This window comes from Paenibacillus sp. AD87 (assembly GCF_001659845.1).
Taxonomy (GTDB): domain Bacteria; phylum Bacillota; class Bacilli; order Paenibacillales; family Paenibacillaceae; genus Paenibacillus; species Paenibacillus marchantiae.
Genome location: NZ_LXQN01000007.1, coordinates 3,909,546 through 3,967,216 on the forward strand (window position 1 = coordinate 3,909,546; position 57,671 = coordinate 3,967,216).

Below are 57,671 nucleotides of genomic sequence, written 5' to 3' on the forward strand. Positions count from 1 at the left end.
ATCCCCGCGAAATCCAAACCCGATAATCGGTTTACGTGAAAATTCTGACAACAGGGACTGCTCCAGAGCCTCCCGAATCTGAATTCCATTCAAGCATATTGTACAGGCATTAATGGGAGATGGACATAGGGAATGTAACATTCCCTTCGTGATATTCCCCTGCGGAAGATTTCCAAGGAGCTGCCCAGCGTTAACAAGAGACAACTGCGCTCCAGTGAACTGCCGAACTGCCTGGGCAAGCAATGACGCAAACGGTGACTCATGATCGTAATCAATGGTCAGCGTCCTGTCCGTAATAACGGCTGTTTGGCCCAGCGCACGCTCAGCTTCCGTCCGGTGTGTATCTATAGCCAGCGATACGCTTTCTTCGAGTAACATGTTCTGGACCGGAACACAGCCGCTGCTCACCAGTGTAAGTTCATTCGCTTCATATTCCCGCTCCAGTACCACCTTACCGAGCCACTGGCCAAACTTGCCTGCCGCTCCAAGCACCGTCTGACCAATGATTAATGGTTCTTCCAGTACATGATGTGTATGTCCGCCCAGAATGACATCGATGCCCTGGATCTGTTCGGCCAATCTGCGATCTGTGGAAAGCCCCAGATGGGACAAGATAACGACTACATCCACCTGAGGACGCAAAGCTTCAACTTGCTCACGCAGCGTCTCTACCGGGTCCAATACATCCCATCCCAACAATTCGTAAAAAGCGGTAAAGGGTGCTGTAGCACCAAGCAAACCGATGCGAAATGGCCCCTTCTCCAAAATGAGAGAGGATTTCATCCAGACTGGTGGCAGGCCTGTAGCCTGGTCCACAACATTTCCACATACAACAGGACACAGAATTCCAGAGTAAGACTGCGCCAGTTGCTCGGATGTAAATGTTAGTCCTTCGTTATTCCCGATCGTTATCGCATCATAACCAGTCAGGTTAATGACATCCACGTTGGCTGCCCCCAAGGTACCCTCCGTCTCAACTGCCATCCGGTCCATATGATCTCCGATATCCACTACCAGAAATTCTCCAGCCTGTTCCTTCTCGTGTCCGATCATGGCGGCGATGGAGCTCATGGAGCCAAAATGACTATGGATGTCATTGGTGTGTAGAATCGTTAATGTTTGCGCCTTCTTAGTGCTCATCACACCGCCTCCCTCATATCGTCGATAACGTACATTCCTCTAATGGATAAGCATAACATTTTCCGCGTCGTTATGATATATTTATAGGGTTTAGAGATTAAAAAGAGGTGAGTAATTTCCATGAAATTAACAATTCAACTATTTGCAGGAATCGCTGAACGTCTGGGCACATCCCTGCTTGAATATGATTATCCCGGAACGGATCCAACTCCTGTGCAATTAAAAGAAAAACTGGGCCTTGCTTACCCTGAAGCGGCTGCTCAAATACGTGTTTCTTTTCTGGCAGTAAACCAGCAGTATGCTTCTGCCGATATTATAATCAAGGCTCAGGATGAACTTGCCTTAATTCCCCCTGTGTCGGGAGGAGATGGTACCCATTTAAATAGTGATGGACATCGTTCTACCCATCCTGAGCATCGTACGGATGACGGATTATTCCTGATCACCCAGTCCTCACTGTCCGTCGAAGCTACAACGGAGCTCGTCATTACGGCAAACCATGGAGCTGCCCTTACCTTTGTTGGCACCACCCGTGAAATGACCGGACAACAACGAACGGTTTATCTTGAATATGAAGCCTATGTACCTATGGCACTTTCTCAGATGGCAGCTATCGGCAGTGAAATCAATGAACGCTGGCCAGGTGTAAAATGTGCGATTAGCCATCGGATTGGGAAGGTAGACGTAGCGGAAATCAGCGTCGTTATTGCCGTTTCCTCCCCTCATCGCAGTGACTGTTACGATGCAAGCCGTTACGCGATTGAAAGACTCAAACAGAATGTCCCCATCTGGAAAAAAGAAATATGGGAAGATGGTTCCGAGTGGAAAGGTCATCAACTAGGACCCTGGAACCCTACAGACAATTAAATAACTAGTCATTCGACCTGTTCGACGGGTGATGAAATTAGTAAATAAGTCGTTGTCAACCCATTTTTTTCTTGTTATTATAATCATATATGTCGATATTAGTCGAGGAAAAGGTGGTTTATACGTGAGAGTGCATGTTACTGATCTTAAAACTGGCGACCTGTTAAAAAATGATGTGTACAACAGTTCGGGTCTCCACATGCTGATGAAAGGTTCCACCCTCAGCGACGATGATATTGCCAAGCTGCTGCAGCACGGAATCGATTACGCAGATGTAGAGCATACAACATCTGACCTCCACTCTGATGCACAAACCTTACCTTCCGATCAAACCCGTCTGTTAACTAACCTGTTTAACGATACGATCAAAGGTACAGAATCTCTGTTTGGACAAGCGATGGAGAAGGGTTTTATTGATGAGACTCAGGTCGATGAAATACTGATAACCCTAACGGGACAGCTTGAAAAACAAAAGGACGTTGTCTCCTTGCTGCTAATGCTTGACGGGGATAACGACTACACCTACAACCATTCCTTACAAGTCGGAATGCTCGCTTTTTATATCGCCGGCTGGATGGGCTACAATCCTGAGGAGTGTCTAACCGTGGCCAAAGCAGGATATCTTCACGATATTGGCAAGTCCAAGATTCCTTCTGAAATTTTACATAAGCCGGGCAAGTTAACGCCCGAAGAATTCGAAGAAATGAAGAAACATACGTTATATGGTTATGAGATTGTCAAAGAGTCCACTCAGGACGAGATTCTTGCAACCGTTGCCCTCCAGCATCATGAGCGCGAGGATGGAAGTGGCTACCCTTACGGACTGAAAGGTGACGAGATTCATCCATTTGCCCGTATAACGGCTGTAGCCGATGTGTACAGCGCGATGACGACTAATCGGGTGTATCAGACCAAGCAGGAATTAATCTCCGTGCTATGCGAATTATACAGCCTCAGCTTCGGCCAGTTGAATGCTGAAGTTACGCAGGAACTCATCAAACACATGCTACCCAATTTTATTGGCAAAAGGGTTCTGCTCACAACCGGCGAAACCGGTCTGATTGTCTTGAACAACCCTGCGGATTACTTCCGTCCACTCGTTCAGACCTCTACAGCCTTCATTGATTTAGCGAAGGAAAGAGATGTAGCTATCGTTGAAATTTATATCCAGTAACCATTAGCATTTAGGTATGCGCAGCAGCAGTTAGAGTAACCCAAGCTCAAGAGAACTTCTTACACGCTTATATTATTTGACGCAAAAAAGGGGAGCCGTTAAGGCTTCCCTTTTTGTATTCCAAGTCGTTAATATCAGATTAAACGCAGAATGCTTTGGTGATGATAACCAACAGAATGAACAGTACCAAGATCGCACCCGTGTTTGTGAACATATTGTATCCGCCTACGCCGCCTACGTTGCCCCCACAGCCATATCCTACTTCGCTCATGTGATTGCCTCCTCTTCATCAGGTATACCCTAACATATGACGTTTGCGTTGGGATGAACCGGGCGAACTGGAAACATTCAATAAATGGTTGTCTGCCTGCTTTTGCCTAAATCAAGCTTCACGTATACTCCTGATCTGTTCGTTAACTTGAGGAACTGGAAGAGACCTTGATTCCCTTCTCCTTGCGATACATAATGACAAGTAATCTCCAAAAGTCATAACTGCCTGTTTCGTTCATTATATATGGTTGGTAGTAATGATAAGCTTCCTCAGCCCAAGACGGACAAGCCATACTGGAAATGCTCTTCTGCTGCTGAATCCAGGCTGACTGGGATTCCAGCCTCTTCTCCATCGCTGTTAATCGTACCCTTTCCTCCGTCGTCATTGGGGTCCCCTCCTGTCCTTCAACCGTCGAACTATATTCAGATTGCAAATATATCCCTGGATCAACAACACCATTTTCACTAGCCGTGTATCCATACGAAGGGGAGCTCGTTTTGCGTACCTCATAATGCACATGCGGACCCGTGCTTTCACCCGTGCTCCCCTGGTTGCCAAGAAGCTGTCCTTGTTTCACTTGCTGTCCAACTTTCACTGCAATTCGGGAAAGGTGAGCGTAACAATGCAAGTAGCCCCTATGATCCTGTACTGCAACCGTAAGCCCGTAACCGCCGAATCCTGAGCCTGTAGCACCTTCCGCAGCAAAACGTACAGTCCCGTCCATAAATGCATGTATGGGCCCATTCCATGGCTCTGTGACGAGATCGATTCCACGATGAAATGTCTGACCGCCAGAAATAGGATGAATTCGATAGCCAAATGAACTCGTAATCCGATATCTCTTAAACGGATTTATGCTCATGTATTCACATCCTTTTCTATCATTAGATGCTTAAATCTAGTAAACGGCTTGTGCTATTGATCTTATTTTATTACAAATAAACCCAGGATAGAGCATCCGAGCGCGTTTATACTGCAATAAAAAAAGATCGAGGGATGAACTCCCTCGATCTTTCTTGATATGCTATTTAGTTCACGTGACACTGATTCAGCATAACTTCGCCACAATCAGAATCGACGTTTCGAAACGGGCCAGGGCAGTTGGATTAACCAATCGACCCTTCCATTTCGAATTTGATCAATCTGTTCATCTCTACCGCATATTCCATCGGCAGTTCCTTCGTGAACGGTTCAATAAAGCCCATGATGATCATCTGTGTTGCTTCTGCATCAGTCAAACCACGGCTCATCAGGTAGAAGAGTTGATCCTCGGACACTTTGGATACCGTAGCTTCATGCTCAAGCATGATGTTATCATTCATGATTTCATTGTAAGGAATCGTATCGGATGTGGACTCATTATCCAGAATGAGCGTATCACATTTGATATTGGATTTTGCACCTTCCGCTTGGCGACCAAAGGAAGCCAGACCACGGTAGGTTACTTTACCACCATGTTTACTGATCGACTTGGATACAATCGTTGATGTTGTATCTGGAGCCAAGTGAATCATTTTCGCGCCTGCATCCTGATGCTGATTTTTACCAGCTACAGCGATAGACAGAACCGAACCTTTAGCTCCGCGGCCTTTCAGTACAACTGCTGGATATTTCATCGTCAGTTTGGAACCGATGTTGCCATCGACCCATTCCATCGTTGCATTTTCTTCAGCAACCGCACGTTTCGTAACCAGGTTGTAGATGTTTGGTGCCCAGTTTTGAATCGTTGTATAACGAACACGAGCATTTTTCTTACAGATGATCTCAACAACCGCACTGTGCAGTGAGTTCGTGCTGTAGATTGGAGCTGTACAGCCCTCTACATAGTGAACGAAACTGTCTTCGTCTGCAATGATGAGTGTACGCTCGAATTGTCCCATATTTTCGGAGTTAATCCGGAAATAGGCTTGCAGAGGCACTTCACATTTTACGCCTTTAGGCACGTAGATGAAGCTTCCTCCGGACCAAACGGCACTGTTCAATGCAGCGAATTTGTTATCTGCTGGTGGAATAACGGTTGCGAAATATTCACGCAGGATTTCCGGATGCTCTCTAAGTGCAGTATCCGTATCCATGAAGATTACGCCCTGATCTTCCAATTCTTTTTGCATGTTGTGGTATACAACCTCGGACTCATACTGAGCCGATACACCTGCGAGGAACTTTTGCTCCGCTTCAGGGATACCCAGTTTATCAAAAGTTTCCTTGATTTCGGAAGGAACCTCTTCCCATGTTTTTCCTTGCTTGTCAGAAGCACGGACATAATACTGAATTTCGTTGAAATCCAATCCGTCAAGATCTCCGCCCCATTTAGGCATCGGCATTTTTTCGAATTGTTTCAGGGATTTCAAACGGAATTCCAACATCCATTCCGGTTCGTTCTTAATTTTGGAAATCTCGGTAACGACTTCTGCAGTCAGACCTTTACCGGTTTGAAAGATGGATTTGTGTTCATCACGAAAACCATATTTATACTCTTCCATTTCTGGTGCTTTTTTAGCCATCTTGCTCTACCTCCCTATCGTTATTGTACATTGTCCTCTTCGTCAATTCCTTTGCGTAGTGCATTCCAGGCCAATGTGGCACATTTGATGCGTGCAGGGAACTTGTTCACACCGGATAGGGCTTCAAGATCTTCATAATCGTCGAAATCGACTTCTTCCCCTTTCATCAGTGAGGAGAAACGGTTAGCCATGTCGAGTGCCTGATCCATCGTTTTGCCTTTGACTGCCTCGGTCATCATTGATGCTGAGGACATGCTGATGGAACAACCTTCCCCCGTATACTTGGCTTCCTGAACGATTCCGTCTTTCAGCAAAAGTTGCAGTGAAATCCGGTCGCCGCACGTTGGATTGTTCAAATTCACCGTGACAGCTTCATTATCAAACGTTCCGCGGTTCCGCGGGTTTTTGTAGTGGTCCATTATGACACGCCGGTACAGATCATCAAGTTGCATCGCCAAAATACTCCTTTGTCTGGATTAAGGCGCTGACAAGCCGGTCCACATCTTGTTCGTTATTGTATAGATAGAAACTGGCACGAGCTGTTGAACTGACTTCCAGCCAGCGCATCAGCGGTTGGCAGCAGTGGTGTCCGGCACGAATGGCTACGCCACTCGCATCCAGCACAGTTGCCACATCATGCGGGTGTACATCACCGAGGTTAAATGTAACCACTCCGACATGACGCTTGGCTGGTCCATAAATGGTCAGTCCGTCAATCTCGGCCATACGTTCCGTTGCATAAGCTGCCAGCACACTTTCATGATGAGCAATCTCATCCATGCCAATCTGCTCTAGGAAATCGATAGCAGCGCCCAATCCAACCGCACCTGCGATAATCGGTGTTCCACCTTCGAATTTCCAAGGAAGCTCTTTCCAATTGGATTCATAGAGACCCACATCATCAATCATTTCACCGCCGAACTCAACCGGCTCCATGGACTCCAGCAGCGCCTTTTTGCCGTAAAGTGCACCGATCCCGGTTGGTCCGCACATTTTATGGCCGGATAATGCGTAGAAATCACAGTCCATATCCTGCACATCCACCTTCATGTGCGGTGTGCTCTGTGCGCCATCCACAACGATGACAGCACCTTTGCGGTGTGCAATTTCAGCGATTTGTTTTACCGGATGAACAACACCCATAACATTGGATACATACGCGATTGCTACAATTTTGGTATTGTTCGTAATCGTCTGCTCCACATCAGCCAAATCAATGTTGCCATCCGGCTGAAGCGGAATGTATTTCAATGTCGCTCCCGTTTCCTTGGCTACCTGCTGCCATGGAATCAGATTGCTATGGTGTTCCATCTGCGTAATAACAATCTCATCGCCTTCTTTGCAGACTGAGCGTCCGTAGGACGAAGCCACCAAATTCAAAGCGGTCGTTGTCCCACGGGTGAAAATAATCTCCTGTGTGCGCCGTGCGTTGATAAACTTGGCAACCTTCTCACGTGCGCCTTCATAAGCATCCGTTGCACGGCTTCCAAGCGTATGAACACCACGATGCACATTGGAGTTCTCATATTCATAATAATGTTTAATCGCTTCGATTACAGCCAGCGGCTTCTGGGAAGTCGCTGCGTTATCTAGGTATACGAGCGGGTGTCCGTTGATTTCCTGGTGGAGGATCGGGAACTGCTCGCGGATAGCCGGGTTCATTGTCCCAGTTTCCGTTCGATGAGAGACTGCAATTGGGTACGCAGTGCTTCCAGAGGAATATCCGCCACCACCGGAGCTAGGAAGCCGTAAATGATCAGGCGTTCCGCATCCGTACGGTTAATCCCACGCGACATCAAGTAATGAATTTGCTCCACATTGACTTGACCTACAGAAGCCGCGTGACCTGCTGTTACATCATCCTCATCAATGAGAAGAATTGGGTTGGCGTCTCCACGTGCTTTCGGGCTCAGCATCAGTACTTTCTCTGTTTGCTGTCCGTCCGCTTTGGTAGCACCTTTCTCAATCTTCGTGATTCCGTTAATGATTGCAGAAGCCTCTTCACGCATAACTGCACGTGTAATCATCTGACTTGGCGTGTTTTTGCCAAAGTGACGAGCTTCTGTTGTGTAGTTCAGTTTTTGGGAACCGGAACCTACTGCGATAACTTTGGAATCGGAGCTTGAGCCGTTCCCTTTAAGAACCGTCATCGTGTTGCTTGCAGTATCACCATTGTTCATCTCACCAACGATCCATTCAATCGAACCGTCGTTCTCCACCACTGCACGGCGGAAAGATACGTCAGTAACACTTGTGCTCAGTTGGTGAACTGATGCGAAACGGACTTTGGCACCAGCTTTCACGAATACTTCCACAACACCGTTATGGAATACAGGTGAAGACAGTTCGCCAGATACATAGTTATCCACATAAGTAACGGAGCTGTTGGACTCAGCAACTACAAGTACGTGCGGTGCAAACGTTGCAGAAGCATCATCTGTGAGCAGTACCGCTTGCAGCGGAACTTCGATCTCTACGTTTTTCGGAACATAGAGGAATACCCCACCGTTCCAAAGTGCTGCATGCAGTGCAGCAAGGGAATGCTCATCTGCTTTCACAGCCGTATTCAGATATGGTTTTACCAGATCGCTGTGTTCGCGAACCGCTGTAGCCAGATCTGTGAAGATAACTCCTTTTGCTGCAAGATCAGCAGACAACTTGGAATATACCGTGCCGGAATTACGCTGGATAACCAGACTGCCTTCCGCTTGGTCCTTAACCAGATCTTTAATGGAAGCTGGTACTTCCTCAAGGGAAGCAATCGCTTCACTAGCTTTATACGTGCCGTAATCGCTGACATTCCAGCGTTCGATTTTTTGTTTTTCCAGTTTAGGAAGCGCAAGCCCACTTGCTAGCTTAAGGGCTTCGAGACGCTGCTCGGTCAACCAGCCGGGTTCATTGTTGCTTTCCGACAAGGCGCGAAGCGCTTCAGATTCAACCGGAAGAATTGTTTGTGTAGTCATTGATTATCCTCCTCCGTTTTGTCTTTACGCTTGACCTACAGTTTCGTCTGTGATTCCCAGCTCTTCCTTAACCCAGTCATATCCTTCAGCTTCCAGACGGTGAGCCAGTTCAGGTCCGCCAGACTTCACGATACGACCTTGCATCATTACGTGTACATAGTCAGGAGTAATGTAGTTCAACAGGCGTTGGTAGTGAGTGATGATCAGGAAGCCGCGATCTTCGCTCTTCATTGCGTTTACACCGTTTGCCACGATTTTCAGAGCATCGATATCCAGACCGGAGTCGATTTCATCGAGTACTACGATTTTTGGATCAAGCAGCATCATTTGCAGAATCTCGTTCCGTTTTTTCTCACCGCCAGAGAAACCTTCATTCAGGTAACGGTGAGCAAACTCAGGGTTCATGTCGAGTTCTTTCATTTTACCTTCCATTTGGCGAATGAACTTGATCAGGGAGATCTCGTTACCTTCACCACGACGTGCGTTGATTGCGCTACGCAGGAAGTCAGAATTCGTTACGCCAGCAATTTCACTCGGGTATTGCATAGCCAGGAACAGACCTGCACGAGCGCGCTCGTCTACAGCCATATCCAGTACATCTTCACCATCAAGTGTAATCGTACCGTCTGTTACTTCATATTTAGGGTGCCCCATAAGTGCAGAAGCCAGTGTTGATTTACCTGTTCCGTTCGGACCCATGATTGCGTGGATTTCTCCACCTTTCATTTCCAAGTTGATGCCTTTCAGGATTTCCTTACCTTCGATCGTCGCTTTCAGACCTTCAATGACGAAATTCGTAGCCATGTGTATTGTTTCCCTCCATTGATTAAATTGATGTTTACTGTCGAAAACGAAAAAGCACCTATTAATATCTGAACAGGGCTTCCCCTGAATTTCTCCTGTACTCCAATCTCCAAAGCAAGAATCACTTTAGAATAATTCTAAACTGATTCTCAATGATTATCAAGTCATTTCCTAAGAACTCTTGTCCCTTGCAGGAAACATTATTCTATCTGATTCTATAATAAAAGCCAGATTGAATCAAATGACAAAACTTCTTCGTCATAAATAGACAGTGAGAAAAATCACAAGGATTCAACCTTTTATCAAATCTGATCCCTCTCAACCGAAAAAGGACCTATCCATATCATGGACAAGTCCTTCCGATAAATAACATTACATTTTGAGCGTCTCGTTAATCTTCTGTACCTGTTCGTCAAAATCCGCAACGTCCACCACCGGCGTCATTTCGCGCGGCACCGGACCATTCGGAATGGAAATCCATGAACGGCATCCGTTGTATTCAGGTAATACGGGAATCTCCATCGGTTCCTTCAAACGGTACACTCGGAGTATCAATACGTGGAGTGGATCTTTGCGTTTCCACTTTAGGCGGTCTTCGGCAAAATCCGCTGTCCACATATGAAAGTCAAGAAGTCGATCCAGCATCTCCTGATCTCTAATCTCCAAATCCTGTGTCACTTCAGCATATGCTGTGAGACGGATCGTCGAAGCTTCAGGCACCCATTCAGCCAGTGATTCCTCAACATAGAAATGATCAGAGGACTTTATCAGTTCTTTACGCTGATGTTCATAAGTCGGATACAGATAGAACGCTGGACTTTTCAACTCAAAACGTCGGGTTTCCTCCACAATCCCGCCTTTACGCATCACCATAATCTGGCGACCCGTTTCCAGTGCTTTGATTGCGGAGGCCCATTCTTTTAACGCTGGTATCGTTGTACCTATCATAAAGTTCTCCTCCCGAAGTCAGTCTTGTCAGCAGTATAGACGCTCGGCGTCATCCTGACAACGTGAAAGGTAGGTGGGAGTAACTGTATGGTTTATAAGCCAACAAACTCGGTAAGAGGATGGAATTAGCCCAAGAAAGAGCGCAGCATCCACATATGTTTCTCCAGATCAGCCTTGAAGCCTGTCAGCATATCAGATGTTGGTTGGTCTTCTGCAGCGTCTGCCACTTCAATACCTTCCTGGTACTCGTTCGACAATGTAGCAAAATCTTCGATCAGATTCTGTACCATTGTGTTGGCATCTTCGCCACCAGCTGCTTCCTGAATAGAGGAAATCTCCAGATATTCTTTCATCGTAGCCGCTGGGCTACCTTTGAGGGTAAGAATACGTTCAGCAATTTCATCCATTTGTACAGTCACTTCATTGTAGAATTCTTCGAATTTTACGTGCAGTGTGAAAAAGTTAGGTCCTTTTACATACCAGTGATAGTTATGGATTTTAACATACAGGACGTTCAGGTTTGCCACCTGACGATTAAGTACTTGTTCCACCGATTTTGCTTGATCTGTTTTGTTTTTTGTAGCCATCTTAATCCCATCCTTTTATTATAAAATTAGTCTGGCATTCACTATAAGCAGGGTACCCTGTTGTAAATGACAGAGATTTAACATTTCGGCACCACCCAGTGGTGGGGAGCCTTGTCGGCGGTATTTCTGTCAACCGTCCGGCCTATTTGTTTTTACCCGTACACCGGAAGTTCGAAACAAGTCCGGTATAGGCTGTCTCAAAAAAAGGGTACAAAATCACAGTTATTTCCGATATACTGACATATACCAAGCAAAGAAGTGGGTTTTCCTGTTTCTTCATATATATGGAGGTGGCATTCTTGTCCCAATATCACCCTTTTACACCCCAGGATGCAATCGAACTGGCCAAAACTTTACCGGGTCCGTTTGCGGCAGATGCGAATCTGGAATGTCGTGAGATCGGTGACGGCAATCTGAATTTGGTCTTCCATATCACGGATCAGAACTCCGATAAAAGTATCATTATCAAACAAGCTCTTCCTTATGCGAAAGTGGTCGGAGAATCATGGCCATTGTCTCTGGTACGTGCCAGAATTGAACGGGAAATTCTACAGGAAGAGTATCGTCTATGTCCGGGAATGGTGCCCGAAGTGTACCATTATGATGATGATCTCGCCTTAACCGTGATGGAAGATTTGAGCGATCATGTGATTATGCGTAAAGGCCTCATCGATGGCGGAACATATCCTCTTTTTGCACAACATATTGGGGAGTTCATGGCAAGAACATTGTTTTTCACGTCAGATCTTGGCATGAACCAGCAATTGAAGAAAGAGAAACAGGGCAGATTCGTCAATCCGGATCAATGTAAAATAACCGAAGATCTGATCTTTGATGAACCGTATCGCATTGCGGAGAAAAATAATTATGAGGCTTCCATTGAAGATGAAGCGGAAGCACTTCGTACAGATGGAGAACTTCATCTTGAAGTAGCCTTGCTGCGCGAGAAATTTCTCACCCATGGTCAGGCTCTACTTCATGGTGATTTGCATACAGGCAGTATTTTTGTCACACCTGAATCCACCAAAGTCATTGATCCCGAATTTGCCTATTTCGGTCCAATGGGATTTGATGTAGGAGCCGTGCTTGCCAATCTGCTTCTCCACTACGCCTCGCTGCCAGGTCGAATTCAGGATCAGACAGCTCTTCATGAGCGTGAAACGATTTTGCTGGATATGGTTCGTGACGTATGGACTGAATTCGAATCCCGCTTCCGTGGTTTGTGGACTTCCGACCTGGTCGATCCTATGGCCAAAACGCCTGGATACGAAGATCTTTATGTACAACAATTATTCAGAGATTCTGCTGGCTTTGCCGGCGCGAAAATGATCCGCCGTATTGTCGGACTTGCGCATGTCGCAGATATCGATACGATTGAAGATGCAACACAACGTGAACGTGCTCAGCGCAAAGCGCTGGCAATCGGTAAAGCACTCATCAAGCGTAATCGCAGTCTGAATACCATTGGTGAACTTCTAGATACAGTAGCTACTGCGGTTACTTCTATTAAAGCTTAACTCAAAGAATGCATATGACTTAACTCAAGGAACGGAGGAACATCCATGACAACCCCTGAACATCAGCCTCTGTCCTCCCTTATATGGAAACAGGACAAGCTTGAAATGCTTGACCAGCGTCTGCTGCCTGAAACAATTCTGATGCTGAAACTGTACACGCCCGAGGAAGTATGGGAATCCATCCACTCGATGAAAGTACGCGGTGCTCCCGCGATTGGAATCGCTGCTGCATTTGGTGTCGTGCTCGGTGCCAAGACATATGATGGACTTTCCGTACAAGGCTGGCTGGATCATGTAAAATCCATCTGTGCTCATCTTGCCACTTCCCGTCCCACCGCTGTTAACCTGTTCTGGGCGCTGGATCGTATGATGCAAAAAGCCAGTGACCTTGCTGAATCCGGTGCAAGCATCGAAGATAGCAATGCTGCTCTTGAATCGGAAGCACTTTTGATTCAAAAAGAAGACGAAGAAGTGTGCCGCCTTATCGGTGAAAACGCTCTTCCTTTGTTCGCAGACGGTATGGGTGTACTTACACACTGTAATGCAGGCGGACTTGCGACTGCAAAATACGGAACGGCGACTGCACCGATGTACCTCGCTCACGAGCGCGGCATTAACCTAAAAGTATTCGCAGACGAAACCCGCCCTGTCCTTCAGGGTGCACGCCTCACGGCCTTCGAGCTCCAGCAAGCCGGTATTGACGTTACTCTGATCTGCGACAACATGGCTGGGATGGTGATGTCCAAAGGCTGGATTCAGGCAGTTATCGTGGGTACAGACCGCGTTGCTGCCAATGGGGATGTAGCTAATAAAATCGGAACTTACAGCGTAGCGGTCCTTGCCAAAGCGCACAATATTCCATTCTATGTAGCCAGCCCGCTGTCCACTATTGACCTGTCTACTCCATCCGGCGATCTCATTCCGATTGAGGAACGTGCTGCTGAGGAAGTAACCGAAGGTTTTGGCAAACGTACAGCACCGCAAGGTGTAAAAGTATTCAACCCAGCGTTTGACGTCACTCCTAACGAATATGTAACGGCCATTATTACGGAAAAAGGCGTTGTTCGCGCTCCTTTCAAAGAGAATCTGGCTGCCTTGTTCGCTAAGGATGAAGCTTAATTAGTGGAAGCAAGTTTTAACGCTTGATATAGGACGGGTATGTAAATTAAAGAGGGCTTCCCAGTAGGGGGCCCTCTCTTTAATCGCCTAATATTCAGAGATTAGATCATCTTGAGTAATGCTTCTACACCTGTCATGCCAACCGTTATGCCCATGGCTTCGGCTTCCGTTGTCACCGACTCCATAGGTGCATGCAGCAGCTGTTCCAATGTGCGCACGCCAACCGCGCGAGCTGCAATAATCTTGCGATCCCCAAGCTTCTCATTAAGTAATCCCACATCGAGTGCTCCGCACATGATATATCCTTTGGATGTATTAATCGTCAGTAATGTCGTTTTTGGCAGCTTTACCTCTACTCCGACCAGAACATGTTCTCCAACCACAATCGGCTCCATCGTCACCATAATTTCCCGATACACCTCCTCTTCCATAGGTCACGATAATTGTATGCCTCATTCTGGATAGCCGTGTGGACACCTGCCGTGTTTTGAGAAAATGTAAGTTATTTACGGATGAAATGAATGCATTGCTTTTAAATGAGTGTTAAATGAAAAACGCAATAAAAAGAGAATTTGTACATGAACTCAAACACTGAAAACCGGAGGGCATTTTTGTTATGTTAGTAGAAAGGGCACACCTTTAAGTCCCAGGAGTCATCTAACTTTATTGGGCTGGTACTGCCTCTCTTGTTTTCCTTGGTGATAGTTTTTACAGAGTATCTAATATCGTTTATTTTAAATCATATCCTGCTTGATTGGATGTTTGAGAGAAAGTCACACATGAACCTGCATTTTTAAAGTATTCAGCAGCGTAATACTCACCAATTCGTCCTACAACATTATCATTATTAGGGACGCCATATGCATCCAACTCATTCTTAATTTCTTTTCTAATATTTAAGTACTCAGAAATTTTATTGTTTAACACCTAAGCCCCTACTCCACCAGATAGGCTTCTGCGAATTCTACCTCTTTAATTATAATCTTAAGAGCTTTATCACTTATATCAAAAGGTTTCATGTCTCCTCTTCTTGCGTCAATTGAACGAGAAAAAGCTCCAAATCCACCAACCAACTCATGATGATGCGTACTAATCTGCCCACCACCTCTTTCGAACAATTTTATCATGGGTTCATATATGTCTCGAAACTGAAGTACAATATTGTTGCCACTATCAAGCAGATTACACCATCGTAGATAGTGCATGCTTAATAATTTCATAAGATGAAAATCGACTTTTTTGTAGTTCGGAGCTGTTACCAATAGCTCGTCCCATTCATTATCGGCCATTTTATAGCCCAATAACAAATCCATTCCCAAATAGATACTTGTGACTTCTTTGGAGATGAACTGTAAATAAACACCAACTCTTCGGTAATACTCAGCAATCAACCTAGCATCTACTTCATATTCACCTCTAAACCTTACCTCTTCGTATCTTTTGTTGGATATTCCAATGTATTGATTTGCGTCAATATTCTTAATTCTCTCAACAGCTAGTTCGTAATAACTCCTGAATTTAATATCCTCTTTCTTACAGAATCATTTATCGTTAATTTTGCTTTCTTCATTTCGCCTCTGAATGATCTTCTTCAGAAATCACATATAGCAGATCCAGTAAAAGAATTGTATTATGTAATTCATTTATTCACTCTTTGTATTAGTTGACTCACTATACCTTGATTCTATAGTGCTAATAATATTTTGATATGCTCCATATTGTTCATCCTTGCCATTCTTGCAAACTGTTGTAGTTATAAAACTCCTCCGTGACCAAAAGCGAGTCTAGTTTTATTCCTCAAATTTGAAGGTAATATATGAAGGTTTCTATATAAAATTGGCCTTACATGTTGTTTATAGTTTTCGCCATTTAATTCTCCTAAACCATGATCATTTATTGAAGTAATGATGTGTTCACCATCAGCTTTAAGGACTTCATTATATACTCTAAATTCCTCCTCCTTCTGACCTGGAGTCTTTTCATTTCTATGTCTTCAAGATTCCAAATCCTTATCTTATTGTCGCTACGCTCCTTAAGCTTTGTGGATACCACTGTTCCCAAAGTAGCTAACGCAGAGCCACCAAGTGTACCAAAAACTGCTATCCAAGCGGAATCCATAGTCCTCTTCCCCTTCTATGTAAAAGTATTATTTCACTAAGAATAACTTCGCTAAATCCTAAAATTGATGTATCTGTACATACTACACTTATCTTTCTTACACACTTACTTTGCTACCACAATTATACAACAAGTGTAAGTCTACCTATGTTTTCTGAATGGTGTTCAGTGGGTGGTCAGTTTGTCTATTACTCAATCAATTCTTGATATGTCAGTGTTGGACATTCATATTGGATTAAAAAGAAAAAGCACCCCGAAGGATGCTTGATGCTTACTCTGGATGCTTAAATTTAATTGTACGAGGAAATTTCTTTCTTAATATACCTGAATATATCAATATACCAAAAGAACATATATGAACCAATAAAAATAGCAAGGATTAACTGCAACAACGATAATTGCTTTCCAACTTCAAAAAGTAAACCAAAAGTTATAAATAAACACAAAAAAAAGTAAAGACATAAGAACAGGAAATATTATGAATAAAACTATTGCTGTCTTAGTCTTGTTTTCTTTCTTCTTTATATAATCAATTTGACCTTTAATCTTGACTCCATTTACAAGTCCTTTTACAGTTCCTTTAATTTTAGGTTCAGATTTACTTTCTGTATGTAATATGTCTAGTACAACACCGTCTTTTTTGTCCCAGAAATCAAAGCTAATGTTTACTTCATTTTTTTTACTACAGATGCTTCAGTCATCAGACTTTCACGCACATTCTACTCTATAAAGTTACTGCTGTAAAATACCATTATTTTTTAATTAAAATTTTCAATATTGTAATATTTTAGCTATTGTTGTATCTTCTATATGTAATATATTTCATTAAAAAGGAGAGGTTTACATGAGAAAGAAAATATTTATGCTTGGTCTAGTTATGATTTTAAGTTTGATAGGTGTCTCATCGGCATTCGCAGCGACAAATTTTGCCTACGTGTCTCCAAGTACTTTATATGATACTGCGGCCCCCGTTACCGGAAAAGGACAATATGGTAGATATGGTCTTGAAGTTACAAAAGGACAGGTTAGAATAATATTAAGTGAAGACAATGGCAACGGAGTTTGGAATAACGTACATGATTTTACTCTTTTTACGAAAGCCAAAGATTCACACTATGTCGATTACTGGATGAAAAACGGAAGTAGATATTCAATTACTCTTATTGCTTTACCTGACACCGAATTGGGAGTAGGGTACGTTAGAGACTAATTGCTATATTCCGAATTTAAAGGGCTGAATAATTCAGCCTTTTTTATATGAGTAAAATTCAACTTTCATCGTAAACCGTGTAATATTAACAATCTTCATGAATTGCTTTTTCAATCTCTTCATCTGTTGCGTCTTCCCAAACAGTAACCATTCCGTTATATGAACCAATCGGCACTGCACATTGGAGGGAAAAATTATGGGGATTTATTCTGAATTTAGTAGCCATCATCCTCCACTGTTAAGCATAAGATTGGAGGCTTTTCTCCATTACGTTAACGACCTAATACCTAAACTATTTCAGTACTAAATCGTTTAGCCTAAAAATCCCCTACTCTTTTGAAAGTTATTCGGGCTCTTTTTTGTGATTGTGGCTGTATATGCAAGTGAGGGTTCTGACAATATGTCAAAAGAGTTGATTAGTAGCAATCATAAAATACGCATAATAACCGTCACAGAAAAATATTCATTCGCCTTACAAATCCACAGCAGTCAACAGCTTGCACCATTTCTCAAACGTCACAAAATCGAATCACAATTGATTTTTTTAGCGTTTCCCAACTCCTTTCAAACACTTTTGAAAACTAATGAAAGCTTGTCCCATATGGGTCCATGACGTGTACCAGCACTTTGCGACTCTATTCCAAAATGAGATACGGTAGTTGCTCCGTACATAATATATCCTTTGGATGTATTAATCGTCAGTAATGTCGTTTTGGGCAACTTCACTTCTACCCCGACCAGAACATGTTCTCCAACCACAATCGGCTCCATCGTCACCATAATTTCCCGATACACCTCCTCTTCCACAGGTCACGATAATTGTATGCCTCATTCTGGATAGCCGTGTGGACACCTGCGGAAAAGGATTCGAAATGCATATGGTTTTACTTGAATTTGCCTAAGTGGTTGCTCATTTTCTATGTCTCCAGTACTATGATTATTGCCTTTTTAATGATATAGTGTATTGAAGCATGTTTTTGCTGACATATCTTTTAACGGGGCTGGGATCAATGAAAGAAACCTTATCCAACGAAGAAGAAATCGGCTTTTTATTCAATGTCGATATTCTTATTAAGAGCCGCTCGAATGCATTGGCACTGCAGTCCCTGTTGGAGTTCATAAACAAAGAGGAACAAATTGCAGACTTCCGGATTCAATCCGGCATAGAGCTTGGCAAAATTATTGAAGTGACACTGCAGTCCAAAAAAGACTCATTCGCCTTTCTTCATAAAGAAAGAAAAAAATCACAATCCAATGCAAGACAGAAGAACACTTCACCAAATCAAGCGACGGCTTCAACCGTTCCAGTCAAACCACAAAGTGAAATCGAAACACCTGCTTCCCAGAAAGCTCCTTCAACCGAAGCACCCAACACTACCAACGGAAATTCATTCGATGTATGGATTGATACCCTTATCAAAGAAAACCGTCTTACTCGGATCGTTGTGAACAACAAGAACGGCCGGCATCAGAGCATTCCATGCCGAATCTTGAATTTTGATCGGGATACCAGCATTGTAAGCGTCTACCATGTGGATGAAAAACAAGTGTATACGTTCCGAACCAATGAAATTGATGAGTTTCTCTAACTCAATGAGCATTCAAACAAAAAGCAACTTACGGGGGAATTCCATAACATTTCCCAGGCAAGTTGCTTTTTTAGGTATTCATTCATGTAACAATGAACTGGTACATCGTAAGTTGTCCATAACTATGCCCATCCATTGTAAATCATCATGAGCGATCTTTTCCCCGCTGCCACACGTCTATTGCTAATAACAACCATCCGACAATAAAGGCTACCCCGCCAATTGGGGTGATGGCTCCCAATATTTTAATACCTGAAATACTCAGTACATACAGACTACCCGAGAATATGATAATTCCGATAAACAGCAGGCGTGCTGCCCACTTGAGCTTGGTGGACGGTCCAAGTTGACCCGCTGTAAGACCAATAATCAGCAGTGCGATTGCATGTATCATGTGGTACTGCACTCCGGTTTCAAACACGGCTATGGCGTCTGCACCAATTTTTTCCTTGAGCATATGTGCACCAAACGCACCAATAGCTACCGAAAGCATTGTCAGTACAGCACCAAGCATCATCCATTTCCGTTGCATTTGCCTTCTCTCCCTTAATTCATCTCTCAACTATTATTTTAGCGAATCCTTGCAGTGTTTACCAGCCAACTCCGATGCGGAAGGCATTTATATGTCTGGTTATATATACTTTGTTGCGCTTTTGCTTCAAAATCGACGAAAACTGGCGTTAAACCTTGATTTTTATCGATTTTTATGGAAAAGTAAAAAGGAATGCCTTCATTCTCTTGATGAGAATCATATTACCCGGATTAGGTTAATTACACTCATGACCACGATTAAGGAAGGGATAAACCATTTATGGATAATCAAAATAACCAGAATAACAATAATCCATTTCAATCCGGTTCCGGCACGGATTATTCAGATCCCAATCATGACAACCTGTTTACACCTTCCCCTTCCGCCTTGGAAGATCCATCCATGGGTCGATTGAAACATTCCGGGCCTGGTATTGCAAGTTTTGTGATTGGATTGGTCTCGATCATTGGTTACATGTTGACTTTCTTTATTGCCACAATGGCTATAAACAGTTCAATTGGCGTTGTAACCACACCGATCCAAGTGGAGGAGATTGCATTACATCCAGCAGTTGTTCTGGCTTCTCTGGCTGTTCTTGTTTGTCTGATTCTTAATCTGGCCGGAATCATTCTCGGTGTGATTGGGCTTATTCTCAAAAATCGAAAAAAAGTCTTTGCTATTATTGGAACCATTCTCAGTGGAGCCATGATCCTGGCGTTTGCAGGGCTTATTATTGCAGGTATCTATATGATGTAAAAGCGTATATCCGCTTTACATTCATTCTTCAAAAATGATAATGAAATAACACTGATTCATCTCAACATGATTCATTTGATCCATTCTATTGCCAAATTTTCGTATCCAAAGGAGATTGACATGTCACGAATCAAAATTTTCACGGACAGCACAAGTGATCTGGCCCCAGCATGGATCCAGCAGCACGATATCGGTATCATCCCTTTATATGTCGTGTTCGGTGAGGAATCACTGAAAGACGGTGCTGAAATTAAGCCGGAGCAGCTCTATGAACGTGTAAGCAGGGATGGGCGTCTGCCCAAAACGGCAGCACCTTCACCTGCTGATTTCATGACGGCATTTCAACCTTACATAGAACAAGGGTATGATATCTTATATATCAGCTTATCCTCTGAACTTTCGTCAACTTATCAAAATGCAAGATTGGCCAGTTCCGAGTTCCCGGAAGGTCGCATCTCTGTCGTGGATTCTCTGAATCTTTCTTCCGGGATTGCCCTGATGGTCATGAAGGCAGTTCATGCAGCAGAAAAAGGGCAAAGCCTGACGGAGATTACACATCTCGTTGAAGCCATCAAGCCAAATGTGCGAACTGAGTTTGTTATCGATACGTTGGAGTATCTGTATAAAGGTGGACGCTGCTCTGGCATGCAAAACCTGATTGGCAGTCTGCTGAAAATTCGCCCCGTCATTCGGGTAGCCGATGGCAAGATGTCTCCTGCCTACAAAGTCCGTGGCAAACGGGAAAAGGCACTGGAACAAATGCTGCAAAACACACTTAACCATAAGGAACAGATCGATCGTGATCTCGTTATCGTCGTGCATACCATGGCCGAGGAAGACGCGCTTGATTTGCAAAAGTCTCTGCAGGAGCAGACTGGAGCACGAGTGGAATTAACTACGGCTGGTTGCGTTATATGTAGTCATTGTGGTCCCAAAACGATCGGTATCATTTACAACACGGTTTTATAAAAGGCCTCTCATCACACAGCATGTTTCCTTAATGATTAGAATCATGTCTGCTGAAACCATTAAAGACCAAGCCAGAAAGGGCATCCCAAGCTACATTAGCTCAGGATGCCCTTTTTCTATTGTAAACATGTAACATTAATAACTTTTTGTTTTCAGATCATTCAAACTTTTGAATGCATATCCTTGCTTACGTGCCTCATCAATAATGGAAGCTAGCGCTTCCGTGTTATCCTTAGACACAGAGTGAAGCAGAATGACTGCTCCCGGATGAAGCTGTTTCAGGACTTGCTGACGTGCATACTCTGTCCCACGTTGCACTTTGGTATCCCAATCTTTATAGGCAACGGACCAAAACACATTAACGTAACCTTGGGCGTGGCTCTCTGCAAGCGTCCGGTTGTTAAAAATGCCACGTGGTGGCCGCAAGAAGGTCGCTTGCTGTCCAGTTAACCGATTGATCTCAGATCGTACCTGATCAAGCTCTGTTCTTATTTTTTCATTGGAAACTCGGGTCATATCGGGATGGCTCCAGGAGTGGTTACCCACTATATGGCCTTCTGCCGACATTCGCTTCACCAATTCAGGCTGGTCTTTTAGATAATGTCCGGTGACAAAAAAAGCAGCTGGCACTTTCTTATCGCGCAGAACATCCAATATAGCTGGCGTAAACCCATTCTCATAACCGTTATCAAACGTAAGATACAGCTCTTTCTGTTTTGTATCCCCCAGGAAAATGGCATCGTTATGCTGCAATATCTCCTTAAATCCTTCCTGATCAATGGAAGGCAACTGGCCGTTTTGGCTCTTTTTGAAGCCAAAATGATAAGCTCCATTTATTGGCGATGCTTCAGTATGTGCCGGTAATATACCGAACGTCAATACAGCCAGCAGCATGTAAAGAACCATTCGCTTCATTGCTATCCGCTCCTGTTCCTGAAAAATTCGGTTTGTCGTTTCCTATCACGAACACCTTCAGGTAATATGCCACAGGAACAGATAATGTATGTAAATTTCGATTACAGATCGCTTCACATACTTACACACCATGGAGCCCAGTTCTCATTTCTTCGTTCAAAACCGTTTATTGTCTCGCTCCGGATGATGAAACAATTCAAGTAAGGTCTGAGGTTTTCCACTGGAAGCCAACCATTCTCTAACCATCTCTATTGCACGTGTCTGACCATCACCACTATCCCGCCAGGTTAGCAGCTCAATGACTTTAATAATCAGGGCAGACATATTATGATTATCATGCTCAGAACGATCTGCGCGCAATTTATGATATAGAGCCTCCTGCTCCCAATCAAGTAAAATCTCGTCACCAATGGTAGGCTTCATCAATGTGTATGCTCTACCACACTCTGTACAGCGAACCGCACTGACCTGCTCTTGAGCAAAGATTGCCCGAATATCCTGATCGCAATCCGCGCACTGGAAATATACCTGTATGTTGTGTATGTTATTGTTCATGTTGGTCTTCCTCCTGCTATGTATGTACTACATCTATACCCGAATTGTCGTTGATTCACGCTAAATTCCGCCAAATTCAGAAGGTGCTATAATCTTGTAAATATGTTAAAATATTATACATATTATAAGTAGGAAGAGGCGGATATCCATGTCAAAGGAAGAGCGTAACATTACTTGGCAGCAATCCAGCTTAAACAGGCAGGACAGGGAAAAACTTAACGGTCATCGCAGTCGTGCCTTATGGTTCACCGGCCTATCCGGCGCAGGAAAATCCTCGCTTGCATTTGCCCTGGAGCAGTACCTGTACGAAAAAGGTGTTCATTGTTACGTACTTGATGGGGATAACGTACGTCATGGACTGAATCGGGATCTTGGGTTCACGGCCGAGGATCGGCAAGAAAACCTGCGCCGGATTGGTGAAGTATCCAAGCTGATGGTAGATGCCGGGTTATTTGTTCTTTCCGCCTTTATCTCGCCAAATGCACAAGACCGGAATATGGTTAAACAGCTCTTTGAAGCTGATGATTTCATTGAAATTTATGTTCATTGTTCGATAGAAGAGTGCGAACGACGTGATCCGAAGGGACTTTACAAAAAGGCCCGTAGCGGTGCCATTCCACATTTCACAGGGATTTCGGCCCCTTATGATATTCCAGAAGATCCTACACTCATCATTGATACCGAAGAGCTTTCCATCGAAGAAGCCGTGCAAGAAATTGTGCAGCATCTGGAACGTGTTGGTGCTTTTCAGCTGCCGCAGCCTGTTAGAAATGCCATCGTTCACTAAATGCAAATGGCAATCAAATTGAATTACTTCCCTACTACACATAGATCAAAGGCGCTGCCTCTAATGGCGCGCCTTTTTACCTTATTCATTTCCGGATTTACCGAGAGACTCATTGCCCCACGACACCTGCCTGCATGTTTAACAGTTTGCTGAACGTGCCTACCGGATCAGTAGACAATTGCTGATAACCCCCTTGTTGGATAACCCGGCCTTCATCCAATACAATCACTCGATCTGCTGTTCGAATAGTGGATAGTCGGTGGGCGATAACAATTACGGTCACATGCCCTTTCAGGCGCTCAAGAGCCTCATGAATATGCTGTTCGTTCTCACTATCCAGCGCACTCGTCGCCTCATCCAATACCAGTACAGAAGGGTTCCGAAGCATGGCGCGGGCAAGCACCAAACGCTGACGTTCACCGCCGGACAAGCGGATGCCTCGATCACCGATAATGGTATCCAGTCCTTGCGGAAGTTTGCGGACAAATGTTGCAGACGAAGAGAACTGTAATGCAAGCCACATCTGTTCCTCACTGGCATTTGGATCAACTAGGAGCAAATTTTCACGAATACTCGTATGGAACAGAAAAGGGTCCTGAGAGACATATCCGATTGAACTTCTCCAGGCTAACAATCGATTCTCAGTTAACGGCACCCCATCCACCAAAATCTGACCACTCTCCGGACGTATGAGTCCCATAATCAAATCAATCATCGTGCTTTTCCCAGCTCCCGACTTGCCTACAATGGCTGTCATGCCTTTCGCAGGGATGGATGCATACGCTTCGAATAACGAGTAGGTATCACTGCCTTCGTAGCGATAATTCACTTGCTGACACTCGATGGACTCCTTAAGCACCAGGGGCTGAACGGGCAGCATATCGCTATCTGTCTGCTGCTCATTCAGCTTGATCTGAGCCTTCATTCTAACCGAACGTGGACCGGGAACCGTTAACTCCTCATCATATGGTTCACCAGCATTACCCGTTTTTTCGCTAATCTCACGACTTTTCTCGGTTTCTGTCTGTAACTCTCTCACAATCTGAAACGCGGGCAGCATCGAACTCATATACTCCAGATTGGATTGAATGGACGTGAAACGTGGCCACAACCGTGAAAAGATCAGAATGATGAGCAACAAACTTGCCGGAGGGACAGCGAGCACATGCAGGGATAAATAGATAAAAGCAGCAATAATGACAGCCGCGGATATTCGATGAATCAATTGTGTGCCGCTGTTCAACTGGCTGAACTGAATCACGTTACGTTCAATTCGCCCACACATACGTTCAAACCAGCTAATATGTGATTTTTCGAGCATATTGCTCTTAATATCCTTGATACCGTTAAAGTGCTCTGTAATACCGTTATAATAGCTCTGGGAATATTCCGATGTTTGATCCCCAATCTGTTTTGCCCGTTTCACGAATTTTCTTAAGACAATAAACAATACCAATCCGCAGACCAGGACAAGGGCGGTTAACTTGGCAGACAACCAGAAGGCCAGGCCGATTTGAATGCCGGTGAAGATCAAGGAAGCCGCCATTTGCAGCATAATATTCGTTCCCTGACTGACACGGGCAAGTTCGGTCGTTAATATATGATTAAAATCGGATTTTCGTTTTTGGAGAAAAAAAGACCACTGCGCCATAATGATGGCACGATAGGTTTCCATGCGCAACGTTCGAACAAATTGCTGCTGAATTCGAGTGTTGCGAATCGTCTGAAGACGTTGCAACCACGCCTGTCCAGAGACAATGAGGACAAAAGTCAACAATACCAGCAGCAGCCGGCCATTTTCCGGAAAACGATTTAAAAATTCTGAAATCCAGGGTAAGTGCAGACCTGTTGAACCCATTTCAAAAATACCAATAAGACTTAACATCGGAACGAGCATATATATGCCTATTCCTTCCATCAGACTAATGCAGATCATGCCCAGCAGATTCCAATATAAGACTGGGCCCGTTACACGATGCAGCTTTCGCATAAAAAATTGCAGTTCCGAAATCATACGTTATCCCCTCTCCGTCATCGTGTTCCTTTTGATTCGCCGCCAGAACCAGAGAAACGGACGTAACGGAAAATACAAAAAATGCAGTGAACGCGGAAGCGGTAGTTGGTCTACATCCCAGGTACTCGGATACAAACGTTCAATAAAGAAAAACAGCTTCTGCCTTGTGCTTCGCAGTGCGAACAGATAGGAACGATAACTCTTTACATCTGCCGGGCTCTCAATCATCTCATTCATGAACACGACGCCGCGTCTGGCTAATTTCTCTCCCGCACGTTCGTGAGAAGACAACAAAGCATGATAATTGGCGTCCAAAGGGGTGTCCAGTAATACCGAAGCCAGATGAAGAGCTTGTGAACCGATAGATAATCTGCCTTCTGCTTTCAGGCGTCGCTCCACTTTTTTGACATCCAGTGGCATATTGCGAATCATCTGGTCGATATCCAGTAACCAACGCAGTCTGAACCACCCGTGTCTTGCGCCGTGCGTCACCAAATATGCCCACAGATCCTCCCTTTCCAGCATACGGACAGGCGTCTGGGTATAGGTGCTAAATCGACTGCGTTTCCACAGTAATTCAAAATCGGTTTCTCTTCCGGAATCCGGATTAAGCCGCCAATGGATCTCGACTTGGGTTCTTTTGACCGGGTGTTTGTAACAGATATGATGTTCCCGCCATTTCCAGCTAGCAACAGTTGGTGTTCTCTTACCTTCCTTCGATTCATAACCAAGCGATTCAAGAATCTCTTCCGCGAACTCCACATCATCAAAGGGAATAAGAATGTCCAGATCTTTAGAGGTTCGCAAGGAAATATCTCCGTATAAATCATGTGCCAACGTGGGCCCTTTGAGCGTAATATTCCGAATGCCTCGTTCACGAAAAGCGCCACATACCTGCTCCATCTCGGCTGTTAGATGTAACATGCGAAACGTATTAGTTGTGTATTGCTGCTTCAGGTTCTCCACTACAAAAGCGGGAATAATCGCTGAATTCAACTCTTTTATTTTTAGATAGAGAACAGAGTACAGTCGATGATGATGGGCAAGCTGCAAAAAGAGCTGCCAGTCCATCCCCTTCATTCGTATTTGGGCGTCCTCAGGGGTTATTGCTGTTAGATCGCCTTTAATCATGCTCAAAATCAGCTTAAGCTCCTGCGGAAAATCCGCTGTATATTGTTCCCACTCATGTATCGTAGACAATCTCCCCAGCTCCCTTCTCAGGACACCGCTTGCCAAACACGCCGACAACCGTATATTGGTCCATTGTATCTGCTCCGGTCACAATCAGTTTCCCACTTCTCAGCCATGCATGAGCCATCATTTGACCTTGTTTATCCCGTGCAGTACCCATATATAGAGTACTCTCCACTTTACGGCGTTCAAGCATCTTCATCGCTGCGATTGCCATGACAAGGCAACGACTCTCCCATAATGTATACCTGCTGGCAATGAGTATAGCTTTAGAAATATTTCGTATTGTCGTCACATCACTTCGATTGAGTCCCGTCATCGGCGTTTCGTACATCGGTGTACCGAGACCAGGAGCAATCTTCGCAAAAGGCATCGCCTTTAGTATTCGTGCCCATCCAAGGTGGACATAGGCTTCCCATACCAATCCACGAATTTCACGCGGCAATGAACGATATGCTTTTATTTTTCGCAACATAGCTCTACTCTCCGCGGGTAACGTCAATTAATCCTTCATGCGTCAGATGCTCAAGAAATTGAATAACCTGCTCACGGCATAGGTCTGGTTCAATCTCATATTCTGAGGCTAACACTTCAACCAATTCGGTCAATGTTCGTTCTTCACTGATCAGATCCCAGATTCGTCCACCCGTGCTGCCCAGATTATAGTACTTTCCGTTATGGATGCTCATCATGACTTTTTCCCCGCCCATGTCACTGACAAGATTGCCTTCCTTCCGCAATACACGGTCTTCCCCATTCATTGGCTTCGTTGCTGTCATTGTCCCGTATACACCCCTTTGCGTGCATATTCTGTAATTCGGTCAGCCATCTCAAATGCCGTAAAATCAGATCCTGACCTCGTGATTCTGAAAACTTCAATACCGGCGGACAGCCGTGAGACCGTCTCAAACAGCCATTGTGCCAGACCCTGCCTGGAAACAAGTCCACTACGAAATGTATGAGAGCACAGCATGTGAAGGCGTTCCAACCCGGTAACTTCCTTCAACTGTACGGGTTTCAACATCTCTTCCGGTTTCGGATCAAGTTCAAACACAGCCGCAAGCGGAACGGGTCTATCGTGAAAATAGTGTTGAACCGGTATCGCATATTTCGTAATCTCCGCATGAACCGTTGCGTAATCCTGTTCCTTCATGCCGAATCCGTCCAGGCTTGGCTGCCATAACTTTTGCTGCGGATAACCTGGTGATACGATTGCTCTTCCTCCTGCATCCCATGTCAGTGCCACGACATCATCCGTTAATAGTGGAAAGCCGCGTGAAGCAAGTGCAGCTGATAAAGTGGATTTGCCTGCACCCGAGTGTCCAACAAATGCATAAGCCCAGCCATCAATGACTACCGCACTTCCGTGCAGCGGAAGAATGCCGCGCTGCATCATAATGACGGCCATACATGTGCCCAGCACAAATAACCTAACCTTTTTGTCATCAGCTCCCGTTTGAGGGGATACCACGATGCGGCGTCCTTGTTCCATAAGAAACAGACCCGTATCCTCGATCCGAAAAAAAAGACTGCCATTTCGGGATACAAAGTTATCGCTCCCCACATCCCACTCTTTCCACTGTGCCGCCAAATCAGCTATTTCAATGTGTACGTCCGTATAGGCAGTTAGAGAATCTGTACCGCTCTGTACGATTTGGAGTTCAGGCATTGGGAATTGGCTCAACCAACGCAAGCCATACGCTTCATACTGCACAGGCAACAATGAAAGACTCCTCCTTCGCAATTCTGCATGTAAGTAAAAAAAGCCCTTATATTCGCACTGCTCAATATAAGGGCGGAGGCGAAAAGTTGGATTATTGCCCTTTCCGCCCTTCTAAGTATGATGGCACATGTTAAAACTAAACAACTTAGGAAGTTGGATCATAAAGATCAGCATCGTGGACAGTAACCCAGTCGATCTGTTTGTAACCTACTCCTGCCATCGTTTGGTTCACTTCCAATACTTCCAGTGCAGGTGCTTGCCATTCCTTTTTTTCCATTTGCATCGTGTTCACCTCCTCTCATGAGTAAACTGATTAATGGATCTTTCCCGGCTCATATCGCTACACCCATTAGCTGCATCAGAACTTTCGGATAAATCGATACACGATCAGACTATGCATCATCAACCGCAAGTCCGGGTGTGAAGCGAGCTCAGGCCGAGGATTCGGAAAATTCGCAAGTGCGGACTTGATTCGCTCTGTGTTCAATATGCCAGCGACCCGGCTGTCAGAACATAACGCACGCAATTCGGCAGTAAAATCTCCCCAATTGGGAATCATGCGGTGCAACCAATCCGCGGGCTGAACACCGCGTACTCGCTGGTTTAATCTCACTTTGTCAGGTAACTCAGGTGAGGTAGCCCGCCTTATCAAGGCACGATCCGTACCTTGATTAACATATTGTTCAATCGGTACGGACAGACAGAAACGAATCACTCTGGCATCACTCGTAGGGTCACGCTCCCACGCCCGATAACGAAGAGAGCATTTGGTTGCAACAGCACCATTTTTGTTCGCAATGGCCAGGTTGTTGAATTTCTCTGCCCTTACTTTGAGAGCGTCTGCCTGAGCGCCGCCTTGCAGAACGATAATTGATTTGAGCCGTTCCAATACACCTGTTCGGCTAGCAAACTCCGGATGGATTAATTGCACAGATGCGGCTTGTGCAGCGCCCTTGGACATCGATTTGAACAATTCCGGGTACGCTTTACGGCCTGTAATTTTGGCAATTCGTGAGAATTTCATCCCGGTGCGTTCACTGTACTGCTGCATTTCCCGGAGCCACCTGAACCAGCGTCCGCTTTTTAGCAAACTGGCGTAATAATCAAGTGCTGGGCCCCAGGAGACCGTGAAGTTGCCCCGCGCTCCAGTCAATAGAATGCCTGCATCCTGCTGGCTCGCCTTTTCATAAAAACCACGAATCCAGAAGGAGTTCTCAAAGTATTTATAAGGCATTTCCATAATATCAAGCCAGGTGTCTACCTCACTAAGTGGGCTTCTCCCCTCAAAATCAAGATAATTCTCCGTGATATTACCGACATGATTAACCGTAGACTGGATAAACGGCCGTTCATCTGCTAACAGTGTTTTCGATGTGTAATCCGTAAAGTCAGACACCGGGACATAGCTGTACGCATTTAACGTTTTCCCCTGTCTCCGCAGTGTTCCTGAGGCAAATCCAACCACAGCTCCCGAATCCAGCCCTCCGCTTAAGGCAGCAGCCACCTGTCGATGCGTTCGCAAACGCGATCCAACAGCTTGACCAAATACCTCACGGAAAGCTTCTACATATTCCCCGTCGGACTTGAGTTTTAGAGGCTCCACTTCATCCCAGCGATGATATTGTTTCTGTTCCAGCCTGCCATCCCTGAAACTAAGCGTATGAGCAGGAGGCAGCTGACTCACTCCGCGATAGACGGTAGAATGGATATCTGCCGAGTCATGCATATCGGGAATGGCAAGAAATTCGGACAGCCAGATCTCATTCAGTTCTTTATGTACACCCTCCAATTGCAGTAACGGATTCATTAAGGTACAGAAGGCAAACCGCTCACCATCATGCCGAAAATAAAACGATCTCATGCCTGTAATATCTCTGGCAGCAAATAGTCTGCGCTTGCGCTCATCCCAGATTGCGAAGGCGAAATCGCCAAGCAGTTTCTCTGCCATATGTTCATCCCATCGCTGGTAGGCTCGCAGGATCATTTCACTGTCCGACAATCCGGCTAACTCCGCCCTCGAAATGGACAGTTGATCTGCCAGCTGCTCCCGATTATCCAAAATGGCATCCGCCGTGATGGTCAGACCACTCATTTCATCATATAAGGGCAATTGCTCACTGACTGACTCGGGCGTAATCCACTGGGCATGGCAGCTCAGGAAAGCTTCATTACCTTTCCAGACCCCCGTTGTATCCGCCGGAACGTGGCCCAGACTGGCATATAAACGCCAACTGTCCTCCCATAACGCTTGCTGACCATCGGTGTGAACAATTCCTGCTATAGCGCTCATGACTTTCCTCCCCGGAGTATCTTGCGCTGTGAAGCCCAGGCGCTTATCTGGTTACCAAACGGAATCAAGGATTTGATACGCTGAATCTTACTGTGAGCAGAGGCAAGCTGTACCTTCAATCGTTCCCGCTCATTGTACCCTCGCTCCAGCCGATTATCGGCTGCACGTAATGCGGCTTCCAACTGCCTGATCGTTGCCAATGCGGCCAGTGTCGGGTCAATTGCATCCGGTTCATTCGCTGCCTGATTATCCCTGTTTCCATCTGGAGAATTGCTCACTAGGTCTACAGGTTGCATCCGGTAACCTTGCTGCCAGCTGCTGCCCGTTGCTTCTGAGAATTGACGCGTTAACTTGGATATGACTTCTTCATCCGGGCCAGCTTCGTAACGTACACCCGTCCATTGCTCGGCTTCTTCGAGCTGTTCACTGTATCCCATCCGATGGAACATATCTGCGCCTATCACCCGGCAATAAAATTCAACTTCCTGTGGATCGAGTATTTTTTTCCAGTTGTTAACAGAATCTTTATGAGCTTCCTGATGTGAGGATAGAAACGGATCACCGACACCCATACTATAGAACATATTGGACTTTGTACTGTCCACAAAGCGCCCATATTGCTCTATTCCCTGTTCATATCCGATGCCAAGAAAACCGCATAACTTTTCCATTTCGTCCCGAGGGTTGGAGACAAGTTGTTCGTACTGAACTTCATAGGCATTCGTGTGTTTGTCCGCAAAATAATCGTTCAAACGGAGCATACCCAGCGTGAGATCAACTGCTTTCATATTAAGGTTCGGACTCTGCAAGCTGCGAATCAGTTCGAATCCTTCTCCGGTATGGCGGTTTACCTTTTTGTAGGAAGCAGCTATGGCAAGGGGGTTACGCTGGAGATGAATACGCTTGGACTGTGGAAACAGGCGATCGAGCCATTCCAGCATATAATAGTAACGAGGAGATTTATCTACGATGAAGTCTGCCCCGCTCCCCTCCAGAAATCCGTTATAGATTTCAAGAGCAAAGCTTCTGCACGCCTTCTCAAAACCTTCGTCTGATACCATAGCACTGTAAAACTGACGGATAATTGCACTTCCACCATAGGGGCGGGAATCAGCCTTCTGCAAATCTACAAGATTCATCAGAAACCACATCTCCTGTGTGGCAAATACACGGCTGTGATTTTGCAGCATCACGGTGGATAGCGAACTTCCACTGCGAGGTACACATAGTAGTAAGACAAGTCCGTTACCATGAACATCTACCAATGGCAGCCTCTCCTCTGTAAAATTAAAATAAGCATGCAGTTGGTATAGCTCTTTATATCAAAATCCGCTAATAATCCTACTTGGGAATAGGTAATATGGATGATGTACTTTCGACAATTTTTAGATACGATATGTATTCATACTTTTACTCTATGATACAAAATGTATCGTGTCAATCTTTTATTTTCACCTTTTCATAATATCTTTCTATCCACTCTATTCTGTTCTCTGTCGTTTAAGCACTTATACTTATTCTATGACCCTCACCATCTATAACTGTTGCATAAACATGAAAAAGCTCCAGAGCAGTTTACGAATAAACAGGCCCACGGAGCTACTATTGTTAATGATAAACATTAGCTATAAAACGTTATTAACCACTCATCCAGTCGATCTCGCTTCTGAGCTTTTTCCCGAAATGGGACGATGACTCCAGCCCTGCCCTTCTTCCTGATCCGCCTGAATCGCATCCGACATCCCCTGCTGCACTTTCACAGTCACTAGCACTGCAATCCCCACAGCGAAAAAGAAAATTAGAGACAGAATCCCCCAACGGGTTGACCCTGTTAATTGGCCTACCCAACCAAATACAAACGGCCCAAAAATGGAAGAAAATTTGCCTGTAATATTCACAAATCCAAAATACTCTCCAGTTCTGCCAGCAGGCATCAAATTGCTAAACAAAGAACGCGCTGTCGATTGACTTACGCCCTGCACTACGCCAACCAGCCCAGCGAGCAGATAAAAATGGATGGCTGATGTCATGAAATACCCTAAGATAACGATGCATATGTAAATGGACAAGCTTACCATCAACACCTGCTTCGCGCCCCAACGCTGTGCCCATGCCCCCAGCAGCAATGTACAAGGAAACCCGATAAACTGGGTCAGTAACAAGGCCAACATCAGATCTGCTGTCCCGATCCCAATGCTTGTTCCATAAATCGTTGCCATCAGGATAATCGTGTTAATGCCGTCATTGAAAAACCAGAAAGCAACCAGCATGCGCATCAGCTGCGGAAAACGCCGGATCTGGCGAAAAGTTTGGCCAAGTCTGCGCACGCCCACACCGGCATATGCTTTCCATGACTTGGGCATGTCCGGTGCTGCAGGACGGCGTGGTGCATGGCGGAATAACGGAATGGAAAATACCAACCACCACAACGCTACGGAGATAAAAGCAAGTCTTGTTCCCGCAAGTGTGCTCGCCATCCCAAACCACCCAGGCTGCTGAATCATGAGCATATTGATCGCAAGCAACAATCCTCCACCAATATAACCATAAGCATAGCCTTTAGAGGAGACCATATCTCTTCGGTCCGCTGATACCAGATCAGGCAGCATCGCATCATAGAACGTGTTACCACCCGCAAAACCGATTGTCGAAATGACCAGCAGTGCAGAAGCGAGCAGCCAGTCTCCCTCCCCAATGAAGCTGAATCCGAGCGTTGCAACGATACCAATGATGGAGAATACTCGCAGAAAATCACCTTTGCGCCCCGATAAATCCGCTAATGTCCCCAGCAAAGGGGTTAACAGCGCTACACATAACATGCCGATGGAATGGGTGTATGCCAGATATGATGCCGCGGTATCTGTATCCAGTGTAGCTGCAGCCACGGAAGCGTAGAAGACGGGAAGAACGGCTGCAAGTACCGTCGTCGCATAGGCCGAGTTGGCCCAATCATACATAATCCATGCCTTAACTGCCCGTTTATTCAAATGGGATCCTTCCTTTGCACACATCCCTCTGAGGGATGCCAAGTAAACACCTGTCCCTATTGTAAAGGAAGTTCGTCACACTTGTTCATCGTTTCTGTAAAAAAGTTCCGGACGATCTGTACAATTTTAGTTGATCCCGGAAGGCAAACTCGCGTAATTGTATCATTTTATCTACTCACGCATCACATATCGTCCCCGCCCGTGAATATACTTAATTACCGACAGGCCAAACTGTGCCGCGTAATCAATGGGGGGTGCCTACATGTCAAATTCACACCAGCCTTACTCGTTCGTCGTATCCCGGGAAGATTGGTCGCTTCACCGCAAAGGGTACCAGGACCAGCAACGCCATCAGCAAAAGGTTAAAGATGTCATCAAGCAGAATCTGCCTGATTTGATTACTGAAGAAAACATCATTATGTCCGATGGACAACAAATCATCAAGGTACCAATCCGCAGTCTGGATGAGTACCGTTTTGTGTATAACTACCAAAAGCAAAAACATGTGGGGCAGGGAGACGGTGACAGTCAGGTCGGGGATGTCATTGGTCGTGATCCCGCTTCGAAGAAACCAGGCAAAGGTGAAAAGGCCGGAGATCAGCCCGGGCATGACATTGTTGAAGCCGAGGTGAGCATCGAGGAATTGGAAGATATGCTTTTTGCGGAACTGGAGCTTCCGGATCTGAAGCAAAAAGACAAGGATCAGATTGAGACACATACAGTGGTATTCAACGATATTCGCAAAAAAGGCATGCAGTCCAATATTGACAAGAAACGCACCATATTGGAGAACTTGCGCCGCAACGCCACTACCGGCAATCCGGGTATTCACCATATCAGTCCGGATGATCTGCGTTACAAGACGTGGGAAGACAAAATCATTCCACAGTCCAATGCAGTCATTATCGCCATGATGGACACTTCCGGGTCCATGGGCTCCTTTGAGAAATATTGCGCACGCAGCTTTTTCTTCTGGATGACCCGCTTCCTCCGCCGTCAGTATGAGAAGGTCGAGATTGTTTTCCTCGCCCATCATACCGAAGCCAAGGAAGTGACCGAGGAGGAATTCTTCACCCGCGGCGAAAGTGGAGGCACCATCTGCTCCTCTGTATATATGAAGGCACTGGAAATTATTGATAGTCGTTATCCACCTTCCAGCTACAACATCTACCCTTTCCACTTCTCGGACGGAGATAACCTGACCTCGGATAATGAGCGGTGTGTCAAACTGATTGGTGAGCTGATGAAGCGCAGCAACATGTTTGGATATGGCGAGGTGAACCAGTACAACCGCAGCAGCACACTCATGTCCGCCTATCGTCATATCAAGATCGACCAGTTCATGTATTATGTGATCAAAGAAAAAGGCGAAGTGTATAAAGCTTTGCGCAGCTTTTTCCAGAAACGGGAAGGAGGCAGCGTAAGATGACAGATGAAATCCGCGACCTTGAATACGCCATTGCCGAGATTATGGAGATTGCCGATGGATTCGGCCTGGATTATTATCCGATGCGTTATGAAATATGCCCTGCCGATATCATCTATACCTTTGGAGCGTATGGTATGCCGACCCGGTTCAGTCACTGGAGCTTCGGGAAGACTTTTCATAAAATGAAGATGCAATATGATTTTGGACTCAGTAAAATTTATGAGCTCGTAATCAATTCCAACCCTTGTTACGCCTTCCTGCTGGATGGCAACTCGCTGATCCAGAACAAGCTGATTGTCGCACACGTGCTGGCTCACTGCGATTTCTTCAAAAACAATGCCCGCTTCTCCAAGTCGAATCGCAATATGGTAGAGAGCATGGCCGCGACGGCTGATCGGATCAGCAACTATGAGATGGAATATGGTACAGAGGCTGTTGAAGCGTTCATTGATGCCGTTATTGCGATTCAGGAACATGTCGATCCACAGTTGATCAAACCCCGCCACTTGGACAAACAACGTTATATGGAGATGAAAATGCGGGAGCAGCGTGGGGAGAAAACGCCAAGGCCGGAAGGTCGCTATGATGACTTGTGGTCCCTTGATGATACCCAGCCCGAGGAAACACCTGCGGAGGGAATACAAGTGCATCACTTCCCACCAGAACCGGAAAAGGATGTCATGTGGTTTATCCAGGAATTTTCCGAAGTGTTGACGGATTGGCAGCGGGATATTATGAGTATGATGCGTGAGGAAATGCTCTATTTCTGGCCGCAGATGGAAACGAAAATTATGAATGAAGGCTGGGCCTCCTACTGGCATCAACGTATTATACGGGAGCTGGACCTGAACAGTGAAGATACGATTGAATTTGCCAAACTGAACTCTTCCGTCGTGCAGCCATCCAAGCAAAGTTTGAATCCCTACTATTTAGGGCTGAAAATATTCGAAGATATTGAACGTCGCTGGGATAACCCGTCCCGCGAAGAACGGGAACGTTTTGGGCGTCAACCAGGGCAGGGTCGTGCCAAAATGTTTGAGGTGCGCGAATTCGATTCCGATACCTCATTTATCCGCAATTACATGACCAAGCAATTAACCGAAGACCTCGACCTGTATGTATTCGAGAAAAAGGGCCCGGACTGGAAAATTACCGACAAGTCCTGGCAAAACATACGGGATCAGCTTGTATTTTCACGCATCAACGGTGGTTCTCCGTATCTCGTCGTTCAGGACGCCGATTACCTGCGCACAGGAGAACTCGTGCTCAAGCATCAATACGAGGGCATCGAGCTGGATCTGAAATATATGGAACGGACCCTGCCTTATCTGTACCGCCTTTGGGGGCGTACCGTCCATGTGGAAACACGGGTAGAAGATAAACCGATCTGGTTCACTTATGATGGCAAGAAGCACCACCGCAAGTTTTTATCATAACCATCTGCAATACACAATACAGACTACTTTCTACCTGTAGAACACAATAAAGCGGCAAGTCCCTGGCATATGGCGGGGACTTGCCGCTTGGCATTTCAGTGAATTTAGAGAATCGATGGAGTTCCATGCAACCGCAGTGGCACAAAAAAGTCATGCTCCACTTCGCTTGCCGGCAATGGACGACTGAAATAATATCCCTGAATTTCGCGGCAATCATTTTGCATCAGAATATCCAGCTGTCCTTTCGTCTCGATCCCTTCCGCGATCACTTCCATCTTCAGATTTTGAGCCATCGATATGATCGTGGCCACAATCGCCTGGTCACTCCGGCTCTCCGTAATATCCGTCACGAACGAACGGTCAATCTTTAACTTATGAATTGGAAAATGCTTCAAATAACTCAGCGAGCTATATCCTGTCCCGAAATCATCCAGGCTGATTTTGACTCCAAGCGCTGTAAGTTCATTCAGAATACCTGTGGATACGGATGCATCCATCATCATGCTCTCTGTAATTTCCAATTCAAGATAACGGGCATCGAGGCCCGACTCCGTGAGTGCATTTTTGACCTGCTCCACCAAATTGGATTGATGAAATTGCTGACTAGACAAGTTAACGGATACCGGAATGAGTGGTCCGCCACTGGCATGCCAAAGTTTCATCTGTCTGCACGCTTCGCGCAGTGTCCAGTTCCCGATCTCATAGATCAAGCCTGTCTCCTCAGCTAGTGGAATAAACACATTCGGAGACAGAACGCCCTTGTCTGGATGATTCCAGCGAATCAAAGCCTCTACGCCGATCATACGGCTGTCTTCTGTACGTATCTGAGGTTGATAATACAGAACCAGCTCGTCCCGTTCCAGTGCTTTACGCAAATACCCTTCCAGTTCAATTCGTTCATAAAGCTCCGAGTCCAGTTGGGCCGTGTAAAACTGAAAACCGTTCTTGCCGTTTTTCTTAACTTCATACATGGCAGAGTCTGCATGCTTCAACAACGCATCCGCTCCTGTTCCATGATACGGATACATTGCGATTCCGATGCTGGCTGTAACGTAAAAGTCATTTTCCTTTAATCGATAAGGTAGCTGAATCGCTCGCACAATCCGTTCTGCCAGTTCGGCTACCCGATCCTCATTCCCCTGCTCATTGGTAACGACCAGTGTGAATTCATCGCCCCCCATACGAGCAAGCATGACATTATCCGTCGCGTTCGGGTCTGAATCCTGGATTGCACTCATAATTCTGCTGCTCACTTCTCGAAGAAACACATCTCCAATGGAATGTCCCAGGGAGTCATTAATCATTTTGAAACGGTCAATATCCATCACCATAACCGCAAATGAACTTCCTGCTGCCCCCGAAGTCGCGATCGTGCTCTCCAGCACATCATCCAGCTTGCGTCGATTAGGAAGCCCGGTCAGCGGATCATGCAGAGCCTGATGGCGGATGCTTTCCTGAGCCTGTTTCTCCTCGGTGACGTCTTTAATCAGGATGTGGCTTCCCTGATGTTTACCATCAATCAGTACAGGCACTACAGCGATACTTAGATCAATCAGGTTTCCCTGAACGTTTTTCATTTTGCCCATAAAATGCTGCTGCTCACGGCTATCATCATCCCATTCCACATGATGCATTTCACTTGCCCAATGAATATCAACATGCTGTGAAATCTCATCAATAGAATGATGAATGATCTCTCTTTCTTGATACCCTGTAATACGTGTGACTGCAGCATTAATCCCCTTGATAGCCCCTTGTTTATCCACCGAAATAATGGCATCTGAATGGTTTTCGTAAAGGGCTTGATACCACTGTTCATTTTCATGAATCCGTCGATCCTTCTGAGATAGACGTTGATTAATAAAGATACCGAACAAGGTCAACCCCAAGGCAATAAAAGTACCCGCAGCGATCAGATATGCGAGAAGCGAAGGTTCAATCTGCATCCCCGAACCAGCCATTGCATCATGTGCATGATGAAACTGTGCAGCTGACATCCCCGTATAATGCATGCCCGAGATGCCCAGCCCCATAATGAGTCCGCTGCCCATCTTGTACACCCATGTATAACGTGACTGATGCTGCCGGAAGAAAAACATGAGCCACAAGGCAGCAAATGAAGCTAAAGCTGCGATCAGGATGGATAACAACACTATGCCTGGTTCATATGTGATGGTAACCGACATGGCAGCCATTCCGATGTAATGCATGCCGCTAATGCCTGCGGTCATGAGCACCCCTGCGATCAGGAGCTTGCTTATTTTACCTGACTGCTGACCTGCAATATTTAACGCAACACCAGATGCAATGATTGCAAGCAGAACGGATAGAAAGACCTCACCTGTGGAATACGACACATGCATGGGAAGAACAAAGGCCAGCATGCCCACAAAATGCATGGACCAAATTCCCAAACCCATTGAGACTGCCCCGCAGGTAAGCCAGATATTTCGGGACATGCCCTTAGCCAGACTTACCCGGCCCGCAAGGTCAAGCGCTGCATAAGAAGCCAACGCTGCAATAATGTAAGATAAAATAACCAGTTCTAAGTTGTACGTTCCATGTAGGTGATCCACTCACTTTGTCCTTTCAACCGGGAAATACCTTGTATGTATGCAAAATGTAAAAAAGAAGCGAGTGCGCTGTCTGGATGACAGGCACTCCCTCCACATCATTTGTCTGGAGACCACCGACTTGTTATAAAGCCAAAGTCATACATCTCTAACCCGTTAATATTGATGTATATAGTCTAAACGTCCCAGACGTGAAAATCAACACTTTTTTCCAGATAAAACGAATGTTTAATATTGTCGAATCCCCATCCACCACGCGCCTTGCAGGCGTTTATCCCTCATGCCATCCTTTCCTCGCCAACTTATTCACCTTGGACCAGTTTTGCCTTCTTGCGAACTTCTTCGGTCATCGTCTGTTCATAGCCCTTCACATCGAGCTTGTTGAATTCCTTCACATATTCATCCCAGACCTTGTTAAAGTCAGCCGGACTGGAGAGGACTAGTTTGGGCACATATTTCTTTTGCAAATCTGTACGTTTCTGTCCATAGATATGGGCTGGGGAACCTTGATCAAAAGCAATGCTCCAAGCCGGGTACCATGGACGTTCATCCGGCGCAGCGAACAGTTGAGAGAACGTCTCCACGCCATACTTCTCCAGAATGAGCTTATCTCCATCCGTATAGGAGAATTGGGCAACTTCGGGTTGTCGTTCTACACCGACAGAATTACCGTCAGGCAGAATCGATCCATTACCGTAACGCGGCCAGCTGTACTCAAAATATTTGAATCCGAACGATTGACGGAACTCATCTGAATCTGTTTTCCGGATCATTTCCGCAGAGCGCGTAAACCGCCCCTTGTCATCCACTTCGTAGGTTTCTCCTTCGATCCCCCAGTTGGACAGAATCTGATTCTCATCCATTAATAGGTTATCGAAGAATTGGATGATACGGACCGGATCTTCTGCACTTACGGTAATGCCAATCCCCCGGTTATTAACAAAGCTCGGCGGATCAGTATACTGATCCTTGGTGTTTGCGTCGTACACAATCGGCAGTGCCATATAACGCAAATCGTCATTACCGGCTTCCTTCAGATTGTTCATTTCCTGCCCTACCTGCCAGGCATAATCAAAGAATCCAAGCACTTTCCCACTGGTCACTTTCGCAAGATACTGGTCATAGTTATCGACAAAGGAGGACTTATCAAACAGCTCTAATGAATTCATTTCATTCAACTTCTGCATCCAGCGTTTGGTCTCTTCCGTAAGCCCATAGTCCTTGGCTTCCTTTGTCTGCATATCCACCATAATGGCTCCATCATTCGGATTACCTGCAAGGTGCATGGCCGGATTAGTGATCGTAAAAAATTTATCATCATACGTCAACGACAGGAGTCCAGTCAATCCTTCATCCTTATGTTTGTCAGCGTATTGTTTAATCAGATCCATGTATTCATCCAGTGTGGTGATCTTTGGATATCCAGCCTCCTTCAATACACGCCGCTGTATCCAGAATGCACCTTGATCCACATTCGGATTAGGCAGATAGTCTCCAACTACTGCGCTCATGGGCAGAAAATAAATGTTGCCATCTTCCTCTTTCATCAGGTTGTAATACGGCTCATACACCCGTTTAATGTTGGGTCCATACTGATCAATCAGATCGTTGAGAGGAATAAATGCACCCGCATCCACGATTTTGTCAATAGCCCCATCCGGGACCATCACATCCGGGTACTTATTGCTTGCAATCATCGTTCCGATTTTGGTATTAATATCACCAACCAGGTATTCAATTTTGAAATTAACCCCCGTTTGTTCCTCCAGCTTTTTGCCGATTGTGGTTTCATTTGTATTGATGTCCTTGCCCGAACCCGCTTTAAAATACGAGAATGTCACTTTCTCTGTGCTTACTTTGTCGTCTCCCCCTGCTCCAGCTTCCGGTTTAATCTCACTTCCTCCCCAGGAACAAGCCGTCACCATGGTTAAAGCTAATACTGCCGGCAGCCAGCGCTTCAGCATGTGATTAACCAATATGAACGCACCCTCTTTCCCCCCTCTAATGTAAGCACTTTCATTATAAGGTTGATGACAAGCTTTGTTTACCGGATAAACTATAGGTTTATGCCTTAGAATGTTTAATGCTTTGGTGGATTAGGTGAATCTTCAAGGGGTAAACCAATTTCCACACGTGTGCCTGTCCTGGCAGCGCTATCGATCTGAATATGGAACCGGCTATCGTAGATCAGCTTCAGACGATAGATGACATTCTGTACACCTACGCGATCACCCATAGCGTCTTCCGTTTTCACGTAAGAGAGCAGCTGCTTTCTTTTGTCCTCTGTCATACCTGCCCCGGAATCCTCCACCACACAGATCAGTTCTGTACCTGTTCGTCGAATACAAAGCCGAATTTCCCCGCCTTCCTTCAGTGGTTCGATACCATGAATGCTGGCATTTTCAACAAAAGGCAACAATGTCATCTTGGGAATGGAACAATTCGCAGCCTCTGGGTCCAGATCAATCGTATAATCCAGCTTGTGACCGAAACGATATTTCTGGATTTCAAGAAAACAGGTCACATACTCCAATTCCTCCCGTATGCTGACTTTATCCCGATTCCAGGTGAGGGCATTTCGAAAAATTTTAGCCATATGATAAATAATTCGTGCCGTCTCATCCTCATCTTTCATGAGGCTGCGCATGCGGATGGTCTCCAGCGCATTAAACAAAAAGTGTGGATTAATCTGGCTCTGCAATGCATTTAATTGGGCATGCCGCCGCTGTAACTCCAAATTTTTATGTTGAATGTCTGCTACATAGACGTCGTTAATCAAACGATGGATCGTCATCGTCATGCGATTGAATTCGGCTGTCAGCTGCCCAATCTCGTCCGACGATTCCGGCTGTCTGATCGGTTCAAATCGCTGATGCTTCACTTTTTCCATGTGTTTCAGTATTCGAGCCAGCCTCACGTGGATTGTACGTGTCATCCAGATAATGATCCAGGTCGGCAAAATCAGATTGATACAGGCCAGCACAACGACAAGGTGACTGGGTTTGCCCAATTCCTTGTAAATTTCGGATTCATCGAACACTCCGTTGATTTTCCATCCCTCCATTTCACCGGACAATGGATAAGCCATTTCGAACTCTTTCTTACTTTGTTGATCCATGACATCACTATAATTCACGAGTTGACTGGACCATGGGATACCAGAATCCGTCGAGTAGTCTATTTGTCCAGCCGGATTAATCAGATACAGGTTGCCCTGTACATTAAGGTTGGTGAAAATCTGGCGAATCGTCGATGGCTTCAGATCCAATCGTACGAACTTTTCCTTCCACCCGGGCAGAGCTTCATAATAATTGAGTTTGCGTAAAATGCTGAACGTCTGCCGATTCCCTTCAGGACCGGATCTCATCAGAATGGGTGCGGAATGTTTACTGTTTGCCAGCAGCCTGTATGGCTCGGACTGTCGAACCTCTTCGGTTAGAAACTCAACTCCCCCGGAAGGCAGTACACTTTTGTTATCCACATATATCGTCAAACCTTGGAGGGAGCGGTAACCGGAGTAATAGGTATTCAGGATTTTGCGAAGATAAGAATCGTAGGCTTCGATATACTGAACCGGATTGGTGTAATTCACATCCAGCATGTCATTCAGTATACTATCCGTATAAAAGCTTGAGGAAAAATCGGCCGCATTGCGAATTTCCCCCATAAATTGACTTCGAATCTGTTCCATTCCTTTGGAGAGGTCAGCCATTCGCTGGGATTTTACGTTCGCTATAGTCACCTGATAGAAAATAACATTAGTTAGAATAACGGGTACGAGTACAAAGAAGAGATATAAGATCAGCATTTTATCGCGTAAGCGGATATTATTAAAAAAGTTGAGCTTCACGCTTTCATCTCCCTACCCTTCATCCATGATGCGATTACGATATTCCGTAGGAGCGCATGATTCCTTTTTCTCAAATTGAGTTGCGAAATAATCACTGCTTCCGAACCCAACCCTCTCGGCGATTTCATATACTCGCATATCCGTCTGACGCAGCAGCTTCTTGGCTTCCTCCATCCGAAGTTGAAGCAGGAAGTCGTTGAAATACACGCCATACACCTTGCGGAAGCGTTGCCCCAAATAGACCGGATTCATGTAAAATTCGGAGGCAATACTTCTCAAACTAATATTGCTGCTGTAGTTGGCTTCAATATAATGTTTGATTTTTGTCATGGCACCCCTCTGATTGTACTGACGCTGTTCCGCCAGCTTCCGCGCTGAATCTAACATGAAAACCGTCAACAACTGTCTGGCCTCAGCCAATGTTCCCCGCTCCGCTTGCCATGCCAGAATGGGTTTGAACGAAGGTATCTCTTTCACATTCGCCTCAGCCGATTTCAGAATCGATAGTACCGCTGAGATCAGTTGGTGGATTGCAGACGTCACTGCAACAGGAGCGTAATTGGCCGTTCTCATATCGGTGAACCATTCACCCATTGCATACTCTAACGCCTGAATCCGTTGTTCCTCCATAAGTGTCAGGAGCTCCTGCTCCTTTTCATGATCGATATGCACCCACTGTACAGACTCATGCAGCATGTTATCATACAGAACGATCCCACTCTTCTCTGAAATAAATTTATAGGAAATCGCCTTCAGTGCGGTTTGATAGGCATGTCCAATGAGTAAAGGTTCATAACAAACCTTCCCGATATATATGCATACAGAGTCATGACCCATTTCGGCGAAGCAGGATTGCATTTGCCCGGCAACCGCATGTAGATTCATTGAATAAGGGCGTAGATGTTCCGCAGTTAACAGAACTCCGATACGTTCGCCGTGCTCTTTTACATGCAGATATGAGCGATTTGCATACATCTTTCCAAGAACAGACTGCACAATCCGGCCAAAATTTTCTCCGTTCCTGGCCCCCGGCCCCTCCTCTTGAACAGTATCCGAAACCTGGAAATGTGGCGTGTTATTCTCAAACAGCAGATATGCCAGCGGATCGTTAGCACTTGTACCCGTCAGTTCAATCCATTGTTCAACCGTTTCCAAATCCGATTCGCCATAAATAAACTGATTAAGTAATCTGACGTATTCCTGCTCCCATCGGGTTTGTTCAGCATGCTTGCGCCGATTCAACTCCTCCGCCAACTTGCGTAAAGTCCCTTCCAGTTCAATCTCATCAATTGGCTTCAAAATATAATCCTGTACCCCGTACCTCACGGCCTGCTGGGCATAAGCAAAATCATTATATCCACTCACGATGATAAAATAGGGCTGTTTGCACTTATTTAGAACCTGCTCATTACGCTCAACCGTGCGCCGGATCAATTCCAGTCCATCCATCTCCGGCATACGTATGTCCGTAATGACAACGTCAGGCTGTAGCTCTTCGATCCGGGTACTAGCCTCATCCCCATCATTCGCCTCTCCAGCCACTTCGAACCCGCATGCTTCCCAGCGGATCAGTTTTCTAAGTCCTTTTCGTGCGTATACTTCATCATCAACCAGCAGTACCCGATGCATGCCCATCACCCTTCCCTTTGAATGACAATTGCAGTGTCCCTATATTCATCAGTAAAAAGAAAGCGATTACATAAAATTTTGTATTATTCTGCCTTTTATTGTTAAGGTCTGTGTGGTAAAAAGTCAACAGCTTTTCCTGCAAGCATTGCACAACAACTTCTGATCTCCGTTATTTCCCAAAAAGAAATGGCATACCAAAAAAGCACAGCCCATAGGCTGTGCTGGTTTGAAGACCTTTACGCTTGCACAGGTGCAGTCGTTTGGCGAATCACCAGATTGGATGGCTCCGTAACAACTGGAGGAGTATATGCAGGATTTTCAATCATGGCGATCAGATATTCGATGGATTTGATTCCAATGGAATGAATGTTTTGATTAATCGTGGTCAACCCTGGTTTGAACACTTCCGCATAGTATGTGTTATCAAATCCGACAACAGATACATCCTCAGGCACCCGTAAACCATGCTTCTCAATTTCGTGGATTGCACCAAAAGCAGACATATCTGAAGCACAGACAATCCCCGTAGGCTGGTCCTTCAATGCAAGCAATCGGCGAGCTGCCTTACTGCCACCATCGAAAGAATAGTCACAGACCTCCAGATACACCGTTGAATATGGAATGCCGCAGACTCGCAAACCTTCCCGATATCCATCCAGTCGAAGATTCGCTACGGCAGGCCCAAGTGTACCTGAAATATAGGCAATTTTCTGGTGACCCAGTTCATGCAAATGCTTCACACTCATGGCAATGGCATTTGCATTATCCGTCGTTATGTATCCTGCCCGCTTGCCAAACAAGTCGGTATCAACGAACATCGTCGGAATCTCAGCAGTAACCAATTCCTGAATACTCTCGTTGTCTCTTCCTTCCCCGAATACAACAACGCCATCCACATTTCGGCTGCGGCAATGTTTAATAAACGAGTATGTCGGATCATCAAAACGTGTAGATAAGCGAACAAGATCGTATCCGCTGTTTTCCAGCGCTGTTTTGATTCCTTCAAGCAACTCCGATACAAACGGATTGGTAAAAGGAACCGTCAACAATACACCTACCGTCCAAGAACGGCGTTTTACAAGTCCACGTGCAACCACATTCGGTTGATATTTCAATAGTTCGATGGCTATATTGACTTTTTTGCGAGTTTTGTCACTTACATCGGGATAATCGTTCAGCACTTTGGAAACGGTTGCAACAGATACGCCCGCCTCTTTGGCCACATCATGGATAGAAGCCACCTGATCACCTCAACCTCTTTCAAATCCCCTGTCTCCGGCTGCATTCACTATAACATCGGCAGGTTTGTCTACCCATTATAGCTTAAAACAGCCAGAAACGGTATCTCAGCTTCCAGCCAGTATTACCGCCTATTCCTGTTGATCTAATTTCCTGAGATCAAGTGCCAGTTTCTCCATAGTGGTAGCAAAAACCGCAAGCTCTTCTGAACGGGATGCCTGACGCCTTGCTCCCGAAGCAGTGTGCTCTGACTCCTGTTGAACACTGCCCAGCTTCTTCATGATCTGTGCCAAGTTCGACTGAATTTTTCCTTGAGCCTCACGGGAACTAGCCGCAAGCTTGCGAACCTCACTGGCAACCACCTCGAATCCCCGTCCAAATTCTCCTGCATGTGCAGCTTCAATGGCGGCATTCAAACCCACGAGATGACTCTGATCCGAGATTTCACGAATGATCTCACCCATTTTGCCAATCTGATGAATTTCCTTAGTCAGCTCTTCCAACAGTCCATTGGCCTGATCCTGAGAGGCAGCCGTTTCTCTAGCCACATCAGAGATCGCCTGAGCATTTTCGTTCAATTCACTAATCATGCCCGTCAACTGCTGGGTAATCTGCGTGATCGCCAGCAACGTATGCTGCTGATCTTCAGCGAGTTGATTTAATTTTTCCTTTTCCTTCTTCTCGTAAGCCTCCAATACAAGCTGTGAGTCGAGGTTGAACATTTTACTAAGGGCCTGAATGACCACATGCCAGCGTTCAGGAATGACTTGCTGGAATATGCTTGTTGCAATATCGAGATAAACCATATACGTGCCCAAGTAATAATCTTCGGACAAACCAATGCGGGAATGGACCAGTCCGATTGCAATGCGCTGTTCAATGTATGCATCATCAACTACACCATCGGTCATGGATAACCAGTATAGCTTTTGTGTTTCCTTCAAACGATCAATGGAAGAGAAGCGGGCAATCAGATCGACCAAATTCGGATAATTTCCCACATGATTGTAGAAGTGGTCCACCACTTCGTCCACGACTTTCTCAAAAGCAGGTCGATGATCAGCAAGCAATTGCAGATCTCCGGCTGTCAATCCAATATAATCAAGTTGTTGTTGTCTTGCTATAGCAATACTCATAACTAGTTCTGTCAGCTCCTTAATAACCACAAAAAATATTAAATTGTAAATATCTGTATCGATTATAGACTAAATGACCTAATTTAACATATACCATAAGAACTAATTTGTCATGGAATTGACCTTCTTTGTCAGTTTATTAGTCTTAATTGTACATCTCCCCCATATAAAAAGACCCCTGACCCTGCTGTGAAGGAGCCTCACAGCAGGCGTCAGGAGCCTGATCCGGAATGGTTCGTTGCAGATCAGCGATTCAACAGACTGCCCACATAACGGAGCAGTTCATTCGCGCTGGCTGCGGTATATCCATGTTCTTCAATCAACCGTTTAATCACTTCATTCATTCGTTTCAGTTGCGTTGCATCTGGTGTCTTGGTTGAAGTTGTAATCTTCACAATATCCTTCAAGTCAGTGAACAGTTTCTTTTCAATCGCTTCACGCAAACGATCATGACTGCTGTATTCAAACTTCCGTTCCTTGCGGGAATAAGCCGAGATGCGGATCAATATCTCTTCCCTGAAAGCCTTTTTGGCATTTTCGGAAATACCGATCTGCTCCTCTATCGAACGCATCAAGCGCTCATCCGGGTCCATCTCCTCATCCGTCAGTGGATCACGAATTTTGGACCAGTTGCAGAATGCCTCGATATTATCGAGGTAATTTTCGAACAGCGTTCTGGCCGACTCTTCGAACGAGTAGACAAATGCTTTCTGCACTTCCTTCTTCGCCAGCTCATCATATTCTTTCCGAGCCAGGGCAATAAAGTTCAGATAACGCTCACGTTCCTCTTTTGAAATCGAAGCATGCTGATCCAGACCATCCTTGATCGCCCGGAGAATATCCAGCGCGTTAATGCACTGAAGGTTTTGCTTAATCAAAGCACTGGATATCCGGTTGATGACATAACGCGGATCAATGCCCGACATGCCTTCATCCAAATATTCATTTTGCATCTCACGCAGATCAGCTTCTTTGTACCCTTCGACTTCTTCACCGTCATACATACGCATTTTTTTGACCAGATCCATGCCTTGTTTCTTCGTTTCTTTCAAGCGGGTAAGTATGGAGAAAATGGCTGCAGTCCGCAGGGCATGCGGTGCAATATGGACATGCTTCATATCACTTTGCTGAATGAGCTTGCCATAAATCTTCTCTTCCTCGGAGACCTTCAGGTTGTAGGGAATTGGCATGACGATCATCCGGGATTGCAAGGCTTCATTCTTTTTGTTGGAAATAAATGATTTGTACTCGGATTCATTCGTATGCGCCACAATCATTTCATCCGCACTGATCAAGGCAAATCGGCCTGCTTTAAAATTTCCTTCCTGCGTCAGTGATAACAGGTTCCACAGAAACTTCTCATCACATTTCAGCATTTCCTGAAATTCCATCAATCCACGGTTGGCCTTGTTCAATTCACCGTCAAAACGATAGGCGCGTGGATCGGACTCGGAGCCGAATTCAGTAATGGTTGAGAAGTCGATACTTCCCGTCAGATCGGCAATATCCTGGGATTTGGGATCGGATGGACTGAATGTTCCGATTCCCACCCGGTTATCCTCGGAAATGGTGACCCGTTCCACTCGCACCTTGCTGATATCACCGCCATATTCGGTCCGAAGACGCATCTGGCAGGATGGGCAGAGATTGCCCTCAATGCGGACACCAATCTCCTTTTCCACTTCGGGGCGAAGCTCCAGCGGAATCAGATGCAAGGGCTCCTCATGCATTGGGCATCCGTCAATGGCGTATATAGCACCCTTCTCTGTGCGGGAGAATTGTTCAAGGCCACGTTTCAGCAGCGTTACCAGTGTTGACTTACCTCCGCTGACCGGACCCATAAGCAGCAGAATCCGTTTGCGAACATCCAGACGGCGTGCTGCCGAGTGGAAATATTCTTCCACCAGCTTTTCAATGGACCGATCCAGCCCAAAAATCTCCTGTTCAAAAAACTTGTACCGTTTGTGCCCCCCAACTTCTTCCACGCCAAATGATTCAATCATCTGGTACACTCGTGCGTGAGCCGTCATTGCCGGAGTCGGGTCCTCTCTCAGCAGTGCAATATAATCTTCAAATGTCCCGTTCCATGATAAACGGTCACTCTCTGCCCGATGTTCCGCAACGCGTTCAAAAATATTCATGCTTGGTACCTCCCATGGCTCCTTTAGTGTGATTGTCAACCATTCCGAATGGTATGAAGAAATCAATAGAATTACGGCTTGTGCTTGAATACCAATCTTGCGGTCCGGATTAGTCCCGCCACCCTCTGTCCAAACATCGTGTATTGTTGTGAAAAGTGTATTACATACCTATGCGGCAAATCGGATAAGTTGACCTCTTTTTTTTCAATCTGCGGGTCTTAATTTGAGGCTTTCCCTGTTCTATCAGACATCTTGTGCGCTCAGAAAAAAAAGAACGGATATGATATAATGAAGGTTCTAAATTCAGAAAACGGAACAATAGATGGCCAGAGACGAGCCACTTCAGGGAAGGAGCAGAACCGATGGCAGTAAAGTATGAAACCGAGTTATATTCGCCTGTAAAGGCTTTTTTCGAACGACGCGGCTACGACGTGAAGGCTGAAGTCAAACATTGTGACCTGGTTGGGGTCAAATCGGATCAAAATGAACCACTCATTGTGGAGATGAAAAAAACATTTAATCTGTCTCTGCTGTTACAGGGAATGCAGCGCCTGAAGCTCAGCCCCTTCGTGTATCTGGCTGTTGAGCGGAACCGCAGCAAGCGTGGTGCCGTGAACCAGCGCTGGGGCGAATTGACCGCACTGTGCAGACAACTTGGGCTAGGGCTTATCACCGTTACGTTCTACAAAACCAAATCACCTCTGATTGATGTGCTGTGCGAACCTGCTGCCCAAGCTCCTATGTCTGGTAGCGGCAGCACCGGTGTCCGTAAAGGCGGTATCCGGCGGCAACGACTGCTGAAGGAATTCGACGAGCGAAGTGGTGACTACAACACAGGAGGAAGCACACGCAGGCAGCTGGTCACCGCTTACAGGGAAAAAGCATTATGTGTAGCTTCCGCCCTTCGCGCTCAGGGAGAAGCCTCCCCCGCCTCAATCAGTAAACAGACAAGTGTGGGTTCCGCTGCGGCCATTTTGCAAAAAAACTATTATGGCTGGTTCGAGCGCTTATCCCGTGGACGATATGTGCTGACGGTTAAGGGTGTGCAGGCACTAACTGAGCATGCTCACATGCTTGAGGATAATGATATGATTGAACGGAGTATAAATGAACTAGAAATGGATTTTTCCTTGAATCAACATGACGACAGTGAGCTAGAGCTTATTGCGGAAGTAGCGGAGCCCTACCTGATCCATGGAAAGAATGACTGAGGCAACAGGTAACGTAGCTTCATGCAAAATGAAGATGCAAAAAAGCCCATCATCTCCAATGGAGATAATGGGCTTTTTCGTGTTTCTCTATATTAGGCTATTAGAAGCTTGCTGCTACTTCGGAAGCCAATTTCAGACCTGCTGCTACGATCTCTTGGGAACGGTCAGGTGAAGCATTGTGGCCTTCAACGATAACCAGTTCAGGGTTTTGGATACCCCAGAAGTTCAGTACATTAGTTACATATTTAACGGACATTTCAGCGGATGCCATAGGCTCTACGGAGTAAACTCCGCCACGTGCGTTCAGCAATGCCACTTTTTTGTCGCCTACCAGACCTACAGGGCCTTCAGCAGTGTATTTGAACATTTTTCCAGCTTGGCTCAGGTATGAAATGTAGTTCACCAGTGGTGCTGGAACAGTGAAGTTCCACAGTGGGAATGCAAATACTACTTTGTCTGCTGCCAAGAATTGATCTTGCAATTGTGCTGCCAGTGCAGCTGCTTTTTGCTCTTCAGCAGTTGCTTCGATACCATTAGCGGCTTTGTATCCACCTGTAATTACAGTGTTGCCGTAGTAAGGAATATCTGTATTGTAGAGATCCAGTTCGGTAACTGTGTCACCTGGGTGGGATTCTTTGTATGCGCTCAAAAATGCATCGTACAATTGTACGCTGACTGCTTGATCTGCAGGACGGTCGTTTGCTTTGACAAATAAAATGTTAGACATGTTCGTTCCCCCGTTAGTTAAAATATATGAGTGCTTCTCCTGAACTTGCAATGATTGCAGCTTATATAAAGAAAACAACAACTCATTAATACATATTATATATAAAAATGTTAGTGGATGCAATAACGTAATTACTTTGGGGGTAACCTATTTGCTTCCAAATCCAATGCCTGGAACTTCTGTTGTCCCAGGTTCCAGGTATGAATTTGACCCTACATTCTTTCTTTTCTAAATCCGGTTTAGCTCCGGGCTGTAAACTCTGTTATGGACTCACTGATCAGATTCATGCCAAGCAGCAACTCATCCCGGCCCGGATGGCTGAAGTTCAACCGGATGTACCGATAATCCTGTTCACCCGTGGAGCAGAGGGAACCGGGAAGGAAGGACACCCCTTTTAACAGCGCTGCTTTGAGCAGAGCTCCGCTGTCCAATCCATCCGGTAACTGTACCCACAGATACATCCCCCCTTCAGGAATGCTATACTGACTGCCTTTCCAACCCGGGCGCTTCAACAATTCGAGCATAAGCTTGAGTCTGGTCTTATACTCCCTGTTCAGCATGGAGAGATGATCACTCCACTTAAAAGGAGAATGGGCAAGCAGTTGATACAATAACCGCTGATTCATGGGACTGGACTGTCCGTCTGCTATCCGTTTCACGGAGGCCATAGCCTGGATCAAGGCCGGATGTCCGGCAGCCCAACCTGTACGCAGGGCAGGTGCTACAGTTTTGCTAAACGAACCAATGTAGAGAACATGTCCACCCTGATCCGCTGTATCCAGCGCAAAGAGGGAAGGATATTTCCGGTAGAAGTCTGCTGGTTCCAATCCATCGAAATGAAGTTCACCATAGGAGTCATCTTCCACGAGCAGCACTCCGTAGCGTGAACACAGATCAAGCACAGCCTCACGCCGTTCCATACTCCAAAGCACGCCGGTTGGATTAGAAAAACTGGGTGCAGCAAAAAGCAGCTTCGGTCTCACCTGCTGCATGTGATGCTCCAAAAGATCAGGCAAAATGCCATCCCCATCGCCTGTGACGGGCACGATTTTGGCACCTTGCATCTCCAGAACCTCGAGACAGCCTGGAGAGGTAGGATGCTCGACCAGTACGGAATCTCCAGGCTCAAGCAGCAAACGCATCACAAGATCGATGGCCTGCTGGGTTCCTGTGGTCAATAGAATCTGCTCCGGGACTGTCCGTATGCCCTTGCGAGCATTCCAATCGTTGTCCAGCCATTCTCTCAACGGTCTGTACCCTGCCTGCTCGCCATACTGCAATGCGGAGGGTCCGGAACTAAATACAGACACTGCTGCTTCTTCCAGCAGTTTGAATGGAAACAGCTCCTCCGCAGGCAGTTCTTCTGCCAGAGAAATGAAATAATCCCGACCAGACATCTCACGTATGTCCCTCAGCGGTGATGTCAAAAGCCTGTTTGTACGGGAGGCGAAGAAATACTTCATCGGTCCGTTCCCCTTTCATCCCTAATCCGAACTGTGCTCGCAGTCCGTAGCCCCTACAACCTATTCCTGTTGGACACTGAATATGACCAGACCGGAAACTTGACGAGTCATCGTACATAGGGATTCATGGAACCATGCTCGTCAGGATACGGTTTTGGTCTGCCTCGCATATAAAGCGTAACGTTCAATCGCCTGTGCCCTGCTGCTTACATCCAGTTTCACGTATATTTTACGCAGGTAATTATCAATCGAACGTCTGCTAACGTTAATCTCACTGGCTATTTTATCATAGGTTACGCCCTGAACAATTCTTTCCATGATAAAAGTTTCGGTTTCTGTTAATTCAACAATAAGTTCTTCTGCAGGAGATTCGACGGGCTGAGCCCACTCTGAACTGGCTAACCAGGATAATGGAATGGATACACATCCCTCACGCAACCCGGAAATCAGATGAATCAGCTGGCTAGGGGAAGCCTGTTTGGACAGCATACCACTAGCACCAAGACTGATCAGATGACGAAATAATTTTACATTGTCCTCGTCCGTTAGAATAATGATGTGACTATGAGCCGACAGATTTTTCATTTGGGATATATACTGATCCGCCTGGCCCTCAGGAAGCCGGTAATCCATCAAAATCAGATCGGGCTGGTGAATGTTCACCAGGTCAAGACCTTCGGACCCGGTCGAAGTCATCCCCCGTACCAACAGATCCTGCTGTTCTTCCAAAATCAATTTTGTTCCCAGCATGCTGGTGGGGTGGATATCTACGATGACCACCTGCCATACTTTTTTCATTGTTGTTCCCCCTGTTATGTATTGGACAAATTCCTTTTCTACCATCAGCCATGATAATGCCTCTATCCTTGCGACAGTCCGTGTATAGAAGAAGTAAAAGTCGGATAATGTCGAAAACAGAAAAAACAATTGATACAGCTGTAAGAACAGCTCTATTTCTACTGTATTTTGCTGTCGTCACATCAGGACTTTTGTCTTCCCAAGCGAAGAAAGATCAAAATATAGTATAAATTTCCTGCATTTCTATCTAAAAAAGTCGAAAAACTTGCCCAAAGTTCCTACTTATTGCATCTATAAGAAATTGTATCCTAGGACTTCCTTCCGATGCAATCTCTTTTTATCCTATTACTCAAAGAATTTCATTTTTGCGTAATCAATAGTGGCATGATAGAATGAGGACTGGAAAATTTTTTGTACCTATAAATAACCAGGAGTGATGATATGAAACCTTCTGTCCAACCCTCTGACATCCATCACACCCGGAGCGCCAAAGGTAAGGCCGGATCTTCAGTCAAGCTGTTTCTGGTCATGTGGATTGTTCTCATTGCACTTGGAGTACTCGGAACCTACTATTATAGTAACCACCTCCAGCAACAGATGATTAATCAGCTTCAGACCCATAATCAACAGCAGATTGCAGCGCTCAAAGCCGACTACGAAAAGCAGCTAACAACGATATCCAAGGAAGTAGCGGACCTACAGGGCCAGGTACAGTCCTTTAATGAATTGCTGACTTTCACCAAGGATAATGCAAACGATAAAACCGACAACAGCAACAAATTGTATACCCAGCTGAGCGAAGTCAAAAAACAACTGGAGACACTCCAGAAAAAGATGGACCTGCTCAAATGATTACACCCGTAAAAAAGGTTAATCGTTTATTTATGCTTGCACTTGCTCCTTTTGTTGGATTGATGTTATGCATGCTGCTGATTCGTCCTCCGCTTGAACCGGGAGACTTCATTCATTCCGGTCTGGCTGAAGAGAATGTTACACCCCGGACCCAGGCAATTAGCCAAGAGCTTGCAGGGGCAAAAGAAGCTGCTGTTCAGACTTCTTCTTCTATTAAAAGAACAACACAGCTGTACAATCAGACAACGAGTACGATGTCGACGCTTGTACAGAAGGCTACGGTTCAAGCCGCTCGCCCGGAAACGATCTATAATCAACGGATCTCATCCAAGCTGGGCGTTCCGTTTGAACGGATAGACAGTGATCGACTTACGATTGAACTCTATAGGGTCAATCCAGGCGCCTATAAGGGCTATGCCATGAAAATCAAGCTAAAAGACCCCACGGCCATGAAGATGGCTCTGGACAGCGAGCCAGGCCGATCTGAGACAACTATGCAAGCGGTCAAGCGCAGCGGTGCCATTGCCGGAATTAATGCCGGAGGATTCGCCGACAGCGGCGGAAAACGGTATCCGCTGAGTACTACCGTTATGGACGGCAAGTATGTGAATGGTTTTCAGGCCAGCTTTAAGGATCTGTTTTTTGTAGGTCTTGATGATGCCGGTAAGCTGGTAGGCGGTAAATTTTTCGACAAAAGTTCCCTGGATCGCCTACAACCCCAATTTGGTGCCACATTTGTACCCGTGCTCTTGCAGAATGGACAAAAAACGGTCATTCCCACCAAATGGAAAGTCTCACCCAAGCGGGCTCCACGCACCGTGATCGGCAACTACAAGGACGATCAATTGTTGATTATCGTTGTTGACGGGTATAACGAAGGGGGCAGCTCAGGAGCCACCCTGGAAGAGCTGCAAGGACGTTTGTACAAGCTTGGCGTCGTGGACGCCTATAATCTGGATGGTGGTGGATCGTCCTCACTCATCGTGAACAACCGGGTTGTGAATAACCCTTCGGATGGGAGCCTCCGACCGGTCCCTACTCACTTTTTATTTTACAAATGATGGAGTGAAGCATTTCTTTTCTTCCTATAATGGTTATAATAGAAGTAAAGATTTTGCAGGAGGTGCTATGGTATGTCATTTTCACTGACATTTTGGATTATTGCAATTGTATTGGCTCTCTTCCTTACAGGCATTCTCACTTCATCCTACAACAATGACAAAACTAAGGGCCTTTGAGGGCCAAGCCTCTCCTGGTGAGAGGTTTTTTCATTTTATAATGGGTCAAATAAACAAGCTAAACAAGAGACAAGGCTTAAAAGAATGCTTCAATTCTTCTAAGCCTTGTCTCTTGCTGTACAGTCGTCGTTCAACACAACATGCATGAAATGAAGAGGGGGCAGCGTTGTCAATAGCTAACCGCCTTTTCACCTTGGGCTTGTGCAAGATATTCTGACTGAACCTTGCTGTTTACCGACCCGCCCTCCACCAGTGTCACGTAGATGCGTTCATGATCGACAGGCTCTCCGGCAATAATCTTGATTAATTGTTCGGCTGCCAGTGCGCCCCATTTTCGTTTGGAATAATCAATCGTGACCAGTCTTGGCTGCACATATTTGCTAAGTTCAATATTATCAAATCCGATAATATCAATCTCCTGACCAATGTTTAACTCGCTATCAGCGAGCCGGTCACACATCCCAATCGCCATCTCGTCATTGAGACAAAACACCCCAACTGGTTGAGTATATTCCTGAATAATACGTTCAGCTGCCCGTTCTCCGCCACTCTTCTCGAAATCTCCGGTAATTTCGATCCATTCCACATTCGCTTCCCGCTCCGATACTTGCCTCACAGCCTTCAACCGCTGAGCCGAGTCAAATGAACCTTCAGGACCTGTCACGACATAGATCTTCGTATGTCCCTGTTCAATCAAATGCTCCATCGCAAGGGTTGCTCCTGCCTTGTTATCCAGTAGAACCTGATTAATATTGGGGTGATCCAGTTCCCGGTCAAGAACGACAATCTTGTGTCCTATGTCTGCATATTGCATTAGTTCCTTGCTCGCAAATGTATGATCCAGAATGACAGCACCATCAATCATTCGCTCCGGAAGCATTCGATGAGATTGTTTCCCGCTGCACACAATCAGGTCGTACCCTTGCGCGTTACATACAGATTTCATACCACTAAGTAAGTCTCCATAAACATCCCCGCTAAAATCCGTCAGAAATACACCCAGAATTTTGGATTCTCTCTTCTTCAATGTTCTGGCAGCAGCATTGGGAACATAGTTCAGCTCTTTGGCGATAGCCAAAATTTTGGAACGGGTCTCATCTGTCACTTTGTTGCTACCATTCAGAGCGTATGACACGGTAGAGATCGAAACTCCCGCCTGTTTGGCGATATCCTTGATACTGACCACATTCTTCGCTCCCCTGTTATGTTCATCAGGCCCTTCGAAATCGAAGGACCTGACATCTAAAATATTTATACTTGATAAAATAGACTAACGTTTACACGATTAACTGTAAATCTCAATCACGTTATTCTCGCTTAGGCTCTGTTCAAGCTCCTTACGTGAAATACGCAGTCCACCAAGACGATAAGGTTGTTGCAACCTAGTCGCATCCAGTTCCTTGCCATTCAGCACAATACGTTGTACGGCCTCTCCGCTGAGATGATAGACGAAGGTTACCTTTTTGCCGGCAAATTGGAAATCAAAATGCAAGCCATCCAAGCTGACAGGTAACACAGGGTCCAGAACCAGATCTTCTTCCTCCTGGCGAATACCCAGGGCGTTCGAAATGAGCTGATTCATGTAGATTCCCGGTCCACTGGAGTAGATTCTCCAGCCGCCCTTCACCTGCACATCTCCGGTGCGAAGCTTATCGAACTGCTCCTGCGCTGCATAACGGTTGTTGAATTTCCCGTCAGAACTGCTGAAGTAGGCATTACTCTGGCGTAGATCTGCGTTAGGAACAGCTTCCTGAATACCCACTGGATTGATAATGCCCAGCCCATTCCAGACCTCATCCGGGTTGCCCAGCTTCGCCATGGCTTCAATATAACGGATGTGAGCATGAACATATTGCAAGCCCACTTCACGTCCGAAGTTGGATGCCTGCTCTGCACGTTTGAAATGAGTGCTGACGCCGCCATCATATTGTGCTGGACGATTCATCAATCTGACACCATCCGGGCAGTACAGCTTGTCCTTGATCAGTTCATAATGGGATTGCGCTTGCTCAGGCTCCAGCAACTCGGCAATCATGCTGCGTGTCATCGGCAGCAAACGGTACTGAATACCTGTCTCGCTGTCATCCGGATGCAGCATGCGCTTCGCTTGTGCCGGATCTTCCATATATACAAAGCCCGGAATCACATCGGTATCCAACATATACTTGCTGAAGTCCCTTTTCACACCCGCTGCCATATCGCTTAATTCCGAAGAAAGCTCCGGTTTCACAGGTGCAAGCGCTCTGGATAGCTGCTTCAACGTTTGATAGGTGAGCGCCACAGTCCAGCTGCTGACCATATATTGCTTCAATTGAGCATTGGCAGGCTGTAATGTATCGTCCCAGTCCCCGTCACCATATGAAGAGAGGAATGTATCATGCAGGAAATGACTGCGGATATACTCCAGTTCTTTCTGGGC

Annotated in this window: 53 protein-coding genes and 1 pseudogene (2 of these 54 cut by a window edge); 14 read left to right on the top strand and 40 right to left on the bottom strand. The window is 45.7% G+C overall.

What is annotated here, in order from left to right; translation table 11 throughout:
* Positions 1-1,140, bottom strand: the 5' portion of a protein-coding gene (locus tag gpAD87_RS17045) for a bifunctional metallophosphatase/5'-nucleotidase (protein ID WP_064639344.1). Its footprint begins 291 nt before the window's first position; 1,140 of the gene's 1,431 nt are visible here — the first part of the coding sequence; its start codon is at positions 1,138-1,140; its stop codon lies beyond the left edge, outside the window.
* Positions 1,141-1,260: 120 nt separating this feature from the next.
* Here gpAD87_RS17045 and gpAD87_RS17050 point away from each other — a divergent pair, with 120 nt between their 5' ends.
* Complete coding sequence (locus gpAD87_RS17050; protein ID WP_064639347.1) at positions 1,261-2,007, top strand: molybdenum cofactor biosynthesis protein; 747 nt, start codon at positions 1,261-1,263, stop codon at positions 2,005-2,007.
* Between the two features lie 124 nt (positions 2,008-2,131).
* Entirely contained in the window at positions 2,132-3,181 is a 1,050-nt protein-coding gene (locus tag gpAD87_RS17055) for an HD-GYP domain-containing protein (RefSeq protein ID WP_063564291.1), read from the top strand.
* A 139-nt stretch (positions 3,182-3,320) separates the two neighbouring features.
* Here the strand turns inward: gpAD87_RS17055 and gpAD87_RS32595 are convergent, their stop codons facing one another.
* From gpAD87_RS32595 to gpAD87_RS17095, 9 genes are all read right to left on the bottom strand, one after another.
* On the bottom strand, positions 3,321-3,452 hold the full coding sequence (locus gpAD87_RS32595) for a YjcZ family sporulation protein (protein ID WP_208642727.1): 132 nt from the start codon (positions 3,450-3,452) through the stop codon (positions 3,321-3,323).
* Between the two features lie 142 nt (positions 3,453-3,594).
* The gene (locus gpAD87_RS17060) at positions 3,595-4,314 is read right to left on the bottom strand and encodes a M23 family metallopeptidase (RefSeq protein WP_064639349.1); all 720 of its coding nucleotides are present in this window, start codon (positions 4,312-4,314) and stop codon (positions 3,595-3,597) included.
* Between the two features lie 244 nt (positions 4,315-4,558).
* Positions 4,559-5,956 (bottom strand): Fe-S cluster assembly protein SufB, encoded by a 1,398-nt coding sequence (gene sufB / locus gpAD87_RS17065; RefSeq protein ID WP_024629097.1) that lies wholly within the window; start codon positions 5,954-5,956, stop codon positions 4,559-4,561.
* Between the two features lie 20 nt (positions 5,957-5,976).
* Complete coding sequence (sufU, locus tag gpAD87_RS17070; RefSeq protein WP_063564289.1) at positions 5,977-6,408, bottom strand: Fe-S cluster assembly sulfur transfer protein SufU; 432 nt, start codon at positions 6,406-6,408, stop codon at positions 5,977-5,979.
* Complete coding sequence (locus tag gpAD87_RS17075) at positions 6,398-7,618, bottom strand: cysteine desulfurase (protein WP_064639351.1); 1,221 nt, start codon at positions 7,616-7,618, stop codon at positions 6,398-6,400. Before gpAD87_RS17075 ends, sufU begins: the two co-directional genes overlap by 11 nt.
* Positions 7,615-8,919, bottom strand: a complete 1,305-nt coding sequence (gene sufD / locus gpAD87_RS17080) for a Fe-S cluster assembly protein SufD (RefSeq protein WP_064639354.1) — start codon at positions 8,917-8,919, stop codon at positions 7,615-7,617. Before sufD ends, gpAD87_RS17075 begins: the two co-directional genes overlap by 4 nt.
* 24 nt (positions 8,920-8,943) lie before the next feature.
* On the bottom strand, positions 8,944-9,723 hold the full coding sequence (gene sufC / locus gpAD87_RS17085) for a Fe-S cluster assembly ATPase SufC (RefSeq protein WP_062320002.1): 780 nt from the start codon (positions 9,721-9,723) through the stop codon (positions 8,944-8,946).
* 372 nt (positions 9,724-10,095) lie between these two features.
* Positions 10,096-10,671 carry a DUF1802 family protein gene (locus tag gpAD87_RS17090; RefSeq protein ID WP_064639356.1) on the bottom strand — a complete coding sequence of 192 codons (576 nt, stop codon included), beginning with the start codon at positions 10,669-10,671 and terminating at the stop codon, positions 10,096-10,098.
* Positions 10,672-10,796: 125 nt separating this feature from the next.
* The gene (locus tag gpAD87_RS17095) at positions 10,797-11,258 is read right to left on the bottom strand and encodes a Dps family protein (protein ID WP_063564284.1); all 462 of its coding nucleotides are present in this window, start codon (positions 11,256-11,258) and stop codon (positions 10,797-10,799) included.
* A 299-nt stretch (positions 11,259-11,557) separates the two neighbouring features.
* Between gpAD87_RS17095 and mtnK the strand changes: the two genes are divergently transcribed.
* Together mtnK and mtnA are read left to right on the top strand one after the other, a co-directional pair.
* On the top strand, positions 11,558-12,775 hold the full coding sequence (mtnK, locus tag gpAD87_RS17100; protein WP_064639358.1) for an S-methyl-5-thioribose kinase: 1,218 nt from the start codon (positions 11,558-11,560) through the stop codon (positions 12,773-12,775).
* Between the two features lie 45 nt (positions 12,776-12,820).
* On the top strand, positions 12,821-13,894 hold the full coding sequence (gene mtnA, locus gpAD87_RS17105; RefSeq protein WP_064639360.1) for an S-methyl-5-thioribose-1-phosphate isomerase: 1,074 nt from the start codon (positions 12,821-12,823) through the stop codon (positions 13,892-13,894).
* A 101-nt stretch (positions 13,895-13,995) separates the two neighbouring features.
* Here mtnA and gpAD87_RS17110 read toward each other — a convergent pair whose 3' ends face one another.
* The 4 genes from gpAD87_RS17110 to gpAD87_RS17125 all read right to left on the bottom strand — a co-directional run bounded on the left by gpAD87_RS17110 (position 13,996) and on the right by gpAD87_RS17125 (position 16,012).
* Entirely contained in the window at positions 13,996-14,298 is a 303-nt protein-coding gene (locus gpAD87_RS17110) for a YunC family protein (protein ID WP_017689545.1), read from the bottom strand.
* Positions 14,299-14,623: 325 nt separating this feature from the next.
* Entirely contained in the window at positions 14,624-14,821 is a 198-nt protein-coding gene (locus gpAD87_RS17115) for a hypothetical protein (RefSeq protein ID WP_064639362.1), read from the bottom strand.
* 8 nt (positions 14,822-14,829) lie between these two features.
* A complete protein-coding gene (locus gpAD87_RS17120; protein ID WP_231952603.1) occupies positions 14,830-15,285 on the bottom strand; it encodes a hypothetical protein in 456 nt (151 codons plus the stop codon).
* A 502-nt stretch (positions 15,286-15,787) separates the two neighbouring features.
* A complete protein-coding gene (locus tag gpAD87_RS17125; protein WP_064639364.1) occupies positions 15,788-16,012 on the bottom strand; it encodes a hypothetical protein in 225 nt (74 codons plus the stop codon).
* An 844-nt stretch (positions 16,013-16,856) separates the two neighbouring features.
* On the opposite strand from gpAD87_RS17125, the gene gpAD87_RS17130 reads away from it, so the two are divergent.
* Positions 16,857-17,222: a hypothetical protein gene (locus gpAD87_RS17130; protein WP_064639366.1), complete on the top strand. Its 366-nt coding sequence runs from the start codon at positions 16,857-16,859 to the stop codon at positions 17,220-17,222.
* Positions 17,223-17,307: 85 nt separating this feature from the next.
* Here the strand turns inward: gpAD87_RS17130 and gpAD87_RS32200 are convergent, their stop codons facing one another.
* Complete coding sequence (locus gpAD87_RS32200) at positions 17,308-17,451, bottom strand: hypothetical protein (RefSeq protein ID WP_197521430.1); 144 nt, start codon at positions 17,449-17,451, stop codon at positions 17,308-17,310.
* Between the two features lie 422 nt (positions 17,452-17,873).
* Positions 17,874-18,002 (bottom strand): annotated as a pseudogene (locus gpAD87_RS32890) (DUF1805 domain-containing protein); the annotation flags it as partial.
* A gap of 230 nt (positions 18,003-18,232) precedes the next feature.
* On the opposite strand from gpAD87_RS32890, the gene gpAD87_RS17140 reads away from it, so the two are divergent.
* A complete protein-coding gene (locus tag gpAD87_RS17140) occupies positions 18,233-18,811 on the top strand; it encodes a hypothetical protein (protein WP_064639370.1) in 579 nt (192 codons plus the stop codon).
* A gap of 145 nt (positions 18,812-18,956) precedes the next feature.
* On the opposite strand, the gene gpAD87_RS17145 is transcribed toward gpAD87_RS17140, so the two are convergent.
* Complete coding sequence (locus tag gpAD87_RS17145; protein ID WP_064639372.1) at positions 18,957-19,343, bottom strand: DUF423 domain-containing protein; 387 nt, start codon at positions 19,341-19,343, stop codon at positions 18,957-18,959.
* A gap of 279 nt (positions 19,344-19,622) precedes the next feature.
* Here gpAD87_RS17145 and gpAD87_RS17150 point away from each other — a divergent pair, with 279 nt between their 5' ends.
* Positions 19,623-20,099, top strand: a complete 477-nt coding sequence (locus gpAD87_RS17150) for a hypothetical protein (protein WP_082935151.1) — start codon at positions 19,623-19,625, stop codon at positions 20,097-20,099.
* A 120-nt stretch (positions 20,100-20,219) separates the two neighbouring features.
* Positions 20,220-21,068, top strand: a complete 849-nt coding sequence (locus gpAD87_RS17155; protein WP_064639374.1) for a DegV family protein — start codon at positions 20,220-20,222, stop codon at positions 21,066-21,068.
* A 135-nt stretch (positions 21,069-21,203) separates the two neighbouring features.
* Here the strand turns inward: gpAD87_RS17155 and pdaA are convergent, their stop codons facing one another.
* Both pdaA and gpAD87_RS17165 read right to left on the bottom strand, forming a co-directional pair.
* Positions 21,204-21,983: a delta-lactam-biosynthetic de-N-acetylase gene (gene pdaA, locus gpAD87_RS17160; RefSeq protein ID WP_064639376.1), complete on the bottom strand. Its 780-nt coding sequence runs from the start codon at positions 21,981-21,983 to the stop codon at positions 21,204-21,206.
* Positions 21,984-22,139: 156 nt separating this feature from the next.
* A complete protein-coding gene (locus gpAD87_RS17165) occupies positions 22,140-22,538 on the bottom strand; it encodes a hypothetical protein (RefSeq protein ID WP_064639378.1) in 399 nt (132 codons plus the stop codon).
* Positions 22,539-22,686: 148 nt separating this feature from the next.
* Between gpAD87_RS17165 and cysC the strand changes: the two genes are divergently transcribed.
* Complete coding sequence (gene cysC, locus gpAD87_RS17170; protein ID WP_064639379.1) at positions 22,687-23,325, top strand: adenylyl-sulfate kinase; 639 nt, start codon at positions 22,687-22,689, stop codon at positions 23,323-23,325.
* A 109-nt stretch (positions 23,326-23,434) separates the two neighbouring features.
* On the opposite strand, the gene gpAD87_RS17175 is transcribed toward cysC, so the two are convergent.
* From gpAD87_RS17175 to gpAD87_RS17210, 9 genes are all read right to left on the bottom strand, one after another.
* Complete coding sequence (locus tag gpAD87_RS17175; RefSeq protein WP_231952604.1) at positions 23,435-25,315, bottom strand: ABC transporter ATP-binding protein; 1,881 nt, start codon at positions 25,313-25,315, stop codon at positions 23,435-23,437.
* A gap of 27 nt (positions 25,316-25,342) precedes the next feature.
* Positions 25,343-26,539 (bottom strand): nucleotidyltransferase domain-containing protein, encoded by a 1,197-nt coding sequence (locus tag gpAD87_RS17180; protein ID WP_082935153.1) that lies wholly within the window; start codon positions 26,537-26,539, stop codon positions 25,343-25,345.
* On the bottom strand, positions 26,523-27,005 hold the full coding sequence (locus gpAD87_RS17185) for a lasso peptide biosynthesis B2 protein (protein WP_064639381.1): 483 nt from the start codon (positions 27,003-27,005) through the stop codon (positions 26,523-26,525). Before gpAD87_RS17185 ends, gpAD87_RS17180 begins: the two co-directional genes overlap by 17 nt.
* A 4-nt stretch (positions 27,006-27,009) precedes the next feature.
* Complete coding sequence (locus gpAD87_RS17190; RefSeq protein WP_064639383.1) at positions 27,010-27,309, bottom strand: lasso peptide biosynthesis PqqD family chaperone; 300 nt, start codon at positions 27,307-27,309, stop codon at positions 27,010-27,012.
* A complete protein-coding gene (locus gpAD87_RS17195) occupies positions 27,306-28,253 on the bottom strand; it encodes a hypothetical protein (protein ID WP_082935154.1) in 948 nt (315 codons plus the stop codon). Before gpAD87_RS17195 ends, gpAD87_RS17190 begins: the two co-directional genes overlap by 4 nt.
* A 145-nt stretch (positions 28,254-28,398) precedes the next feature.
* A complete protein-coding gene (locus gpAD87_RS31870) occupies positions 28,399-28,530 on the bottom strand; it encodes a paeninodin family lasso peptide (RefSeq protein ID WP_157258540.1) in 132 nt (43 codons plus the stop codon).
* A gap of 81 nt (positions 28,531-28,611) precedes the next feature.
* Positions 28,612-30,543, bottom strand: coding sequence for an asparagine synthase-related protein (locus tag gpAD87_RS17200; protein WP_064639385.1), 1,932 nt, complete (start codon positions 30,541-30,543; stop codon positions 28,612-28,614).
* Positions 30,540-31,808 (bottom strand): sulfotransferase family protein, encoded by a 1,269-nt coding sequence (locus tag gpAD87_RS17205; protein WP_064639387.1) that lies wholly within the window; start codon positions 31,806-31,808, stop codon positions 30,540-30,542. The genes gpAD87_RS17200 and gpAD87_RS17205 overlap by 4 nt, the downstream gene beginning before the upstream one ends.
* Positions 31,809-32,189: 381 nt before the next feature.
* Positions 32,190-33,530 carry an MFS transporter gene (locus gpAD87_RS17210; protein ID WP_064639389.1) on the bottom strand — a complete coding sequence of 447 codons (1,341 nt, stop codon included), beginning with the start codon at positions 33,528-33,530 and terminating at the stop codon, positions 32,190-32,192.
* A gap of 262 nt (positions 33,531-33,792) precedes the next feature.
* Here gpAD87_RS17210 and yhbH point away from each other — a divergent pair, with 262 nt between their 5' ends.
* Together yhbH and gpAD87_RS17220 are read left to right on the top strand one after the other, a co-directional pair.
* A complete protein-coding gene (gene yhbH / locus gpAD87_RS17215) occupies positions 33,793-34,959 on the top strand; it encodes a sporulation protein YhbH (RefSeq protein ID WP_053780501.1) in 1,167 nt (388 codons plus the stop codon).
* Positions 34,956-36,395 (top strand): SpoVR family protein, encoded by a 1,440-nt coding sequence (locus tag gpAD87_RS17220; RefSeq protein WP_064639391.1) that lies wholly within the window; start codon positions 34,956-34,958, stop codon positions 36,393-36,395. The genes yhbH and gpAD87_RS17220 overlap by 4 nt, the downstream gene beginning before the upstream one ends.
* A gap of 104 nt (positions 36,396-36,499) precedes the next feature.
* Here gpAD87_RS17220 and gpAD87_RS17225 read toward each other — a convergent pair whose 3' ends face one another.
* The 7 genes from gpAD87_RS17225 to gpAD87_RS17255 form a co-directional block, all read right to left on the bottom strand.
* Positions 36,500-38,971, bottom strand: a complete 2,472-nt coding sequence (locus gpAD87_RS17225) for an EAL domain-containing protein (protein WP_064639393.1) — start codon at positions 38,969-38,971, stop codon at positions 36,500-36,502.
* 299 nt (positions 38,972-39,270) lie between these two features.
* Complete coding sequence (locus gpAD87_RS17230) at positions 39,271-40,932, bottom strand: ABC transporter substrate-binding protein (protein ID WP_064639395.1); 1,662 nt, start codon at positions 40,930-40,932, stop codon at positions 39,271-39,273.
* A gap of 116 nt (positions 40,933-41,048) precedes the next feature.
* The gene (locus gpAD87_RS17235; RefSeq protein ID WP_331710889.1) at positions 41,049-42,818 is read right to left on the bottom strand and encodes a sensor histidine kinase; all 1,770 of its coding nucleotides are present in this window, start codon (positions 42,816-42,818) and stop codon (positions 41,049-41,051) included.
* Positions 42,819-42,830: 12 nt separating this feature from the next.
* The gene (locus tag gpAD87_RS17240; RefSeq protein WP_197521432.1) at positions 42,831-44,447 is read right to left on the bottom strand and encodes a response regulator; all 1,617 of its coding nucleotides are present in this window, start codon (positions 44,445-44,447) and stop codon (positions 42,831-42,833) included.
* Positions 44,448-44,683: 236 nt separating this feature from the next.
* Positions 44,684-45,688 carry a LacI family DNA-binding transcriptional regulator gene (locus tag gpAD87_RS17245; RefSeq protein ID WP_064639398.1) on the bottom strand — a complete coding sequence of 335 codons (1,005 nt, stop codon included), beginning with the start codon at positions 45,686-45,688 and terminating at the stop codon, positions 44,684-44,686.
* Between the two features lie 129 nt (positions 45,689-45,817).
* A complete protein-coding gene (locus gpAD87_RS17250; RefSeq protein ID WP_063564262.1) occupies positions 45,818-46,822 on the bottom strand; it encodes a globin-coupled sensor protein in 1,005 nt (334 codons plus the stop codon).
* A 245-nt stretch (positions 46,823-47,067) separates the two neighbouring features.
* Complete coding sequence (locus tag gpAD87_RS17255) at positions 47,068-48,963, bottom strand: PrkA family serine protein kinase (protein ID WP_064639400.1); 1,896 nt, start codon at positions 48,961-48,963, stop codon at positions 47,068-47,070.
* 362 nt (positions 48,964-49,325) lie between these two features.
* On the opposite strand from gpAD87_RS17255, the gene gpAD87_RS17260 reads away from it, so the two are divergent.
* On the top strand, positions 49,326-50,174 hold the full coding sequence (locus tag gpAD87_RS17260) for a DUF2161 domain-containing phosphodiesterase (protein WP_064639402.1): 849 nt from the start codon (positions 49,326-49,328) through the stop codon (positions 50,172-50,174).
* A gap of 100 nt (positions 50,175-50,274) precedes the next feature.
* Here the strand turns inward: gpAD87_RS17260 and gpAD87_RS17265 are convergent, their stop codons facing one another.
* The 3 genes from gpAD87_RS17265 to gpAD87_RS17275 form a co-directional block, all read right to left on the bottom strand.
* On the bottom strand, positions 50,275-50,901 hold the full coding sequence (locus tag gpAD87_RS17265; RefSeq protein ID WP_063564259.1) for an FMN-dependent NADH-azoreductase: 627 nt from the start codon (positions 50,899-50,901) through the stop codon (positions 50,275-50,277).
* A gap of 239 nt (positions 50,902-51,140) precedes the next feature.
* Entirely contained in the window at positions 51,141-52,364 is a 1,224-nt protein-coding gene (locus gpAD87_RS17270; RefSeq protein ID WP_064639404.1) for an aminotransferase-like domain-containing protein, read from the bottom strand.
* Between the two features lie 141 nt (positions 52,365-52,505).
* Positions 52,506-53,162 carry a response regulator transcription factor gene (locus gpAD87_RS17275; RefSeq protein ID WP_063564257.1) on the bottom strand — a complete coding sequence of 219 codons (657 nt, stop codon included), beginning with the start codon at positions 53,160-53,162 and terminating at the stop codon, positions 52,506-52,508.
* A gap of 441 nt (positions 53,163-53,603) precedes the next feature.
* Between gpAD87_RS17275 and gpAD87_RS17280 the strand changes: the two genes are divergently transcribed.
* Both gpAD87_RS17280 and gpAD87_RS17285 read left to right on the top strand, forming a co-directional pair.
* Positions 53,604-54,014 (top strand): hypothetical protein, encoded by a 411-nt coding sequence (locus gpAD87_RS17280; protein ID WP_063564256.1) that lies wholly within the window; start codon positions 53,604-53,606, stop codon positions 54,012-54,014.
* Positions 54,011-55,075 carry a phosphodiester glycosidase family protein gene (locus gpAD87_RS17285; protein ID WP_064639406.1) on the top strand — a complete coding sequence of 355 codons (1,065 nt, stop codon included), beginning with the start codon at positions 54,011-54,013 and terminating at the stop codon, positions 55,073-55,075. Before gpAD87_RS17280 ends, gpAD87_RS17285 begins: the two co-directional genes overlap by 4 nt.
* Positions 55,076-55,421: 346 nt before the next feature.
* On the opposite strand, the gene gpAD87_RS17290 is transcribed toward gpAD87_RS17285, so the two are convergent.
* Both gpAD87_RS17290 and gpAD87_RS17295 read right to left on the bottom strand, forming a co-directional pair.
* Positions 55,422-56,438 (bottom strand): LacI family DNA-binding transcriptional regulator, encoded by a 1,017-nt coding sequence (locus gpAD87_RS17290; RefSeq protein WP_064639408.1) that lies wholly within the window; start codon positions 56,436-56,438, stop codon positions 55,422-55,424.
* A gap of 99 nt (positions 56,439-56,537) precedes the next feature.
* Positions 56,538-57,671, bottom strand: the final stretch of a protein-coding gene (locus gpAD87_RS17295) for a GH36-type glycosyl hydrolase domain-containing protein (protein ID WP_064639410.1). It continues 2,238 nt past the right edge of the window; only the last 1,134 of its 3,372 coding nucleotides appear in the window; the start codon falls outside the window, past its right edge; its stop codon occupies positions 56,538-56,540.

Excerpts from the sequence above, each read along its gene's own strand:
- gpAD87_RS17050 (WP_064639347.1), top strand. The coding sequence starts at position 1,261 with ATGAAATTAACAATTCAACTATTTGCAGGAATCGCTGAACGTCTGGGC.
- gpAD87_RS32595 (WP_208642727.1), bottom strand. The coding sequence starts at position 3,452 with ATGAGCGAAGTAGGATATGGCTGTGGGGGCAACGTAGGCGGCGTAGGC.
- gpAD87_RS17060 (WP_064639349.1), bottom strand. The coding sequence starts at position 4,314 with ATGAGCATAAATCCGTTTAAGAGATATCGGATTACGAGTTCATTTGGC.
- sufB (WP_024629097.1), bottom strand. The coding sequence starts at position 5,956 with ATGGCTAAAAAAGCACCAGAAATGGAAGAGTATAAATATGGTTTTCGT.
- sufU (WP_063564289.1), bottom strand. The coding sequence starts at position 6,408 with ATGCAACTTGATGATCTGTACCGGCGTGTCATAATGGACCACTACAAA.
- gpAD87_RS17075 (WP_064639351.1), bottom strand. The coding sequence starts at position 7,618 with ATGAACCCGGCTATCCGCGAGCAGTTCCCGATCCTCCACCAGGAAATC.
- sufD (WP_064639354.1), bottom strand. The coding sequence starts at position 8,919 with ATGACTACACAAACAATTCTTCCGGTTGAATCTGAAGCGCTTCGCGCC.
- sufC (WP_062320002.1), bottom strand. The coding sequence starts at position 9,723 with ATGGCTACGAATTTCGTCATTGAAGGTCTGAAAGCGACGATCGAAGGT.
- gpAD87_RS17090 (WP_064639356.1), bottom strand. The coding sequence starts at position 10,671 with ATGATAGGTACAACGATACCAGCGTTAAAAGAATGGGCCTCCGCAATC.
- gpAD87_RS17095 (WP_063564284.1), bottom strand. The coding sequence starts at position 11,258 with ATGGCTACAAAAAACAAAACAGATCAAGCAAAATCGGTGGAACAAGTA.
- mtnA (WP_064639360.1), top strand. The coding sequence starts at position 12,821 with ATGACAACCCCTGAACATCAGCCTCTGTCCTCCCTTATATGGAAACAG.
- gpAD87_RS17110 (WP_017689545.1), bottom strand. The coding sequence starts at position 14,298 with ATGGTGACGATGGAGCCGATTGTGGTTGGAGAACATGTTCTGGTCGGA.
- gpAD87_RS17125 (WP_064639364.1), bottom strand. The coding sequence starts at position 16,012 with ATGGATTCCGCTTGGATAGCAGTTTTTGGTACACTTGGTGGCTCTGCG.
- gpAD87_RS17130 (WP_064639366.1), top strand. The coding sequence starts at position 16,857 with ATGAGAAAGAAAATATTTATGCTTGGTCTAGTTATGATTTTAAGTTTG.
- gpAD87_RS32200 (WP_197521430.1), bottom strand. The coding sequence starts at position 17,451 with ATGATGGCTACTAAATTCAGAATAAATCCCCATAATTTTTCCCTCCAA.
- gpAD87_RS17140 (WP_064639370.1), top strand. The coding sequence starts at position 18,233 with ATGAAAGAAACCTTATCCAACGAAGAAGAAATCGGCTTTTTATTCAAT.
- gpAD87_RS17145 (WP_064639372.1), bottom strand. The coding sequence starts at position 19,343 with ATGCAACGGAAATGGATGATGCTTGGTGCTGTACTGACAATGCTTTCG.
- gpAD87_RS17150 (WP_082935151.1), top strand. The coding sequence starts at position 19,623 with ATGGATAATCAAAATAACCAGAATAACAATAATCCATTTCAATCCGGT.
- gpAD87_RS17155 (WP_064639374.1), top strand. The coding sequence starts at position 20,220 with ATGTCACGAATCAAAATTTTCACGGACAGCACAAGTGATCTGGCCCCA.
- pdaA (WP_064639376.1), bottom strand. The coding sequence starts at position 21,983 with ATGAAGCGAATGGTTCTTTACATGCTGCTGGCTGTATTGACGTTCGGT.
- gpAD87_RS17165 (WP_064639378.1), bottom strand. The coding sequence starts at position 22,538 with ATGAACAATAACATACACAACATACAGGTATATTTCCAGTGCGCGGAT.
- cysC (WP_064639379.1), top strand. The coding sequence starts at position 22,687 with ATGTCAAAGGAAGAGCGTAACATTACTTGGCAGCAATCCAGCTTAAAC.
- gpAD87_RS17175 (WP_231952604.1), bottom strand. The coding sequence starts at position 25,315 with ATGCGAAAGCTGCATCGTGTAACGGGCCCAGTCTTATATTGGAATCTG.
- gpAD87_RS17185 (WP_064639381.1), bottom strand. The coding sequence starts at position 27,005 with ATGTTGCGAAAAATAAAAGCATATCGTTCATTGCCGCGTGAAATTCGT.
- gpAD87_RS17190 (WP_064639383.1), bottom strand. The coding sequence starts at position 27,309 with ATGACAGCAACGAAGCCAATGAATGGGGAAGACCGTGTATTGCGGAAG.
- gpAD87_RS31870 (WP_157258540.1), bottom strand. The coding sequence starts at position 28,530 with ATGGAAAAAAAGGAATGGCAAGCACCTGCACTGGAAGTATTGGAAGTG.
- gpAD87_RS17200 (WP_064639385.1), bottom strand. The coding sequence starts at position 30,543 with ATGAGCGCTATAGCAGGAATTGTTCACACCGATGGTCAGCAAGCGTTA.
- yhbH (WP_053780501.1), top strand. The coding sequence starts at position 33,793 with ATGTCAAATTCACACCAGCCTTACTCGTTCGTCGTATCCCGGGAAGAT.
- gpAD87_RS17220 (WP_064639391.1), top strand. The coding sequence starts at position 34,956 with ATGACAGATGAAATCCGCGACCTTGAATACGCCATTGCCGAGATTATG.
- gpAD87_RS17230 (WP_064639395.1), bottom strand. The coding sequence starts at position 40,932 with ATGCTGAAGCGCTGGCTGCCGGCAGTATTAGCTTTAACCATGGTGACG.
- gpAD87_RS17240 (WP_197521432.1), bottom strand. The coding sequence starts at position 44,447 with ATGCATCGGGTACTGCTGGTTGATGATGAAGTATACGCACGAAAAGGA.
- gpAD87_RS17250 (WP_063564262.1), bottom strand. The coding sequence starts at position 46,822 with ATGAGTATTGCTATAGCAAGACAACAACAACTTGATTATATTGGATTG.
- gpAD87_RS17255 (WP_064639400.1), bottom strand. The coding sequence starts at position 48,963 with ATGAATATTTTTGAACGCGTTGCGGAACATCGGGCAGAGAGTGACCGT.
- gpAD87_RS17260 (WP_064639402.1), top strand. The coding sequence starts at position 49,326 with ATGGCAGTAAAGTATGAAACCGAGTTATATTCGCCTGTAAAGGCTTTT.
- gpAD87_RS17265 (WP_063564259.1), bottom strand. The coding sequence starts at position 50,901 with ATGTCTAACATTTTATTTGTCAAAGCAAACGACCGTCCTGCAGATCAA.
- gpAD87_RS17270 (WP_064639404.1), bottom strand. The coding sequence starts at position 52,364 with ATGAAGTATTTCTTCGCCTCCCGTACAAACAGGCTTTTGACATCACCG.
- gpAD87_RS17275 (WP_063564257.1), bottom strand. The coding sequence starts at position 53,162 with ATGAAAAAAGTATGGCAGGTGGTCATCGTAGATATCCACCCCACCAGC.
- gpAD87_RS17280 (WP_063564256.1), top strand. The coding sequence starts at position 53,604 with ATGAAACCTTCTGTCCAACCCTCTGACATCCATCACACCCGGAGCGCC.
- gpAD87_RS17285 (WP_064639406.1), top strand. The coding sequence starts at position 54,011 with ATGATTACACCCGTAAAAAAGGTTAATCGTTTATTTATGCTTGCACTT.